The sequence below is a fragment of the Mesorhizobium sp. M1D.F.Ca.ET.231.01.1.1 genome, from assembly GCF_003999155.2.
GTDB lineage: Bacteria > Pseudomonadota > Alphaproteobacteria > Rhizobiales > Rhizobiaceae > Mesorhizobium.
Genome location: NZ_RZOZ02000013.1, coordinates 1 through 55001, shown reverse-complemented (window position 1 = coordinate 55001; position 55001 = coordinate 1). Strand labels below are relative to the sequence as shown.

Genomic DNA, 55001 nt, shown 5'->3' with positions numbered 1-55001 from the left:
CGTTCGACATAGGGGTCGGGGCAGGGGACGGTATCGAGGGAAAGATTGCGGGCGACCGCCGGATGCATGTCGGCGAATTCCGCGGCCAGCGCCCGGATATGGGTCAGTTCCTCTTCGTAATACTCCACGAAGACCCGATCCATCTCAGGTCTCCCGGAATTCGGTTCGCGCCAGGCCGTTGTCGAGATTGATCGTCGTGCGCAGCCGCATGCGTTCCGGCGTCGGCGTCATGATCAGCACGGCGTCGATCTCGATCTTCAGGCCGACGCTCTTGTCGCCCAGAGTGACATTGACCGTCGTGGCGCTCTCCTTGAGGCGCGGCTCGAACGTGGCGAGCACCGCGCGGATCTCGCGCGCCAGAGTATCGCGGTCGAAGTCCCGTGAGGAGCGGCCGGAGAAGGACGGCACGCCATAGTTGACGACGCTGCGCCGCACTTCCGGGAAATCGGCGAGCGACGGCAGTTCGTCCAATGGCTGCTCGTGCTCGGCATCGGAAAGCATCGGAACGGATTCAAAACGCTCGGTATTGAAGAGGGCTTCGATGTCGCGCCGGACGGCTTCCTTGAGCACCCGCGCCGACACCACCACGCCGCGGCTTTCGATCTCGGCGCGATGCTCGGTCTGCAAGATCAGCCGCTGCAGGCGCCGCTTCTGGTCGGGCGTGAGGTCCGCGTCGGCATCGATGGCGCGCGCGCTGCCGGCAAGAAGAGCCTCGACGCGCTCGGCGGCGAGTTCTTCTTCCAGCAGCCGGCGCAGTCCGTCGATCTCCGAGGTCAGGCCGGGCAAGTCGTTGATGAGGCGGTCCCACAGGGAGGGTTGGACCGCCTCGCGCTTTGCCCGGGAACTGCCGGCAAGCTGCGCCTTCGCGCCGGGCCGCTTGGCCTCACTTGCCGACATAGACATCCATTTCGATCTCGTCGTCCTTGTCATAGACGAACTTGATCTTCTTGTAGGCGAAGCTGACTTCTTCCTCGATCAGGTCGGCCTCGTCGGCGGCCTGTCGCATGTCGTACTCCATGATCGAGGCGTCGGTGAGCGTCACCACCAGATAGTCGCTGGTCTCGCCGTCGATGGTGCGGCGTGCCGAAAACACCACCTCGTCGAGCGCCTTGTTCTCGAAAAGCGCCTTCTTCAGGTAGGGAGACGACTTGTCGTAGTGCTTGATGAATTTGATCATTCCCATCGACACACGACCGCGGCGCGACAGCGAATTGGGGTCGTAGGGCGCGACCATCTTGTAGTCGACGCCATGAATCTCGATCTCGTCTTCATGGCCGTCGCGCTTGCTCGGGCCCTTGATGTCCGGGACTTTCAAAAAACCATCGATCTTCGTCGAAGGCCCATCGGTTCTCACTGTTGTCGGCATTGTCTTTCTCCACCGCTTTCAAACGAAACAAGATGACTCTGCTTGCGATTTCAGCCCTTCACTGACGGCAGTTCCGACACCAGCCGGAGGGAGGCGTTGATGCCTTCCAGCTGGTAGTGCGGACGCAGGTAGAAACGGGCATTGTAGTAACCGGGCCGGCCTTCGACGCTGTCGACCTGGACCTCGGCCGCGGCAAGCGGGCGCTTGGCGCGCGCCTTGTCGTCGGCAAAGGCTGGATTGGCCAGCACGTACCGGTTGATCCACTCGGTCAACCAGATCTCCATGTCGGTGCGTTCCTTGAACGAGCCGATCTTGTCGCGCGCGATCGCCTTCAGGTAGTGTGCGAAGCGCGAGACCGGGAAAAGATAGGGCAGGTTGGCGCTGAGCCGCTCGTTCGACTGCGCGTCGGGATCGACCAGGCGGCCGGCGCGGGTTTCGTCGTCCTGCAGCGAATGGGCGCCGATGAAGGCCGCGAGGTCGGTGTTCTTGCGATGCAGGATTGGCATCAGGCCGAGCTTGGCCAGTTCCGCCTCGCGCCGGTCGTCGATGGCGACCTCGGTCGGGCATTTCATCGCGATCGATCCGTCGTCGGTCGGGAAGGCGTGCACCGGCAGGTTGAGCACAGTGCCGCCGTTCTCGACGCCGCGGATCTGCGTGCCCCAGCCAAAGAGCTTGTGGCTGCGGTTGATGTTCACGCCCATCGGGAAGGCGGCGTTCATCCAGACATATTTGTTGTGGTCGCCGCCCACCTCCTCCTCGAAGGTGAAGCCTTTCACCGGAACGGTCTCCGAGCCGTACGGCAGCCGTGCCAGCACGCGCGGCATGGTGAGGCCGATATAGCGGGCGTCCTCGCTCTCGCGCAGCGACTGCCACGAGGCGTAGGCCGGGTTGTTGACGATCATCTGCAGGTCCTGCGGATTGGGCAGTTCCTGCCAGCTGTCCATGCGGAACAGGCGCGGCGAGGCGGCGGCGATGAAGGGCGTGTGCGCCGAGGCGCAGACGCCCGAAATGTTGCGCAGCAGGCCGACGTCGCGCGGATGGTTCGAGAATTCGTAGGCGCCGATGATGCAGCCGATCGGCTCGCCGCCCAGCATCGAATACTCGTCCGTGTAGACCTTCTTGAAGATCGGGCTCTGGTCCCACATCTGGCCTTCGTAGTCTTCGAGCGTGTCGGCCAGCTGCTCCTTGGAGATGTTCATCACCCGGATCTTGAGCTTGGTATCCGTCTCGGTGTTGTTGACGAGATACCAGAGGCCGCGCCAGGTGCCTTCCATCTCCCGCACTTCCGGCGCATGCAGGATCTCGTTGACCTGCGTCGTCAGCATCTTGTCGATGCCGGCGATCAGCGACTTGATCGACTTGATCGCGTTGGAAGAGATGGTGGTTGTCTCGGAGCGCGACTGTGCGGCCAAAGCCAGGTTGCGCACCAGCTGCTGCAGCTTCTCGCTGTCGTCCTTCTTGACCTTGAAATCCTTTTCCAGGAGTCCGCTGAATTCACCGAGGTCTATCGCTTCCGCCTCGGCGGTGGCGGCTGCGGTCTTTTGCTGTTCAGCCATGACTTACTCCTCGCCCTTGCCGTCAGACAGCGCCTGGCTGGCGATCTTGCTCAGCAGCGGCTCGTTGTTGAGAAGCTGCGCGATGCGCTTTTCGGCGTCGACGCGGCCGTCCATGAAGCCGAGCAGCTCTTCGAGCTGACGGCGCATCTTGAGGATCTCGGCCAGTTGCGGCACCTGCTCGGCGACTTTGTCCGGCGCGAAGTCGCCAATCTTCGAGAAGGTGAGATCGACCGCGAGCTCCTCGTCGCGTTCGGCGCCCTCGGCTTGCGGCAGCGTGTTCTTCACCCGCGCCTTTACCCTCGGCCCCATGGCCTCCATGAATTTCGGGAAGCGGTTGGCGTCGGTTTCGACGAAGTTGCGGTCGAGCACCGACTTCACCGCTTCCTTGGTCTGTGAAGCGCCGGAAAGATCGGCCATCACGGCCATGACGAACGGCAGTTCGATCGTCGTCGGGCTGCCGTAGGTTTCAACGTCGTAGGCGATCTGCACGCGCGGCGCGCGGTTTCTTTCGATGACCTTCGCTTTGCTCTCTGCTGGCATGCTTGTTACCTTTCATCCTTCTGGGCCGGCTTCTTGGGATCGGGGACACCGGCAAGCAGCCGGAATTCCTTCAGCCCCGACGGGGCGAGATCTTCCATCAGTTCCACGAAATCCATGTGCACCATGCGGCGCACGCGGCGGGCGAGATGCGGGATCGGGCTCGACGGCTCGGTGCGGTCATAGAAGGCGACGACCAGGTCGAGGCATTTGACGACGTCATCGCGCGAGGTGATCCGGTCGGGCAGCCCGACGCTCGGTTCCGCATAGCCGCTTGCCATCGTTTCGGCTCCCATCGCTTCGGTGCCCGTCCCTTCCGGTCGATGACCGTTTCGGACCGGCGTTGCCGTTTCCGCCTGCTGCTGGGCGGGCTTCGCGGCCCCGTTCCCAGCAGTGCCGGCAGCCGAATTCCGCTCCAGCGTCGTCAGCAAACGCTGCAGGAACCGTTTCAATTCCGGGATGGTCGGGCCGTTGCCATCGATGCGCTTGTTGAGAGCGGCGTCGACCTCGTCCAGGGCTGCGATCACCGCGCGGGCGTCGGCAAGCAGCGAGGTCATCGCGTCGCCGGCCTGGTCGATCTGTGCCGCGCAACCGCTGCGCACCCGGTTCAAGAGCTGGCTGTGAGCGGTCGCCAGCGCCGCTTTTTCGGAAGCGCCCAGCCCCGAAGCCGCTTCCTGCAGCATGACGCGCTCGTCGAGCGCGCCCTGTTCCAGGTCGCGTCCGCTGATCGGTCCGACCTGGCGCGGCGAAAGGAAGATCGTTTCGCGCAGGTTCGCCAGCAGGCCTTCCTGGCCGTTCTGGAGATCCAGCAGCGCGTTGATGCGGCGCAAGGCGGCGTCGCGCGGTGTCGCGTTCGGCCGCAATGCCGGATGCATCGTGTCCCAGTACTGGTCGAAGGTCCTCGCGATCAGCGCTAGGCCCTGGGCGAGGCCGGCCAGCCCATCCTCGTTGGCTAGAGCGCGCGCGACGATGACCAGAAGGCGCAGATCCCGGCCGCGGGAGCGAAGCTCCGCCGCCTTGTCGAGGACACCCGCCCAGTCGACCGGGCTGGATTGCGAGGTGGGCTTGTTGCTGCCGTCGTGGACGACCTTGACCTGAGGCTCGGTCAGACGCTCCAGCTCATGAAAGGCCGGGTCGTTGCGCAAGTCCTCTCCCGACGGATTCTCACCGTTCAGAGGATTCAGCCAGAGTGCGAGATCAATCACACTAACCCCCAGCCAGCGGCCCTGAGACCCCTATGTGACGCAACGTTATCACACGGTCTCACTCTACCACAATTGAGCAGCCGCTCAAAAACTAACGGAAGCTAAACGCGACCGTTCTCTTTCGGCGAAACCCATTGCGCGATTGTCGGGCCGGGTATGTGAAATGGCTCGCATAGCCCGGGCCGCGATCCGGTGTTTGTTGCACAAGATTGCAGAGCTTCTGTAACCGGGCGGTGCCGCCCGGACGGGTCCAAACGCCTTGTCCGTCACACGGCCGGTCACACGGCTTTGTCAAGCTGCCTCTTATATGGCAGGGTACGGTCGGCAGATTGCGGGAGCAGGTTCGATGGAACAGCGCCGGTCATCGCAGAGCTTCAAGCGTAAGGAACTGGTCGCCAAGCTCAATGCCACGGGGGTGCGCGCCTTCAAGGCTGCGGCCGACACGGCCAAGCTGCGCGGCAATCCCTATGTCGAGCTCGTCCACTTCATAGAACAGCTGGTGCTCTCCGATCGCTCGGACGTCCTGCTGATCCTCGCCGACGCCGGAGTGGATTTAAGTCGACTCTCGGCAGACATGACCCGCGCCATCGACAAGCTGCCCTACGGCGCTACTTCGATCGAGGAGTTCTCTGATCACATCTTCCACGCCATCCAGGAAGGCTGGAATCTGGCGACGCTGGAATTCGGCGTGGAGGAGGTGCGCAGCGCCCATATCCTGCTTGCCTGCCTGAAGACGCCGGTGCTGGAAGGCCTGGTGTCGAAGATCAGCGCCGAGCTCGACAAGATCGACGCCGACGGCGTCATCTCCCGCTTCGCCGATGTTACCGAAGGCTCGCTCGAAGCCGGCTCACCACCTGCCGCTGCCGCCGCCGAGACGCCGATGAAGCGCGGACCCGGCGGGGATTCGGCGCTGGCGAAATACGCCACCGACCTCACCCAGCGCGCCCGCGACGGCAAGATCGATCCGGTGATCGGCCGCGATCCGGAGATCCGGCAGATCGTCGACATCCTGATGCGACGCCGGCAAAACAACCCCATCCTGACGGGCGAAGCCGGCGTCGGCAAGACGGCGGTGGTCGAGGGTTTTGCGCTGCGCATCGCCCAGGGCGACGTGCCGCCGACGCTTGAGAATGTCAGCCTGCGCATGCTCGATGTCGGGCTGATGCAGGCGGGCGCCAGCGTCAAGGGCGAGTTCGAGAAGCGGCTCAAGGCCGTCATCGACGAGGTCCAGGCCTCCGAAGTGCCGATCATCCTGTTCATCGACGAGGCGCACACGCTGATCGGCGCCGGTGGTGCGGCGGGCACAGGCGACGCCGCCAATCTCTTGAAACCGGCGCTGGCGCGCGGCGAGCTGCGCACCATCGCCGCCACGACCTGGGCCGAATACAAGCAGCACATCGAGAAGGACCCGGCGCTGACGCGCCGTTTCCAGGTGGTCAAGATCGACGAGCCGTCGGAAGCGGTGGCCGTGCTGATGCTGCGCGGTGTCGCCGGCGTTCTGGAGCAGCACCACAAGGTCCAGATCCTGGACGAGGCGATCGAGGCGGCGGTCGCGCTTTCGCACCGCTACATCCCGGCCAGGCAGCTGCCGGACAAGGCCGTCAGCCTGCTCGATACCGCCTGCGCACGCGTCGCTATCTCGCAGCACGCGACGCCGGCCGAGGTCGAGGACATTCTTCGCCGCCGCCAGGCGCTGGAGGTCGAGAGCGGCATCATCGGCCGCGAGGCGGCGATCGGCATCGACGTCGCCGGCCGGCAGGCCAGGGTCGATGCCGGGCTGGCGGAAACCGAGACGACCTTAGCCGCCGCCCAAGCGCGCTGGGATCGGGAAAAAGCGCTGGTGAGCGAGATCCTCGACCTGCGCGCCAAATTGCGCGGCGAGGGCGTGCCGCTCGATGCGGCGGCCGAGGAGGCCGGCGGGGAAAGCGCCGCGGCTGAGCCGGCTGCGTCCGAAGCGTCCGAGGCGAAGGCGCCTGAAAACAGGGCGGCTGAAGCCAACCCCGTCAAATCCAAGGGTTCGAAAGGCAAGGCAGCCAAGGGCAAAGCGGCCAAGGCCGAGGCGGCCGTTGCCGAGACAATTGCCGAGGAACCGGCGGCTCCGGCCCCCGACCTCGCGCGGCTGCGTGAATTGATGGCGGAACTTGCCGCGGCGCAAGGCGAGACGCCGCTGATCCTGCCCTCGGTCGACCGCAATGCGGTCGCCGCCGTGGTGCAGGACTGGACCGGCATCCCGACCGGACGGATGCTGTCCAGTCAGACCGAAAAGGCGCTGAGGCTTGCCGCGACCCTGTCCGAGCGCGTGGTCGGCCAGGACCACGCGATGGAGATGATCGCCAAACGCGTGCAGACCAGCCGCGCCGGCCTCGGCGCTCCGGAAAAGCCGGTCGGCGTGTTCCTGCTTTGCGGCCCGTCCGGGGTCGGCAAGACCGAAACCGCGCTGGCGCTCGCCGAGACGCTCTATGGCGGCGAGCAGAACCTGATTTCCATCAACATGTCCGAATTCCAGGAGGCGCACACCGTCTCGACGCTGAAGGGCGCGCCGCCCGGCTATGTCGGTTACGGCAAGGGCGGCATCCTGACGGAGGCGGTGCGCCGAAAGCCCTATTCGGTGATCCTGCTCGACGAGGTCGAGAAGGCGCATCCGGACGTGCACGAGATTTTCTTCCAGGTTTTCGACAAGGGCATGATGGATGACAGCGAAGGCCGGCGGATCGACTTCAAGAACACGCTGATCCTGCTCACCTCGAATGTCGGGTCGGACGTCATCATGGGCCGCACCAAGAACGGCACCGTGCGGACCGGCATCGACGATCTCGATGCGGCCCTGCGCGCGCCGCTGCTGAAAGTGTTCCCGGCGGCTTTCCTCGGCCGGGTCGTCACCATCCCCTATTATCCGCTGTCGGATTCGATGATCGAGGCGATCGCCCGGCACCAGTTCGGCAAGATCGCTAGGCGCCTCAAGGCAACCAACGATGCCGAACTGGTGATCGGCGACGGCGTCATGGACCTGGTCAAGGCGCGCTGCACCGAGATCGAATCCGGCGGCCGCATGATCGATGCCATCCTCACCAACACGCTGCTGCCGGAGCTCAGCCGCGGCGTGCTCAACCGCGCGCTGGAGGGCGCCAAGATGACGAAGGTCACCGTCGGCGCGTCCAAGGAGGGCTTCACCTACTTCTTCGAGTAGGGGCTTGGGGCGAGCAGGGGCTTGGGGCGAGCAGGGGCTTGGGCGAGTAGGGGCTCGGGCGAGTAGTGGGCTTGGGGCGCAAAAAGATCCGCGCCGTGTCACATTGAGCGGGTCCTCACTCGTCTTGAGGTCGGAACCAACGAAAGGAACCGACCATGACTGCCAGACTTGACCCTCTCGCCGCCGCTCCGTCGCTGATGAAGGAGTGGCATCGCGCCTCTTTGGCCATCGCTTCCAGCCTCGATCCGGCGCTCGCCGAGCTCATCGAGATACGCTCCTCCCAGATCAATGGCTGCGCCAACTGCATCAACATGCACACGACCTATGCCCGTGAACGCGGGGAGACCGAGCAGCGCGTCTATCTGCTGGCGGCCTGGCGCGAGGCGCCGTGCTATACCGACCGCGAGCGCGCCGCGCTTGGCTGGACCGAGGCGCTGACGCGGATCAGCGAAGGCCATACGCATGAGGCTGCGTATGGCGCGCTGAAGGACCATTTCACCGAGGAGGAGCGGGTGAAGATCACCTTGATGATCAACATCATCAACGGCTGGAACCGCATCGCGGTCGGCTTCGGCGGCTTCGTCGACCCGGCGGCCGTGAAGGCCGCCAATGCGAAGGCTGCCAGCAAGGCGGCCGCCGCTTGATGGCGGAACCGGCGTCATCCGCAGGCGCGGCGGCGGTGTTCGAACCGCTGCGCCCGAAGCTCATGCGGGTCGCCTACCGCATGCTGGGCTCCGTGGCCAACTCCGAGGACATGGTGCAGGAGGCCTTCATCCGCTGGATGAGGGCCGACCGCGCCGCCGTGCGCGAGCCCGAGGCCTTCCTGCGCCGCACCGTCACGCGCCTGTGCCTGGACCAGCTCAAATCGGCCCGCCACCAGCGCGAGACCTATGTCGGCTCCTGGCTTCCCGAGCCGGTCGTCGAGGACGACAAGGTCGATGACGTCAACCTGCCGCTGATGCTGGCGCTGGAGCGCCTGTCGCCGCTCGAGCGGGCGGCCTTCCTGCTGCACGACGTGTTCGGGCTGCAGTTCGAGGAGGTCGCCGAGGAGATCGAGCGCGACCCGGCCGCCTGCCGCCAACTCGCCGCCCGCGCCCGCAGCCATGTCCGCGAGGCGCGGCCGCGCTTCAAGATCGAGAAGGAGCGCGGCCTTGAGCTTGCGGAAGCCTTCTTCAACGCCTCGCGCAGCGGCGACATGAAGGCGCTCGGCACGATGCTGAGCGCCGATGTCAGCGCCCATGCCGATGGCGGCGGCAAGCGCCCGGCGGCTGTCGCGCCGGTCTTCGGCCATGCTGCCGTCATGAAGCAATACGAGACCGTCGTCGCCTGGCTTCAGGACAATCGCTCGCAGCTTGTCCGCTTTGGCTTCATCAACGGGTTGCCCGGCTTCGTCACGCTCGAGGCCGATGGCGAGCTGCAGACGACCGCGCTGGACATCGAGGACGGCAAGATCACGGCGATCTATGTGATGCGCAACCCCGACAAGCTGAAGCACCTGCAATAGCTCCGCCTGCAAGGCCGCTGACGGAACCTTTGTTGCGCTGGCGATTTTGGCTATATGTTTGGGTACGGACGGCCAGAAGGGTTGCTGACGATGACGACGAAAAGCCTTGCGATCTCCGCTCTCGTTCTGGCTGCGGCCATTGGCGTGTCCGGCCCGGCGTTCGCCGGCGACCGGCACCACAAGCGTCCTGTCGAGCAAGAACGCTATGTTCCGGCCGAAGGCGACCTCATCGACGTCCTGTTCGGCGGCCCACGCTATTATGACGCCATGCTGGTCACCACGGCGGCGGGTGCCTGCTCCTATCACCGGACGGGGCCGGACGCGAATGCGTTGAACAAGATCAACGACCATCACTGCGGAAAATAGCTGCCGCCCGCGACGCGCGTTCATCGCGCGCGCCAGTCGTCGACAAGCCTTTCTGTTCGCTCTTCCGCGAACGCTGATCGGGTTCACCGAGGATGGCTGCCGTTCGGCGGTCATCCCCTTGAGCACTGCCTCGCCGTGGGCAATCGCGCATCGCACACATTCCTTCCAACAATTGTATACAATAACCAAGAAAGATGTTGACAATCTTTCGCGGTGAGTTTCCCTTTAGGTATCCGCGCAGCCTACGAGCAAAAACACAAAGCGCGATAACCAAGGGGAACTGCAAAATGATCAACCGACGCTCGACTCTGAAATCGATGGTGCTTGGCGCCGTCTCGGCCCTGGCGATTGCCGCCGTTGGCATTCCTTCCGCGCAGGCCGAAAACAAGGAACTGAAAATCGGCTTCGTTGGCGTCACCAGCGGCCCAGCCGCCGCCTGGGGCACCTCCAATGTGCGCTCGATGCAGACGCGCGCCGCCTGGCTCAACGAAAAAGGCGGCGTCAAGATCGGCGAGGACACCTACAACATCAACATCGTCACCTTCGACGACCAGAAGGACCCCAAGCGCGCCATCGCCGGCATGGAAAAGATGGCGCAGGAGGGCATCCACTATGTGGTCGGACCGAATGTCGATGACGGCGCCGCCGCGGTGCGCCCCGTCGCCGAGGCAAACGGCATCATCTATTTCCCCTACGCCTTCCCCAAGGCGCTCTACCAGAAGCCGGCCTCGAACGCCGTGCTTGGCATGATCGCCAACTACCAGTCGGGTCCGGCGATCTACAAATATCTCAAGGAAAACAAGGGCGTGAAGACGATCGCCTTTGTCGCCGCGAACGAATCCGACCCGCTCAGCCAGCGTGACAGCGGTGTCGAGGCGGCCAAGGCGCTCGGGCTCGATGTCGTCGCCCAGAACGACACCTACCAGAACGACACTCGTGACTTCACGCCGGTGTTGACGCCGATCGTGGCGCTGAAGCCCGATCTGCTGGTGCTGTCGGGCGTGGCGCCGGCCAACGCGCCGCTCCTCATCCGCGCCGCCCGCGAGCTCGGCTATGAGGGCCTGATCTCGACCGAGACGGCGCAGGACGCCAAGGTTCTGGAGGAGGGCGCCGGCGAATATGCCAATGGCTTCATCTCCGTCGGCGGCGCCTCCACGCCGGAGATTGCTTCGGATGAGATGAAGGAGTTCGTCACCCGCTACACCAAGATGTTCGGCGAGTATAACGACGAGTCCAACACCAAGGTCTACGCGCTGGAGTATATCCTCGACACGCTCAAGGCCAATCCGGCAGCCATCAATGACGTCGCCGAATTCAAGAAGACCATGGACACTTTCTCGGCGCCCAACCCCTTCCTGAAGGGCGACGCCAAGCTGAGCTATGTCGGCGCAACCTCGTTCGGCCAGAAGCGCCAGCTCGCCGTGCCGATGGTGGTCAACGAATACAAGGACGGCGCATTCCAGACCCTGTTCGTCGGCTCCGTCGACTAGAGCATGATCCCGAAAGCGGGAACCGGTTTTCGGAGAAGATCATGCTCCAGCAAAGGGTTGGATCAGGATGGCGATTCAATGAAACGTCATCCTGATCTAGAGACGGGTTCCTAGGTTGCTTCCTCCCGTATCCGGGGGTCCGGACAATGATCCGGGCCCCGCGGAAGATCGAAGGTGTCCATGGAACAGGTCATCGCCAACGGATTATATCTCGGTGCCCAGTATGCGCTGATCGCGCTGGGTCTCACCCTGATCTTCGCCCTGATGAACGTGCTGAACTTTGCCCACGGGCAGATGTATGTTCTGGGCGGGTTCATCACCTATACCGTGTACGGCCAGCTCGGCCTGCCCTTCGTGGTGGCACTGCTGGCGTCCGGCATCACGCTCGCCGTCATCGGCGCGCTGATGGAGAAGTTCCTCTTCCGAACCGTCATCCGGCGCAGCCATCGCGAGGAGAGCACGATGCTGCTTGCCGCCGCGACGGCCTTCTTCTTCGACGCCATCATCCTGCTCATCTTCGGCGAAAAGCAGCGCGGCGTCCCCAAGATAGTCAAGGGCGTCTTCAACGAGGCCGGTATCATCCTGCCTTACGACCGGCTGGTCGTCGGCGCTCTGGCCATCGTCTTCATCGCTGCCTTCGTGCTTTACATGCAATACAGCCGCGTCGGCCGTGCCATGCGCGCGCTCGCCCAGGACCGCGTCGCCGCCCAGCTGATGGGGGTGCGGGTCGACCGCTATTCGATGATCGGCTTCGCCATGGGGGCGATGCTCGCCGGCGTGGTCGGCGGCCTGCTTGTCACCATCACCGGCGTCAATTCAGGTATCGGCGGACCGATTTCGATCAAGGCCTTCCTGATGGTGATGATCGGCGGAGCCGGCGTTGTCGGCGGGGCGATCGCCGGCGGCTTCATCCTCGGCATGATGGAGTCGGTCGGCCTGACCGCGTTGCGCGAATATGGCGACGTCACCTATCTCGTCATCTTCGCTGCCCTGATGGTGTTCCTGTCGATCCGCCCCAACGGGCTGATGGGCAAGCCGTGGGGTTGACCGCGCCATGACCCGCAATTCCAACATGAAGATCGCTTCGGTCGCAGCCTTCCTGGCGATTGTCTTCGTCGCCGTGCCGGCCGCGATCTCGGCAAGCGGCCGCATCGACCTCTATTACACCCTGACGTCCGTGGCATTGCTCAGCATCGCCAGCGCCGGCGTCTGGCTCACCTTCTACATCGGCCGCATCAACATCGGCCAGGGCGCCTATGCGCTGATGGGCGGCTATGTCTCGGCCATACTGGTGACGAACCACGGCTGGTCCTTCTGGCTGACGCTGCCCGTCGCCGGTCTCTTCTGCGCCGCCGCGAGCGTGCTGATCGGCCTGCCGATCCTGCGCCTGCGCGGCGTCTATTTCGCCATGGTGACGCTGACGCTGACCGAGGTCGCGCGCCTGCTCGCGCTGGCGCTGCCGATCACCAACGGCGCCAAGGGCATCGTCAGCATCCCGCTGCCCGGCGCGCTGTCGGTGTTCGGCCTGACGATCATCCCTGATTTCGCCACGCTGCAGAATTCGCGGCTCGCCTTCTATTTGCTGGCGGTCACGCTGATGGTGGTGTGCTTCGGCGTGATGTATCGGCTGGTCCATTCGCGCATCGGCAAGCTGTGCCAGTCGCTGCAGCAGAACGAGGAGCTTGCCTCCTCGATCGGCGTCAACATCGCCTATCTGCGCGTCATCGCCTATGCCGTCTCCTCCTTCTTCGGCGGTGTCGCCGGCGCTATCTTTGCCGCCATTTCGCAATCGATCTATCCGTCGAGCTTCACGGTCACCGATTCCGTCAACTTCATGCTGAACTGCTTCCTCGGCGGCCTTGGCTACGTGTTCGGGCCGATGCTGGGCACGCTGGTGCTCTATTTCGGCTGGGACCTGTTGTTCCAGACCGGCGAGTTCCAGCTCCTGATCTATTCCGGCCTGATGATCGTCCTGATGCTGGTGCTGCCCAACGGCCTGCTCAGCCTCACGACTTCAACCGGCAAGAAGGCTTGAGCCATGGCCGAAATGCTCGAAGTCTCCGGTCTCAGCAAACGCTTCGGCGGCCTGGTCGCGGTCAACAACGTCTCCTTCTCGGTGCGCGAGAAGGAGATCCTGTCGGTGATCGGCCCGAACGGCGCCGGCAAGTCGACGCTGTTCAAGCTGATCTCGTCGTTCCTCAGGCCGACATCGGGCGAGGTGCGCCTGAGAGGCGAGCGAATCTCCGGCATGGCGCCGCATATCGCCGCCCGCAAGGGCGTCGTCCGCACGTTCCAGGAGACAACGATCTTCAAGAACATGAGCGTGCGCGACAACGTCATCATCGCGCACCATCTGCGCTCGAAGGCGAACCTCTTCGGCTTCTTCCTCGGCACCGGCACCGCGCGCGCCGACGAGGCAGCTTTCGGCGCATCGGCCGACGAGATCCTGGCGCTGCTCGGCCTGGCTTCGCTTGCCGATGAGACCGCCCGCAACCTGCCGCATGGCCATCTGCGGGCGCTGGGCATCGCCGTCGGCCTTGCCACCAACCCTTCCATCCTGCTGCTCGACGAGCCCTTTGCCGGCATGAACCACGAAGAGACGATGCGCATGGTGGCGATGGTGCGGCGCTTGCGTGATTTCGGCCTCACCATCCTGCTCGTCGAGCACGACATGCCGGCCGTGATGAAGATCTCGGACCGCATCGTGGTCCTCAATTTCGGGCAGAAGATCGCCGAGGGAACGCCGTCCGAAATCCAGGCCGACGAGAAGGTGATAGAGGCCTATCTCGGCAGCGAAGACGAGGCGATCGGCCTATGAACCAGATCCTGAACTTCGCCGGCGTCAAGCTCTATTACGATCACGTCTACGCGCTGAAGGGCGTCTCGCTCGAGGTCAACGAGGGTGAGACCGTCGCGCTGATCGGCGCCAACGGCGCCGGCAAGTCGTCGATCCTTCGCGCCATCACCGGCCTCAACAGGATCCGGTCCGGCGAGATCCACTACAACGGCCGGCGCATCGACGGCGCCGCCCCCGACGAGATCGTCAAGATGGGCATCGCCATGGTGCCGGAGGGCAGGCGGGTCTTCCCCTATATGACGGTCAGGGACAACCTCCTGATGGGCGCCTTCACGCGCTCGAGCAAAGCCGAGATCGCCGCCTCGATGGAGATGGTGCTGGGCCGTTTTCCCCGGCTCAAGGAGCGCTTCTCGCAGGCCGCCGGCACGATGAGCGGCGGCGAGCAGCAGATGCTGGTCATCGGCCGCGCGCTGATGGCGAAACCGAAGCTTTTGCTGCTCGACGAGCCGTCGCTCGGCGTCGCGCCGAAGCTCGTCCAGGACATCGCCCGCTCGATCGTCGCCATCAACCGCGACGAGAAGGTCAGCGTTTTGCTGGTCGAACAGAATTCTCGCATGGCGCTTCGCATCTCGCAGCGCGCCTATGCGCTGACCACCGGAAGCGTCGCGCTGAGCGGCAACTCCGCCGAATTGCTGACCGACGACCGGGTCAAGCGTCTTTATCTCGGCGGCGAGATCTGAGGTTCGCATGCGCATACTCGTTATCAACCCCAACACGACCGCGTCGATGACCGCCAAGATCGGCAAGGCGGCGGCAAGCGTTGCCTCCACGGGAACCGAGATCGTCGCCGTCAATCCGGCCGACGGTCCGCCGAGCATCGAGGGCTATTTCGACGAGGTCTTCGCCGTGCCGGGCATCATCGCCGAGATGGGCAAGGCACCTGCGGCCGACGCCTATGTGATCGCCTGCTTCGACGACACCGGGCTCGATGCCGCGCGCTGCGCGACGCAAGCTCCGGTCATCGGCATCGGCGAGGCGGCCTTCCATCTCGCCAGCCTCGTCGCCGGCAAGTTCAGCGTCGTCACCACGCTTGCCCGCTCGGTCCCCGCCATCGAGCACAATCTGGCGAAATACGGGCTTGCCTCGCGCTGCGCCAAGGTGCGCTCCTCCGAAGTGGCAGTGCTCGACCTCGAACAGCCCGGCTCCAATGCCAGGCACAAGATATCGGACGAGATCGCGCGCGCCGTCCGCGAGGATCACGCCGAGGCGATCGTGCTTGGCTGCGCCGGCATGGCCGACCTCGCCCACGAGCTTTCGCAGCAGCATGGCGTTCCCGTCCTCGACGGCGTCGTCTGCGCGGTGACGCTGGCCGAGAGCTTGCTCAAGGTCGGTCTGAAGACATCGAAGGTCGGCGGCTATGCCGCGCCGCGCAGCAAGCGTTTCGCCGGTATCTTTGCCTCGGCGTCGCCGGCAGGCGCCGGTTCGCAAGGTTAGCACGACGAATTCGGCGGGATTGACCGGGGCGCGAGCGATATTAGATTGAATCGGCTGCTGGCGATTTGGGGGCAGATCAGGCCGGATCGGGTCTGCGCATTGAAAGCATGTTGACGGTACTTAAGGAAGACGATCGCGATGACAGGCCGGCAGCGCGCTGGTCGCCGATCTACTATGGGCTGAGGGACGCCATCGTCAGCCATCGTCTCGCACCGGGCACCAAGCTGCCGGAAGACGAGCTGGCATCGATCTATTCGGTGAGCCGCACCGTCGTCCGCGCCGCCCTGCAGGCCCTGGCGCATGATCGGCTGGCGCGGCTGGAGCCCAATCGCGGCGCCTTCGTCGCGCAGCCCTCGAAGATCGAGGCGCGCGAGGTGTTCGAGGCCCGCGCCCTGATCGAGCCCAAGGTGGCGGCACTTGCCGCCAAGGCGGCGGTGCCATCGGATATCGCGCAGCTGCGCGCGCATCTGGAGAAGGAGCATCACGCGCTGCATGACGGCCGTGACAGCGACGCCATCATGCTGTCGGCGCGCTTTCATGTCGGCATCGCCGAGATCGCCGCGCACTCGGTGTTCACCAACTTCGTGCGCGACCTCGTCTCGCATTCCTCGCTGATCATCGCGCTCTATTGGAAGCGCCGCGACGCGACCTGCGAGAAGCACGCCCATCACGCCCTGGTCGACGCGATCGAAGCCGGCGACAGCGCCAATGCCGCCGCCCTGATGAACAGCCACCTAGTCGATCTGCTGTCGGGGCTCGACCTCACCGACAAGGTGGAGAAGTCGGACAGCCTCTCGGATCTGCTGCGCTTCTGAAGCAGCAGACACCTGAAGCGGTTCGGCTTGAGCGCCGAACCGCCCGGCAAGCCGGCTAGGCCGCTGCCGCCTGCGAATAATCCACCCGCTCGAGGTCGGCGATAAGGCCGGGGCCGGTTGGCTGCCAGCCGAGATGCGCACGCGTCCATTCGCTCGAAGCCGGCATATCGAGACCCGCGAATATCGAAAGCCATCCGAAATGATTCGCCGCTTCTTCCTGTGAGAGCGAGACCACCGGCACGTTGAGGCCGGCGCCGATCACTTGCGCGATCTCGCGCACGGAAATGCCTTCCTCGGCGACGGCGTTGTAGCGCACGCCGACTTCCTGCTTGTCCAGCGCCAGACGGTAGAGCTTCGCGACATCGAGCACATGCCCCGCCGACCACCGGTTGCGGCCTTCGCCGACATAGGCCGAGACGCCCTTGGCGCGCGTCAGGTCGATGAGCGGCGTGATCAGGCCCTGCTTCACCGTGTCATGCACCTGCGGCAGGCGCACCACCGATACTTTGACACCCTTCTCAGCCATCGCCGCGCCGGTAAGCTCCGACAGGATGCGCGGATTGGGATGGTCGGTGTTGAACACGTCTTCCTTCGCCGGCTGCCCGTGTTCGGCAGAGCCCATGCCCACACCTGACGTGATGATGAGCAGCCGGTCCGAGCCGGCGAGCGCGCCGCCGAGCGCCTCGATCACGCGCTTGTCCTTCTCGCAATTCGCGACGAAATTCGAAAAATTGTGGTCGAAGGCGGTGTGGATCACCGCGTCCGATTTTGCGGCGCCATCGCGAAGGCTATCGAGGTCTTTGAGGTCGCCGCGATGCGCCTCGGCGCCGGCGGCCGCAAGCGACCGCGCACCGGCATCGGAGCGGGTCAGGCCAAGCACCTGATGCCCGGCGGCAAGAAGTTCGGGCACGATTCTGGAACCAATGAAGCCGGTCGCGCCGGTAAGGAATACACGCATGGGAGATCTCCTAGGTTGTTCGGAGGTCCTTTTCGCGCTATAAATCATCCTGTTAAAGTAGTGATTTTATCATGGTATAATCATCAACAGGATCGCCATGCCTGCGGAGACCGTCAACAAGCTCGGCAATTTCCTGCGGGATCGACGCATGCGCCTCGATCCGGTCGCCTTCGGCTTCGCCACCGGGCGCCGGCGCACGCAAGGATTACGCCGCGAAGAGGTGGCGCAGCGCGCCAACATCAGCCCGACCTGGTATACCTGGCTGGAGCAGGGCAGGGGCGGCGCGCCGTCGGCGGACGTGCTCAACCGCATCGCCACCGGCCTGATGCTGACCGAGCCCGAACGCGAGCACCTGTTCATGCTGGGCCTCGGGCGTCCGCCGGAGGTCCGCTACAGAAACGTGGACAGCGTGACGCCACGCCTGCAACGCGTGCTGGACGCCCTCGAGACCAGTCCGGCAATCATCAAGACTGCGACCTGGGACGTCGTTGCATGGAATCGCGCCGCCGCCGCGCTGCTGACCGACTATTCCAAGCTTCCCCGCGAGCAGCGCAACATCCTGCGCCTGATGTTCGGCAACCCGCGCGTGCGCGCCGCGCAGGATGATTGGCTAAGTGTCGCCCGCTTCGTGGTCGGGTCATTCCGGGCCGATGCCGCTCGCGCCGGCGCCGGCGCGGAAATCGCCGAACTGGTCGAGGAACTTTCGCGGACCAGTCCGGAATTCGAGGCGCTGTGGCGGGACAACGACCTCGTTGCCGCTCACGGCGAAGGGGTGAAGCGTCTCCGGCACCCCGAGATCGGCCTGATCGAGCTGGAATTCTCGGTTTTCGCGGTCGACGGCCGTCCTGAGCTCGGCATGGTGGTCTACAACCCCGTAAACGCCTCGGACGCCGAACGCATTCAAGCGCTGATCGGGAGGAGACAGTCGTGAACGTTAATGACATCGGGTGGACTGGGTCGGAAAAGAAGGTCGCGCGCCGGGCCTTCGATGCGGCGCTGGAGGTAGCGCTCGGCAAGGTGATGGCCGAACTCAAAAGCAAGGCCGGCGCCGTGACGACACCTGCTGACATGTGGGAGATAGAAGACTATCTGCGGCAGCAGCGGCGAAAAATCGATCGGATGTTCGACTATCGTTACTCACAGCTTACCGTCGTTTTCGCGGTTCTCATCCGGGAAGGATACCTGGACGAGAACCAGCTTTCGGGTTTGGCGGAAGACAAGCGGCAGGAGATCCGTAGGTTCCTTGCGTGGCACGCCAAGGAGTAGGGCGCTGACGGCTGGAGGTCCGACGATGATGCGTCAGGCCTGAGCCTGCCGTTCCTGCGACCGTTTTCGGGAAGTCTCACTGCCGCCTTGCGAGCGGATATGATCGATGAATGCGCGCAGCTTCGGCAGGACCTGATGCCTTTCGGGGTAGTAGAGAAAGACACCCGGCGAGCTGACGGCAAATGCCGTCAGCAGCGTCTTCAGGCGTCCGTCCGCGATTGGCGAACTGGCAATCGGGCCGGGCACCTGGGCAAGTCCGGCGCCCTGGATCGCGGCTCCGAGGAGCGTGGGGTAGTCGTGCGCGATGAGTGGTCCGCTGACGATTGCCTCGATCGCCTTGTTGCCTTGGGCAAAGCGCCACGGTGCGACGGTGCCGTTCGATCGACGCAGGCGCAGGCAGGCGTGGTGGCGCAGATCCTCGATGCGCTCCGGCACCGTTCGGGAACGTAGGTATTCGGGACTGCCGACCACCATCATCGGGAAGGACGGCGACAGTCGGACGGCAACCATATCGGGCGCGATCAAATCGCCCATGCGGATGCCGGCGTCGAACCCCTCGGCTGCAAGGTCGGTCAGTTCGCCGCTTGCCACGACCTCCAGTTCGATCTCGGGATAGGCCTGGCAGAAGGACGCTATCATCGGCTCCAGCAGTGTCGGCACCACCGCGGGCGGTACCGAGAGGCGCAAAAGGCCCGCCGGCCGCTGCCCTATCCCGCGCGCGATCTCGCTGGCGGCGATCAATTCCTCGAACGCGGGCCGGGCGCGCGCGAAGAAGCGCTCGCCCGCCTCGGTCAGTCCGACGCTGCGGGTCGTGCGGACGAAGAGCGCGGCGCCGATGCGCGCCTCGAGCGTCCGTATGGCCTGGCTGATCGCCGACGGGGTGACGCCAAGCTCCGCCGCCGCCTTGCGGAAATTGCGATACCTGGCGACGCTCAGGAACACCTCGACGCCGTCAAGCGCGCCATGCCTGACTGTGAAGTTCTGCTTCATGACCCATCGACATTATCGCGGATAGTTGCCGGCACAAAGCGGTCGTACCTCTGTTGTGGATTGGAAGCCTGAAGGAAGCGGCAAATGACAGACGATTTCGATCGCGTGCGCGATCACTACCGCGCGACCGGTCTGGCCGAGCGCCTGAAGATGGCGCTGGCTGTTTTGGGCCCGGACGGACAGCGGCTCAAGCCTGAGCAACTTGCCACCCTCGACCAGTTCCACACCCGCGGGCTCGCCGCGACGGCCGAGCTTGCCAAATTGGCCGGCATAACGGCCGGCATGTCGGTGCTCGACGTCGGATCGGGGGTGGGCGGGCCGGCCCGGTTTCTCGCCGCGACCTACGACTGCGAGGTGACAGGCATCGACCTCAGCGAGGCGTTCGTCGAAGCCGCGCAATATCTGACTGCGCGGACGGGGCAGGGTGGAACCGTTTCGTTCAAGGCCGGCAGCGCGCTGGCGCTTCCCTTCGACGACGGCGGCTTCGACGTCGTGTTGCTGCAGCATGTGGCGATGAACATCGCGGACCGCCCGCTGCTTTATGGCGAGATCCGGCGCATGCTGAAGCCGGGCGGAAAATTCGCCACCTTCGACGTCGTGCTGAACGGCGGCGACCCGCACTACCCGGTGCCCTGGGCGAAGACGCCGGCGGAAAGCTTCCTGCTCTCCGCCGCCGCGACCTGCGAGGCGATCGAGGTCGCGGGGTTCCGCATGCTTGTCCAGCAGGACGATACCGCGGAAGCCAAGACCTGGTTCGCGGCGCTGCGGGCGTCCGGGCCGCCGCCTTCGCTTAATCTCGGCGTCGTCATGGGGCCGGGTTTCGCGGATTTCGCAGCCAATCTCGGGCGCAATCTGATGGAAGGCCGGCTGGGTGTCATGAGTGCCGTGTTCGAAGCCGTTCCAATCAAGAGCTGAGAGGAGACGAAAAATGTCGCCAGCGACGATCTTCAACATCCATCTCGTCCTGGGCTATGTGCCCTGGCTGCTTTGCTTCGGCACTTACATATGGCCAAAGCTCAAGCTCATGGACCATGTCGAGGCGCAGCGCGCCATCGCCACGCTGCACAGCTTCCGCTTCTTCGGGCTGGTCTTCCTGCTTCCGGGCGTCGTCGGTCCGAACCTGCCCGCAGGCTTCGCCGTCTTTGCCGCCTATGGTGACTTCGCGACCGGACTTCTGGCCATGCTGGCGCTGCTGGCGGCGAGGAGGCCGTCGATCTTCTGGCCGCTCGTCGTCGCCTTCAATGTCGTCGGAATCGTCGACATTGTCGTCGACTACTATCACGGCACCGTGCTCGACCTTCCATCCCTGGCCGGGCAGTTGGGTGCGACCTACGCGATCCCGATCATCTATGTGCCCCTGCTGATGGTCACGCATGTCGCCGCCTTCTATCTGCTGGCTCGCCCACAGCCCAAGCCCGCGACGGCCACCGGCGATCAGGAAACAGGCGGCCTCAACTCCCTCCGCTCTCCTTCATCCGCTCGATGATCTCGGTCATCAGCGTTTCCTGCCTCGCGTTCCGTTCGCATCCTTCGGATCGTCCTTGCTGTGTCCGAAACAAAGGAGCACCGCAATGGCCCTTATGGTCGTTATTTACCCGACGCCGAAGGACGTTCAGGCGTTTGATCGACACTACTTCGATATCCACGTGCCTCTCGCCAAGAAGCTTCCGGGTCTCAGGAAATACGAGGTCAGCGACGGCCCCATCGTGACGCCCGTGGGAGCCTCCGGCATTCATCGGATCGGAGCGCTGTATTTCGACGACCTTGCGACGCTTGAAAAAGCGTTCGCAAGCCCGGAGGGACGAGCAGCCGGGGCGGATCGCCGAATTTACGCACCTGACGACTCGGGTGTTCAGATGTTCCTTTTCGACAATAGGGAGGTCTGAGCCCGCCCTGTTCGGCGGGCGAACGGATGAAATGACGGCCAATCGGCCTCGATGCAGCCTAGTACACCGGCGCAGCCATGTGCGTTGGCGTCGGCCATTCGGCCGTGATGTCCGGCTGCACCGGCCGTTCGAGATAGGTCGACAACACGACGTAGCTGCGCGTCGAGACCACGCCCGGCGTCTCATAGATCCGCGACAGCAGCCCTTCCAGCGCCCGCGTGTCCTCGGTGCGCACCTTGAGCAGCATGCAGGTGTCGCCGGCGACGGAATGGATCTCCTCCACTTCCGGACATTCCGAGATCGCCATCAGCTCCGGCGTCTTGCCCCAGCCTCTTGTGTCGATATGCACGAAGGCGAGCAGCGGCTTCTTCACCGCCTTCGGATCGATGATCGCCGAGGTGGCGCGGATGGCGCCGCTGCGCCTGAGCCGCTTCACCCGCTCATGCGCGGCCGGCGGCGAGAGGCCAACACGCTCGCCAAGCTCGGCATAGCTGATGGTCGCGTCCTCGACGAGCACGCCTAATATTTTTCGGTCGATCGGGTCGACCTCGCGGGTAGGTTGCCTGTTCCGCTGAACGTCATCTGTTTCTGCGTCCATATGGAAATTCTCCATTGATGCTGAATTTAATTCGGCCATTATGGAGATATGTCGAACAGTGATCAATCAGCAATTCTGACCGCCGCGCCCCGCATGCCGATTCCGGCGGCGGCCTACCTGCTCACCGGCTGCATCGCCGTCATCGGCTCCAACTCGCTGGTTCTCGGGCCGATCGCGCCCGCCGTCGCGGCATCGTTCGGGGCGAGCGTGCCGGCGGTGATGACGGCCGCTGCCGCTTTCGGCCTCGGCACCTCGGCCAGCGCGCTCTTCCTCGCCCGCTACATCGACAGGATCGGCGCGCGCCGCATGCTGCAGGGCGCTTTGCTGCTGCTCGCGCTGGCGCTGATCGCCAGCGCCCTGGCGCCGACGGTGGCGGCACTGGTCGCTGCCCAGTTCGTCGCCGGCATCGCCGCCGGCGTCGCCATGCCGGCGATCTATGCCAGCGCGGCGGCGATCGCGCCGCCCGGCCGCGAGAGCGGCACCATCGGCGTCGTGCTGACCGGCTGGACGCTGTCCATGGTCGCCGGCGTGTCGCTGTCGGCCGTGCTTGCCGATCTCATCCATTGGCGCGCCGTCTTCTTTGCCGTGGCGCTTCTGGTCGGCACCGCCGTCGCCGGCCTTACCGCGAGCTCGCTGCGCGACGCCCGGAAAAGCGGTCCCGCGCCTTCGCCGCTCGGCGCCCTGGCCGTGCCTGGGATCGTCCCGCTGCTGATCGCTTGCGGCGCCTTCATGACCGCCTTCTACGGCGTCTATGGCTATCTCGGCGATCATCTGCATAAGGATCTCGGCGAACCCGTCAGCGCCAACGGCCTTGCGGCGATCGCCTATGGCCTCGGCTTCGGTGCTGCCGCGCTTCTCGACGGCGTCATCGATCGCCTCGGCGCCCGCCGCGTCATGCCTTTCGCCTATCTCCTGGTCGCCGCGGTCTATGTCGCTATGGCCTTGGCTAGCGGCGTCTTCGGCCTGCTGATGGCAACGATAGCTGCCTGGGGCCTGGCCAATCATTTCGGGCTCAACGTGCTGGTGATGCGGCTGACCGCGCTCGATCCCGCGCGGCGCGGCACCATCATGGGCCTGAACAGCGCGGTCACCTATCTTGCGGTCACCATCGGCACCGCCGGCTTCGGCCCGCTCTACACAGGTCTCGGCTTCGCCAACTGCGCCTTGATCGCCGCCGGATTGATGCTGGTGGCGGCAGGTGCCGCGGCGTGGCGGTCGGCGGCCTGACTGTCCACGCAGTCAGTTCGGGCTCGCAACGACGACCGTGCGCGCCGCCCTTAGCAGCCATGGGCATGCATAATAGTCGCTGATCCGATTGATGATCCCGTTGGTGGCTTCGATCCGAACCGGATAGGCCGGTTTCCAGCCGGCTTCGTCCCGGTGGACCACGAGCAGCACGATCTCGTCATCGACCGTGCCAATCGTCATCTGCCAGTTCGCCTTGCCCTTTTCATATTCGACGAAGTAGATCGATTCCGACAAGTGTCCCCTGAAGCAGTCCGAGACCCGCAGTTGCGCGTCGGCGCTGGTCAATGCCCGCACACCGTCCCAGTCACGGCGGTTGAAGAGTTCGATATAGCGGTTGAGCAGTTTCGACAGCTCAGGGTCCGGCGAAGGCTCCTGGCGCACGGCCGGCTGCTCCGGCAGCGCGGCCAGCTTGGCGCGGCCACGGCTCAATGCGGCTTTGACGCCACCGACCGTCGATCCGACGAGATCGGCAATCTCTTCCAGCGAATGGTCGAAGACGTCTTTCAGCAGAATGCAGGCCCGTTCTTTCGGAGGCAGGTGGATCACCAGCCGTTCGATGGCACGATCGGCGCCCTGGCCGGCGGGTTCGACCGGCAGAACGATCTCGTCGACCGCGAAATTGGCTTCGGCGCGTCGGCGTGTTTGCTGGTTGCGCAGGAAATCGATGCAGCGGTTGTGCGCGGTGCGAAACAGCCATGAACGAAGAGCGCCCGGATCGTCGATCATCTCGATCTTGCGATAGATCTCGAACAGCGTTTCCTGCATCACGTCCTCGCCGTCGAGCGCCGAGCCGGTCATACGCGAGCAATAGCGGTGCAGCCGTTGCCGCAAATGCGCGACCGTTTCCAGGAATGCGGCGTAACGAATGTCGAAGAGCCCGGTGGGCTCAAATCTTGGCTGAATCGTCATGACAACACGAATACCGTTCTGCATGTCTTACCGGCGCAAGGTCCGCCCACCTTACATCGTCCTGATGTCATCGGGAGTCCGATCGAAGCGATCGTGCCTGCCATCGACATGCATTACCGGCGCGGTCGCCAGTTCATCCGGATCGATCCCGTCGAGAGCCGCAATCGGAATGGCGAAGACGATACCGCCAAGCATCGGGATGTCGCCGCGCGCCGGCATGCGCACGCCGCAGGTCGCGCAGAAGTGATACTGGATGCTGGGCGCTTCCCTGCCGGGCGGGATCCACTGATATTCGGCCTGCGCTTCGGCCCCAGACGTGAGGCGAAAGTGCTGAGGACCGACGAACCCCACCCAGGAGCGAGTCTTGGTGCATGTCGAGCAATTGCATTTGACGGTTCCCCGGCTGAGGTCGATCGGCCTCGAATCGAACTTTGCCGCAATGGCAGCTTCCTGCGTAGGTCTTCAGCATATCCCGATAATCTCAGCGCTCGCCGACCGGCGCGCGCCGGCCTGCCTCCAAGACGTATGCCGGCGATAAAAGGATACGTGGCGTGAGACGGGTTCTCGCGGCAGGCATCTGGCATGGTCGAGTTCATTGCGCGCCGCCGTCATTTCAGCACGCGATAGGTCAGCGTCACGACGCCGCTTTCGAACCGGCGGGTGTCCGTTAGCTCCAGCCTGACCAGCGAAGGATCGACATCCTGGAAAGCGCGCTTTCCGGAGCCGACCCGCGTCGGCAGGATCGACAACTGATATTCATCGACCAGCTTGCCGGCGAGCAGGGTCTGATCGAGCTGGGTGATGCCGTATTTCAATATGTCGCCGCCGCCCTCAGCCTTGATCGCGGCGAGGCCATCGACAACGTCGCCTTCGATCAGGGAAGCGTTCCAGCCGACATCTTTCAGGGTTCGTGACGCGACCAGCTTCTTCAGCCCGTTCATGCGGTCCATATACTTGCCCTGAATCTGCGGCCATCGGCTGGAAAACAGCTCGTAGGTCACACGCCCGAGCAGGAAATACTCCGCCTCGCCGGCCTTGGCATAGGAATGTTCCAGCGCATCTCCGACAAAGAAGGGCGATGCCCAGTTCATCGGCGCCTCGATCACGCCGTCGAGCGAGACGAAGCTGCCGATTATCAATTTCCTCATCACAAATTCTCCTGTTGAAGGGCCGGTGCTGCTAGGACGTTTGGGATGCGCTCCGGGATACGTGGCGCGGCAAATTTTTTTTGAGGACCGGGGTTGGCTTGCCGATGCCTCGGGTCCTTCGATATGCCCTGGAAGTGAAACGGCCGGATCGGAAGCGCGATGAAGACGACCCTTGAAGTCACGGCCGAGCCCTTGCCGCGGGACCTTGCCTTTGTTGGCGAGAGCCTTACCGCTTTCAATGACGGCGATGTCGGCGCGTCGGGCCGCAAGACGCTGGCCGTCTTCGTCCGGGACGATGCCGGCGCGATCGTCGCCGGCATCTCCGGCTACACCGCCTGGGGCTGGCTCTATGTGCAATGGCTCTGGGTCGACGAAAGGCTGCGCGGCCGGCGCATCGCCGCCGGCATGCTGGAGGCCGCCGAACGGGAAGCGCTGGCGCGCGGCTGCCAGGCCGCCTGGATCGACACCTTCAATCCAACCGCCGCCAAGGTCTATCAGCGCCAGGGCTACCAGCCGTTCGGCACGCTTGCCGACTTCCCCGTCGGCCGCAGCCGCATCTTCCTGCAGAAGAAGTTGTCTTAACCCGCCAGCTTTCCGCCGCGCATCGGCTGCGGCACCCCGGTGGTGCTCGGAAAGCTGATCGGCAGGCCGCGCAGCACGCGCACAGCGAGGAACGCAAAGCACTCCGCTTCCACCGCGTCGCCCTTCCAGCCAAGGGCCTCGGCTTGGACCACTTCGACGCGAGCGCGGCTCTCGAGCATTGCCATCATCGTCGGGTTGCGGCGACCGCCGCCGCTGACCGCCAATCGTTTCGGCCGGCGCGGCAACAGGTCGAGCGCCTTGCCGACGGCCGACACGGTGAAGGCCGTCAGCGTCGCAGCCCCATCCTCCACGCCGAGCCCGTCGGCCATCGCCGCGGTGAAGTCGAAGCGGTCGAGCGACTTCGGGTAGGGCTTTGTCAGATAAGGATGCTGGAGCAGCCGCTCGAGCCTTGCCTCGTCGACCGTGCCGGCGGCCGCCAGCCTGCCGTCGCGATCCATCTCGCCGAGACCCTTCGACTTGACGAAATCATTGACCGGCGCATTGGCCGGACCGGTGTCGAAGGCGACGATTGCGTCCTTGCCGTCCCACCAGGTGATGTTGCCGACGCCGCCGAGATTGAGCACGGCGGTGTCGCCGCTGGCGTCCGCCTCCTTGAGCAGCGCCGCATGGTAGGCGGCAGCCAGCGGCGCGCCTTGCCCGCCGGCCGCCACATCAGCCGAGCGGAAGTCATAGGCGACCTTGGTGCCGAGCAGGACGGCCATCAACTCGCCGTCACCAAGCTGACGCGTCCTCCCGATCTTGCCCGGCTGCGGCGCGCGATGCAGCACGGTCTGGCCATGGAAGCCGACGACGCCGATATCGGCCATGGTCATGCCGTGGCTCTCGACAAGATCCCTGACCGCGGCTGACTGCGCGCGCGTCAGCGCTTCCTCGGCTTCACGGAAGATCGCCGGCTCCGGCCCTTCGAAATTCCAGGCGCGCGCCTGGCACAGCGTCTCTTCGAGAAGCGAACGGATCGATTGCGGGTAGGGAGCCAGAGTATAGGTGCCGAAGTCGGCGATGCGCTCGCCGTCGGTCTTGATCAGCGCCACGTCGATGTTGCCGTCAAGCACCGTGCCGGTCATCAGGCCGACGGCCCAGATCGGTTCCATGGTCGCTCCTCGAATCGCCTTTGAACCACGTGTCGGACGGATCGGCCCGACAGGCAAGTCTCTAGCGGACTCCGGGACCCGTCACCCTATACCGCCAGCTTTTTGCGTCGCGCGCCGAAATTGGAGCAACGTCGTTCTTGCCTCTTGCCGTCGAAGGCGCGAGCCTATCGAGGGCCGCGCAAGGAACGATTAACTATCCGCTGCGATCCTAGGCAACCATGACGGGCCGCTGGCGCCGCTGCGGGCCGCGGTCTCGACACTCAACGCGCTCGGCGTCGCCTGCATCGCGATGCCGTGCAACACCGCCCATCATTGGTTCGACCAGCTGGCGGCGGGTTCGCGCGCCGAGATCATCCACATCGGCGACGCGGCGGTGGCGGAAATCAGCCGCAGCCTGGACAGGGGCCGCGTCGCGAACCTCGCAACCCGGGGCACGCTGGTCTCCGGCTTCTATCAGGAGCGGATTTCGGCGGCCGGATTCGAGCACTGCATTCCCGAAAGCACGGAGTTTCAGGAGCGGGTCGACAGCGCGATCGCCCTCGTCAAGGTCGGCTCCATCGCCGATGCGGCGACCGAGACCGAGCGCGCGCTTCATCTCGCGCAACTGGCCGGCGCCGATGCCGCCCTGCTCGGCTGCACCGAACTCTCGGTGGTGGCCGCCAGCCTCAACGACACGAACGGATTGAACGTCATCGACAGCAATGCGGCTTTGGCGCGGGCTTGTCTGACGCGATTGGGCTTTGCCACGCAGGAAGCCAGAGGACTGCCGACCATGTCGCGGCTGCGGGAACACGATCGATTGCCCTGGTCCGCGGCGCAACGGGCTTCATAGGCGCCGCTTCGACCTTTCGCCGCGCCGAATGTCTGCCCGACGGCGGCCAGCGTTCTCCAAGTCATAAAATCTTTGAGAGAATATTTTCCACCTTCCGTTCGATAGGAAAAGCGCTTCTTTGCCCCGGCGGGCAGCATTGGTGATGCTGACATCAAGGCTTCGCGCTCCGCCAGGCCGAAATGAATTCAGGATCGCAAGGAACGCATCATGTCCGACCTCGGCAACGCTTCAAAACCTCTCGTTACGTCAATCACCAGGCGCGCCGGACTTGCCGCGCTCTTTGCCGCGACATTCGCCGTCATCGGCCTCACGGCGCCCTCGCCGTCCTTCGCCGAGAACAAGAAGGCGATCAAGGTCGGCATCATCAGCGGCGAGGACGAGGATGTCTGGCGCGTCGTCGTCGCCGAGGCGGCCAAGAAAGGGCTGACGATCGAGACCGTCGTCTTCAACGACTATACCCAGCCCAACGAGGCGCTGGAGCGCGACGAGATCGACGCCAACGCCTTCCAGCACAAGCCCTATCTCGACAACCAGATCAAGACGCAAGGCTATCACATCGTGCCCGTGGGCTATACTGGCGTCTGGCCGATCGGCCTCTATTCGAAGAAGCACGCCAAGGTCGCCGACCTGCCGGAAGGCGCCGTCATCGGCCTGCCCAACGATCCCTCCAACGAAGGCCGCGCGCTGCATGTGCTGGAGCATGAAGGCCTGATCAAGCTGAAAGACGGCACCGGCATCCTGGCGACCACCGCCGACATTGCCGAGAACCCGAAGAAGCTCGAGATCAAGGAGCTCGATGCCGGCATTGTCGGCCGCTCGGTCGACGATCTCGACGCCGCCGTCGTCAACACCGACTGGGCGCTGAAGAGCGGCCTGACGCCGGAAAACCGCATCGCGCAGGAGCCGGTGGCCGACAATCCCTACCGCAACTTCATCGCCGTCAAGGCCGGAGCTGAGAACGAGCCCTGGGTGAAGACCCTGGTCGCCTCCTACCAGAACGAGACGGTGAAGGCCGAGTTCGACAAGGTCTACAAGGGCACCGGGATCAGCGCCTATTGATCGGCGCCTGGCTAGCAGCAACGGGCAGTCCGCTGTCGAGCGGACCGCCATCGCGTTTGCGCGGCGCAGAAACGGAAGGTGAGATGAACCAGCATGTCACGGCCGAGCCGGCCGATCCGGTCCACATCCAGCCCAACGGGTCGGAGGATGTTGTCCGCCTCGTCGATCTGAAGCGCCGCTTCGGCGCGACGGCGGCGCTCGACGGCGTTTCGCTCACGGTGCGCAAGGGCGAGATCCTCGGCATCATCGGCCGCAGCGGCGCCGGCAAGTCGACCCTGATCCGTTGCCTCAACGGCCTGGAGCGTCCGGATTTCGGAGATGTCTTCATCGAAGGCCGCGAGATCAGCCGCCTGGGCGAACGCGCCTTGCAGCCGCTGCGCCGTCGCATCGGCATGGTCTTCCAGCACTTCAACCTGTTGTCGGCGAAGACGGTCGAGGACAACGTCGCGCTGCCGCTCAAGATCGAAGGGCGGCCGCGTGCCGAGCGCCTGGCGCGCGCTGCCGAGCTGCTGCAGCTCGTCGGCCTGTCGGAGAAGGCCAAGGCCTATCCGGCGTCGCTGTCGGGCGGGCAGAAGCAGCGCGTCGGCATCGCCAGGGCGCTCGCGGCCCGACCGGCGCTGCTTCTATCCGATGAGGCGACCTCGGCGCTCGATCCGGAGACGACGCGCTCGATCCTGGCGCTGCTCAAGGACATCAATTCCAGGCTCGGCCTCACCATCCTGCTCATTACGCACGAAATGGAGGTGATCCGTTCGATCGCCGACCGCGTAGCGGTGATTGATGCCGGGCGGATCGTCGAGGAAGGCGCCGTCTGGCAGGTCTTCGCCGATCCAAAATCCGAGATCACCAGAAGCCTGCTCGGCGGCATACGGCCGCAACTGCCGCCCGAGATCGCCAGCCGGCTCGCGGCGGGCGAGGGGACGGAAACGATCCTCAGGATCGATGTGGCGGGCGAGGCCGCCCGCGGCGCATTGCTGTCGGATCTCGCCGCGATGGTGCCCGGCCCGTTCCGCCTCGTGCATGGCGGCGTCGACCATGTCCAGCGGCAGCCTGTCGGCACGCTGTTCCTGGCCGTTTCCGGAGCCGACAATGCGCATCTCGCGCGAACAACGACATTCCTGAAAGACCGCGGCGCGCGGGTGGAGGTGCTTGGCCATGTCGCCGGTCCTGTTTGAACTCCTGCTCCGCTCGATCTGGGAGACCGTGCTGATGACCGGCGCTTCCGGCCTCATCTCGCTGGTCTTCGGCCTGCCGCTTGGACTGGCGCTGGTCGCCACCGATCGCGGCGGCATTGGCGAAAGCCTCTGGGTGAATCGTATCCTCGGCGCTTTGATCAACGGCTTCCGCTCGGTGCCCTTCATCATCCTTTTGGTGGCGCTGATCCCGGTGACGCGGCTGATCGTCGGCACCTCGATCGGCACCTGGGCGGCGATCGTTCCGCTGTCGATCGCGGCCACGCCCTACTATGCCCGCATCGCCGAAGTCTCGCTGCGCGAGGTGGACCACGGCCTGATCGAGGCGGCGCGCGCCATGGGCGGCAACCGCTGGACGATCATCCGCGAGGTGCTGGTGCCGGAAGCGCTGCCGGGCATCGTCGCCGGCTTCACGGTGACGCTGGTGACGCTGGTCGGCGCCTCGGCCATGGCCGGCGCCATCGGCGCCGGCGGTCTCGGCGATCTTGCCATCCGCTATGGCTACCAGCGGTTCGAGACCAGCGTCATGATCGCCGTGGTCGTCGTCCTGATCGTGCTTGTCTGCGGCATCCAGTGGATCGGCGACCGGCTGGTCGCGCGGCTGGATCATCGCGCATGAACGACGCGCGGCAGGCGATGGTCGCAATGAACGCAATTTGCCGCAAAGCGTCGGAATTGAGCGGCGGCTTGCTCCGTTTGCGGTGAGATTGGTCGGCGCGTTTCTTCACCTGCAATGACGCGCATGTCATCGTTGCCGTGAGAGGAGCCTGTCCATGGCAAGAATAATTCCCGTGCTCGATCTCGACCGCCTTGAGCAGGGCGAATCGGAACTGCGGACTTTCCTGTTTGATCTGCGCACCGCCGCCCGCGATGTCGGCTTCTTCTATCTCAGCGGCCACGCCATAACACAGCCGGACATCGACGCCGTGCTCGATGCCGCGCGGCGGTTCTTCGCGTTGCCGGAAGCCGACAAGCTCGGCATCGAGATGGTGAAGTCGCCGCAGTTCCGCGGCTATACGCGTGCCGGTGGGGAGCTCACCAGGGGCAAGGCCGACTGGCGCGAGCAGCTCGACGTCGGCGTCGAGCGCGCGACCATTTCGCAAGGGCGGGGCGTGCCTGCCTGGACGCGGCTGCAGGGCCCGAACCAGTGGCCGGCCGCGCTGCCCGAGCTGAAGCCGGCGCTGCTTGCCTGGCAGGGCAAGGCTACCGAGGTTGCGATCCGCCTGCTCAAGGCTTTCGCGCTGTCGCTCGACCAGCCGGAAGACGCCTTCGATCCGATCTATCGCGGCGAGCCCAACCACCGCATGAAGATCGTGCGCTATCCCGGCCGCGATGCCACCGGCGATGACCAGGGCGTCGGCGCGCACAAGGATGGCGGCTTCCTCACCCTTTTGCTGCAGGACGAGAACAAGGGGCTGCAGGTCGAATATGACGGCAGCTGGGTGGATGTGGACCCGATTCCGCGAACGCTGGTCGTCAATATAGGCGAGCTGCTGGAACTGGCCTCGAACGGCTATCTGCGAGCAACTGTGCACCGCGTCGTCACGCCGCCGGCCGGCATCGAGCGGATTTCGGTTCCCTTCTTCTTCAGCGCCCGGCTCGACGCGACGATTCCGCTGCTCGACCTGCCGGAGGAACTGGCGGCCGAGGCACGGGGCCCGGCCAGCGATCCCGACAATCCGCTGTTCCGCAACGTCGGAACCAACGTGCTGAAGAGCCGGCTGAGGTCGCATCCCGACGTGGCGCGCCGGCATTACGCCGATCTCCTGGAAAAGGCAGCGGCCGCAGGCTGAAATTTTGTGCTGTCCGAGCGATATTTTTTCGCGTTTCGCTCAGTTTTTGGAAATCAGTTCGTCGCAAACCGGCCGGCCAAGGCCCAAATAACGGGTGTCGTCCGGTGTTTTCCTCCCATTGCGCCGGGCGATGTTCCCCTCTGAAGGTTATGACCTTCATTTTTTGGCCGGGCCGCTTTCGCGCCCGGCCTTTTTCTTTTGGGGCAAGGACATCGCACTGCGGCTACCATCCCGCAATTGTGCAAAGAAGAGAAGATTGGCGGGGCAAGCGAAGGCGATGCGGATCGCACCAAAAAGGTCCGAAATCCGAAGCGATCCGTCGTCCGTCGGCATTCGACCGGCCCGATGAAGGAGCCCGACATCGTTGATCTTATAATTAACATGTAAATTAGGTCTTGACGCGGAATGCCAAGCATCGTTTTTTAAGCCAATGCTGCTTCCGTGGACGAGATTGCCGCTCTCGGCAAGGCCGCGGATAGAGCTGCGATACGAGCCTTAAAATTTTGCCGCAAATTGTATTGTATTGGATTTCTCGGAGACCTGAATTTGCTGCCGTCCACCCCCCGCCGCTCTTTGCCGATGGCTCTTCTGCGCGCTCGCGAAGTGATCATGGCGCATTTTCGGCCGATGCTTGTCCGCCACGACATCACCGAGCAGCAATGGCGCGTGCTGCACGTGCTTGCCGAAGCCGGGCCGCTGGAAGCGACCGAACTCGCCAACCGCGCCTCGATCCTGCCGCCCAGCCTCACCCGCATCATCAGAGCGATAGAGGTGCGGGCATTCATTACCCGCAACAAGGTCAAGGAGGACGGCCGCCGCGCCCTGCTCGCCATCAGCCCGGCCGGCGTGGCGCTGGTCGAAGAACTGGCGCCCGAGCGCTTCGCTATCTACGAGGCGATCGAGAAGCGCTACGGCGCCGAAGAGCACGCGCGCCTGCTGGAGATGCTGGAAAACCTGATCCAGTCGGAGTCGACCGAGAACTGAGGGGCCGAACCTCGTCCGGCCGGGGTGCGACGCGCTCCAGCTTCTTCGGATGCTGTTCCCGCCGAAGGCTGGCGCGGCCGGTCCAATTGCAAAGCCTGAAATCGGCGTAAGAGCTAAGCCATGAATCGCGGCAGCCCTGCCGCCAGCGCATCGACGGCCAGCCGCACTTTCAGCGGCAGGTGCGGCGTCTGCAGCCAGAGCGCGTGGCAGTCGTAGAGATAGTCCGGCTGGTCGGGCAGCAGACGGAGGAGCGCCCCGGCTTCGACGCGCTCGCGCACCAGCCAGTAGGGCAGCCAGGCGAGACCCATGCCGTCGGTTGCGGCATCCGCGATGGCGTCGAGATCGTCGAGCCGCAGCCGGCCGGTCGGCGCGATCTCCGTGACCGAACCGTCGTCGCGCGGGAACAGCCACGGCTGCAGCGCCTGGCCGAGCCGCCGGTAGATGATCGCCTGATGGCCGGCGATGTCTTCGAGCCGACGCGGCCGGCCGAACCTTTCGACGTGGGTGGGCGAAGCGCAGACGATCATGCGCTGGCGCGCGACGCGGCGCCCGATGATGCCGGCCCTGTCATCCAGCGTTCCGGTGCGGATCGCGAGGTCAAAACCGTCCTCGACGAGATCGGCGAAGCGGTCGCTGAGCGACAGGTCGAGCTCCAGCGTCGGATAACGCCGGGCAAGCTCGAGCAGGACCGGCGTGACGCAGTGGCGGCCGAAATGCGCCGGCATCGTCACGCGCAATTTTCCGCGCGGCTCGGACAATTGGTCGGCAGCCAGCGCATCCGCGGCTTCCGCTTCCGCCAGCACGATCCGGCAGCGCTCGTAATAGGCGCGCCCGAAATCGGTCAGGCTCTGCCGGCGCGTCGTGCGGTTGATGAGGCGCACGCCCAGCCGCTCCTCGAGGAAGCGGACATGCTTGCCGACCATCGGGCCTGACAGGTCGAGTGCCGCCGCGGCGGCCGCGAACGAGCCGAGGTCGACGGCTTTGACGAACACTTCCATGCTTTCGAGGCGGTCCATATTGCAAACCACTGGTTTCGACTGTTCTGCGTGCGGTCGGATTTATCCCTCCGCTGCGCGCCTGCATAGTCCATTCCGTCAATTGGATTTGGAGTCGCATGATGGCAAGGGTTGTTCGCTTTCACGCTCGCGGCGGTCCGGAGGTGCTGCGCATCGAGGACGTCGAGGTCCCGCCGCCCGGTCCGGGCGAGGTGCGGATCCGCGTCAAGGCGCTGGGCTTGAACCGCGCCGAAGCCTCGCTGCGCAAGGGCAGCTATATCGAGACGCCGGCGCTGCCGTCAGGTCTTGGCCTCGAGGCGGCAGGCATCGTCGAGGCGGTCGGCGAGGGCGTCGATGATTTTGCGCCAGGCGATGCCGTCAGCATCATCCCGCCGCATTCGATGGGGCGCTGGCCGGCATATGGCGAGCTCGTCACCTTTCCGGCCAAGCTTGTCGTGAAGCATCCGCCGTCGCTCGGCTTCGAAGCCGCCGCCGCGACATGGATGCAATATCTCACCGCCTATGGCGCGCTGGTCGACATCGCCCGTCTCGGCCGCGGCGAGCCCGTCGTCATCACCGCCGCCTCGAGCAGCGTCGGTCTGGCCGCAATCCAGATCGCCGGGATGATCGGCGCCGTTCCGATCGCAGTGACGCGGACATCGGCCAAGAAGAGTGCTCTTCTCGATGCCGGCGCCGCTTATGTCGTGGCCTCGCAGGAAGAGAATCTCGAAGCGCGGCTGAAGGAGATCGCGCCGCAGGGCGTGCGCGTCGTCCTCGACGCGGTCGGCGGTCCGATCTTCGCGCCGCTGACATCGGCGATGTCGCGCGGCGGCATCCTCCTCGAATATGGCGGCCTGAGCCCCGAGCCGACGCCGTTCCCGCTGCTCGCGGTGCTGGCGAAGACGCTGACGCTGCGCGGCTACCTTGTCCACGAAATCACCGGCGATCCGGTGCGACTGGAAGCCGCCAAGGCCTTCATTCTCGACGGCCTCGCGTCGGGCGCGCTGAAGCCGGTGATCGCCAGGACCTTTCCGTTCGACAGGATCGTCGAGGCGCACCGCTTCCTCGAATCGGGCGAACAGTTCGGCAAGGTCGTCGTCACGGTTTGAGGCCCCAAAGAAAACGAGGCAGGTTGTCGGGGCCCGCGTCGGTCGTTCGTCCTCTGGCTGCAACGCGCAATCAGAGGAGCCTGCCAATGACCCCTACCATCACCGCCTTCGAACGGTCGCCCGATGGCGGCAGGGGGCAGGCACGCGACATGCGCGTTCGCTGGGCGCTTGAGGAAGTCGGCCAGCCTTACGACGTTCGCCTGCTCTCGTTCAGCGCGATGAAGCAATCCGCGCATCTTGCGGTCAATCCTTTCGGCCAGATTCCGACCTATGAGGAAGGCGATCTCTGCCTGTTCGAGTCCGGATCGATCGTGCTCCACATCGCGGAACGCCATGCAGGCCTGCTGCCGGACGACGTCAATGCCCGGGCGCGCGCCATCACCTGGATGTTCGCCGCCCTCAGCACGGTGGAGCCTCCGATCCTGGAATTCGTAACCGTCGTGATCCTAGAACGCGACGCGCCGTGGCGCGCTGAGCGCCTGCCCTTGGTGAACGACCGGATCCGCAAGCGGCTGACCGAGCTCTCCCGCTGCCTGGGTGATGCCGACTGGCTCGACGGCGCCTTCAGCGCCGGGGATCTTATGATGGTGACGGTGCTGCGCAGATTGAACCTGTCGGGACTGCTGGACGAATTCCCGAACCTCGCCGCCTACGTCGCCCGCGGCGAAGCGCGGCCTGCGTTCAAGCGCGCTTTCGATGCCCAGTTGGCGGTTGCCGCCGCCGCATCGACGCGCGGATGAGGGCTGTCGGGGGTGGGTCTTCCTGGTCTACCAAAGCATCATCCGATGGGGTCTGCTGTTGTTCACGGCCGAAGGCAAATCTGCCGCGCTGATCAGCCGCGCGCTTCCTGCCACCGTGCCTATGATGTTTTCTCCGAGATACTTCGCATGTGAACTATCTTGACAGCCGCCCGCCCAGCTTGCAGTGTATCCTTGACATGCAAACAGCGGTTCGGACCGACGCGCCGCCTCGGCGCGCGGCGCGCATATCCAGGACATCGACGGCCATGACTATGTCGACTTCGCGCTCGGCGACACCGGCGGCATGTGCGGCCACGCGCCCGAAGCGGTGACGCGCGCGGCGCTCCCCACCAGTTGCAGAACGGCAGCACCATGATGCTGCCCACCGAGGACAGCCTCCGGGTCGGCGAAGAACTCACGCGCCGCTTCGGCCTGCCTTACTGGACGCTGACCACCTCGGCCACCAACGCCAATCGCGGCGCCATCCGCATCGCGCGCATGATCACCGGACGCGACAAGGTGCTGGTCTTTTCCGGCTGCTATCACGGCGGCGTCGAGGAAGCGCATGTCGAGATCCGCGACGGCCGCGTCGGCATGCGCAACATGATCCATCCGAACGGCGTCGATCATTCCGCCGTCTCCAGGGTGGTCGAGTTCAACGACGTGGCGGCATTGGAGGACGCGCTGTCGCATGGCGACGTCGCCTGCGTGCTGACCGAGCCGCTGATAACCAATTTTGGCATGATCCCGGTCGCCGAAGGCTTTCACGCGGCACTGCGCGAAATCACACGCCGCACCGGCACGGTGCTGATCATCGACGAGACCCACACCATCTCCAGCGGTCCCGGCGGCTATACCGCGCTGCACGGGCTAGCCGGACATGCTGGTGGCCGGCAAAGCGATCGCCGGCGGCATTCCGGCCGGTGTCTTCGGCGTCTCGCAGGAAATCGCCGAACGGCTCTGGAAAATCGTGCCGATGGTCAATCCGCGCGTGCGCCAGTCCGCGCATCTCGGCATCGGCGGCACGCTCGCCGGCAACGCGCTTACCGTCGCCACCATGCGCGCGGTGCTGGAGGAGGTGCTGACGCCGGCCAATTTCGAACTCATGATCGCCAACGCCACGCGGCTGGCCGAGGCCGCGCGCGGCGTCATCGGCGGCAGCAAACTGCCCTGGCATGTGACGCAGGTCGGCGCCCGCGCCGAGATCATGTTCATGCCCAAGCCGCCGCGCAACGGCGCCGACGTCATTGCCGGCCGGCGCGGCGACCTCGAGACGCTGCTGCATGCCTTCTACATGAACGAAGGCATACTGGTGACGCCGTTCCACACCATGTTCCTGATGTGCCCGGCAACTTCGGCGGCCGATGTCGATCGCCACACCGAAGTCTTCGCTCGCTTCGTCGGTCTGGTTCGCGACGCGGGCATCGTCTGAAGCAATGGCGAACCCGTTCGCCCGCACGGGCAGGGTGGTGGCCCGCCGCGAGCGCGGCATCGGCATGGCATCCTCACGCGCTTCTCCCGGTCGGGCGCTTCCGTTCTCATGGCCAACCGCGCGCTGAATCCATCGGCGCCTGGTCTCCGGACCTTTCGGAAAAAGCAACCCGAAGCAGTCCTGTGCCATTTGACGTCTCATCTCCCACAAAATTTAAAACGTTTGCAATTCTGCGAAAGGCGATTACAAACGTTTCAACATCGAGTTCGGGAGGAACGATTGCCGGCCCGTGTCACCACGCTGAAAGAGCTTGCCGCCAGCCTCGGCCTGTCGATCACGACGGTGTCGCGGGCGCTTGCCGGCCATCAGCAGATCGCGCTGAAGACGCGCGAGCGTGTCACCCAGGCGGCGCGCCAGGCCGGCTATGTGCCCAACACCGCGGCGCGCACGCTGGTTTCCGGCCGCAGCGGCTTCGTCGGCCTGGTGCTGCCGATCCGCGGCCCTAATCTGGTCGATTCCTTCCTCGGCGAGTTCGTCACCGGGCTCGGCGAGGGGCTGGTGGCGCATGGCGCCGACCTCATCCTCGCCACGGCGGCGCAGGACCAGGCCGAACTGGCGGTATTGCGCCATGTCGTCGAATCCGGCCGGGCCGACGGCGTCGTCGTCACCCGTATCGCCGAAGTGGACGAACGCCTCGCCTATCTACGCAACCGCGGTTTTCCGTTCGTCGCGCATGGCCGGCTGCTCGACAGCGATTTTGCCTACAACTGGCTCGACACCGACGGCGCCCATGCCTTCGGCGAAGCCTTCGACATGCTCTACGATCTCGGCCACCGCCATTTCGGCCTGGTGACGATTTCCGAGCCGATGACGTTTCGACATCTCAGGCAGGACGGTCTCGCCGCGGCGATCGCCCGCCGCGGCGATCCTTCGGTGCGGCTCGACGTGGCGACCGCGCCCCGCTTCGATCGCGGCGCCCGTATCCAGGCCGTCAACCGCATGCTGCACGGTCCCGATCGGCCGACCGCGATCATCGCCCTGTTCGACGAACTGGCGCTGACGGTCATGGAGGAGGCGTCACGCGCCGGGCTCACGGTGCCGCGCGACCTCTCCGTCATTGGCTTCGACAACGTCGTCGCATCGGCCTATGCGCCGCCGGGCCTCACCACCTTCGACGCCTCGATCCGCCAATGCGCGCGCGAGATCGCCGACATGCTGCTCACCGTCATCGCCGACAAGCGGGCGGAGCCGCTGACCCGGCTGATCCGGCCGACGCTGGTGCCGAGGGCGAGCCATGGACCCGCGCCGCAGGCAAGAAACTGACGCCGGCGTGACGGCGCATATCCAGGGAGGAAAGAGCATGATCAACGCATTGAGGAAACTGGCGGGCGCGGCGCTGGCGCTGTCGCTGGCCACTGCGGGCGCCCACGCCCAGCAGGTGCTGTTCTGGTCGACGCAGGCGCGCCCGGTCGAGGAGACGCAGAAGATGCGCGACCAGGTCCTGAAGGGCTTCGACGGCCCGGTCGATTATCAGGTCGCCGAGGACGGCCCCTGGCTCACCCGCCTGCAGGCCGAATTGCAGGCCGGCTCCGGCGCCATCGGCCTGCTTGGCGGCCTGCATGGCGACTTCTCCACCGTCGGCGCCAGCCTTGTCGATCTCTCCGCCGTCGATGTCGGAGGGGTCAAGGTCAACGAGGCCTACAAGAAGCTCGGCATGCTCGGCACCGGCGAACAGAAATACATGCCATGGATGCAGGCCACCTATCTGATGGCCGCCAACAAGCAGGCGCTGCAATATCTGCCGCCGGGTGTCGATCTCAACACCATCACCTACGACCAGCTCATCGAATGGTCGAAAAACATCGCCGAAAAGACCGGCTCGCCGAAATTCGGCTTTCCGGCCGGCCCGAAGGGACTGAAGCACCGCTTCTTCGAAGGTTTTCTCTATCCGTCCTACACCGGCTCGATGGTGACCAAGTTCCGTTCACCGGAGGCCGAGACCGCCTGGAACAAGTTCAAGGAGCTGTGGCAGTACACCAATCCGAACTCGACCAATTACGCCTTCATGCAGGAGCCGCTGCTGTCGGGCGAGGTGTGGGTAGCGTTCGACCATGTCGCGCGCCTCGCCGACGCCTTCAACCAGAAGCCCGACGACTTTGTCGCCTTCCCGGCGCCGGCCGGTCCCGCCGGCCGCGGCTTCATGCCGGTGGTGGCCGGCGTCGCCATCCCCAAGACTTCGCCCGATGTCGACAAGGCCAAGGCGCTGGTCGCCTATATGCTGAAGCCGGAAACGCAGATCGCGACGCTGAAGGCGACCAATTTCTTCCCCGTCGTCGACGTCAAGCTGCCCGACGACATGCCGGCCTCGGTGAAGGCGTTTGGCCCGGCGATAGCCGCCATGACAAGCGCGCCCGATGCGCTGCCGGCGCTGCTGCCGATGGGGCTCGGCGATCTCGGCGGCAAGTTCAACCAGGTCTACACCGACAGCTTCGAGCGCATCGTGCTCGGCGGTGAGGACGTGCATGGCGTCCTCGAACAGCAGGCGGCGGCGCTCAAGGCGATCATCGACCAGGCCAAGGCGCCATGCTGGGCGCCCGACAAGCTGTCCGAAGGCGCTTGTCCGGTCGACTAGACCATGATCCCGAAAAGTGGAAGCCGGTTTTCGGAAAAGATCATGGTCAAACAATAAGATAATCCTCCCGAGGGGGCGCCCGGAGTTTGTTGCGCTCCGGGCGCCCAGACCGCAGCAAACAAGGACGCTAAGATGAACGGCAAGGCTCTGCCCTATCTGCTGCTGATGCCGGCGACGCTGTTCCTGTGCGTCTTCTTCCTCTATCCCTTTGTGCTTGTCGCTTTCGAAGCGGTGACCCGCGACGGCGCCTTCACCCTCGACAATTTCCGCGCCATGGCCGGCAACTGGAAGTTTCCGGCCACCGTCCGCAACACGCTGCTGCTTGCGGCAATCGTCGTGCCGATCCAGCTTGCCATGGCGCTGCTGATGGCAAGCATCGTCTCGCGGCTGGAAGCCGGGCGCAGTGCCGCGCTCTATATCTTCGCCATTCCGCTCGGCATTTCAGACCTTGCCGCCGGCCTTATCTGGCTCGCCATCTTCGACCAGTCCGGCTTCCTCAACACGCTGCTCTCCAGCCTTGGCATCGTCGACCGGCCGGTCATGTTCCTCGGCTACCAGAGCAAGCTCACCATCTTCATCGCCGTCGTTCTGGCCGAGATCTGGCGTGCCACGGCGATCATGATGGTCATTCTCGTCGCCGGCATGGGGCTGATCCCCAGGGAGTATCACGAGGCCGCTGAGGTCTTCGGCGCCGGCCCGTGGAAGCGCTTCGTGCGCATCACCCTGCCGCTGCTCCGCCCCTCGCTGCAGACGGCGATCATCCTGCGCGTCATTCTTGCCTTCGAGGTGTTCGCCGTCGTCGCGGCCCTTGGCGGAACCAATCTGCCGGTGCTGATGGGCGAAACCTACAACTGGCAATTCACGCTGCAGGATCGCAACGTCGCCGCCGCCTCGGCGCTGCTCATCCTCGCCATCTCGATCGGCTTCACGCTGTTCTTCCTGAGAGTGCTGCGCGTGCCCAAAGAGGCGCGGATATGAAGGAGGCACGGATATGAAGGAGGCGCGCATATGAGCGCCGTCGCCGAGGCGCCGGTCGCCGCGACCGCCGATGCCCGCAAGGCCGGAGGCTGGCTGTTCGTTGCCACCGCTATCCTGCTCTGCGCGTGGGTGCTGCTGCCGATCTATCTCCTGATCGTCAACGCGCTCTCGTCGCCGCAGGACGTGACCGGCTTTCCCAAGCGCTTCTTCCCGTCCTTCGATCTTGGCAGCCTGTCTTTCTTCATCAATTTCGCCGGCGTCGCCAGGGCGCTGTGGAACTCGGTGCTCGTCGCTACCCTGACGATGATCCTGTCCATTGGCTTTGGCGCGCCGGCTGGCTACGCGCTGTCGCGCTTCGATTTCGCCGGCAAGGGCACGTTCCGCTTCCTGGTGCTGATGACCCGCGCCTTCCCGTTGCCTCTCTTGGCGCTGCCGCTGGCGGTGATGTTCATCCGTACCGGCCTCGACGACACCGCGATTGGCCTGGCGCTGGTGCACACCACACTGGCGCTGCCCTTTGCCGTGCTGATCACCTTCTCGCTGTTCTCGGGCATTCCGGTCGAGCTGGAGGAGGCGGCCTGGACGCTTGGCTGCACACGCTGGCAGGCCTTTCGCAAGGTGATCCTCCCGCTGGCCCTGCCTGGCATCGCTGCCTCGGCGGTGTTCGCCTTCACCATTTCCTGGAACGAAGTGTTCGCGGCCGCCGTGCTTACCATAGAGAACCGCACGCTGACGGCCTTCCTGCTGCAGAGCCTCGGCGAGTCGCCGCTCTACCTCAAATTCGCCGGCGGCGCGGCGCTGGTCGTGCCGGCGCTGATCTTCATCTTCGCAGTCAGGAAATATCTGTTCGCCATGTGGGGGATCGCCAACCGATGACGTGCGCGACGGAGAATGCTCATGGCTGAAATCGCGATCAAGGGCGTGGCCAAGCGCTTCGGCGGCTTCACCGCGCTGCATCAGGTCGACCTCAGCATCGCCGACCAGGAATTCATGGTGCTGCTCGGCGCCTCCGGCTGCGGCAAGACCACGCTGCTCAGGATCGTCGCCGGGCTGGAGACGCCGAGCCAGGGCGAGGTCTGGATCGGCGGCCGCCGCGTCGACCATCTGCCGCCGCGCGACCGCGGCATCGCCATGGTGTTCCAGAACTACGCCGTCTTCCCGCATCTGACCGTGTTCGAGAACATCGCCTTCGGCCTGCGCATGAAGAAGCTGCCGCAGGCCGACGTCGAGCGGCGCGTCAACCGCACTGCCGAGCTGATGCATATCGAGCAGCTTTTGAAGCGCTATTCCGGCCAGCTATCCGGTGGCCAGCGCCAGCGCGTCGCCGTCGCCCGCGCGCTCGCCATGGAGCCGGACGTCATCCTGATGGACGAGCCGCTGTCCAACCTCGACGCGCTGCTCAGGCTGGAGATGCGGGCCGAGCTCAAAGGCGTGCTCGCGGCGTCGAAGACGACGACTATCTATGTCACCCATGACCAGGTCGAGGCGATGAGCCTCGCCGACCGCATCGCCGTCATGCATCAGGGCCGCATTGTCCAGGCGGCCTCGCCGGTCGAGGTCTACCGCAATCCGGCCGCGCGCTTCGTCGGCTCCTTCATCGGCAACCCGCCGATGAATTTCCTGCCGGCGTCCAAAGCCGCGAACGGCAGCTGGAGCGTGGCCGGCCTGACGCTGCCCGGCCCGAAATCGGACAGGCAAAAAATCGAATTCGCCATCCGCCCCGAGGACGTCGACGCCGGCGACAATGGATTGCGGGCCACAGTTCGCGTCATCGAGCCGCTCGGGCCGCACACGCTGGTCACCTGCGATGTCGAAGGCGGCTTGTTCCGCGCCGTGCTGGACTCCGCCGCCACTGTTGCCGTCGGCGACAGCCTGCGGCTAGCCCCCAAGCCTGACCGCATCCGCTGGTTCGATCCCGAAACCACCAATGCCCTCTGAAAGACCTCGATCCGCCATGACCGCCTCTGCCGCCCAAGACATCATCGCCCGCGCCGTCGAGGTGCTGAAGGAAAACGACCACGGCGACTACACCATCCCGACGAGGGGGCTCTACCCGTTCCAGTGGAATTGGGATTCGTGCCTGACGGCGCTCGGTCTCGCCCACTATGACGAGGCGCGCGCCTGGACCGAGATCGAAACGCTATTCGCGCACCAATGGCCCGACGGCATGGTGCCGCACATCGTCTTCCATGTCTGGAACGACGGCTATTTTCCTGGACCGGAAATCTGGCGCACCGGCCGCCCGACCGCGACCTCCGGCATCACCCAGCCGGCCGTCGCCGGCTTTGCCGTGCGCCGCCTGTTCGACCGCGCGAGCGACAGGAAGCTGGCGGCAGAGCGGGCTCGCGGCCTACTGCCCAAGATCGACGCCTGGCACCGCTGGTTCTACGAGAACCGTGACCCGAAAGGCGAGGGGCTGGTCGCGATCATCCACCCCTGGGAATCCGGCCGCGACAATTCCATCGATTGGGACGAAGCGTTCGAGCGCGTGCCGACCGAAGGCGTCGAACCCTACACCCGCCGCGACATCCTGCACGCCGACCCGGCGCATCGTCCGACCCAAGCGCAGTACGACCGCTATCTCTGGCTGGTGCAGCATTTTCGCGGGCTCGGCTGGGACAATGCCAGGCTGCACGACGCCTCGCCGTTCCAGGTCGTCGATCCGGGCTTCAATGCAATCCTGATTCGTGCCGCAGCCGATCTTGCCGATCTTGCCGAGGCGCTGGGCGAGACCGGGATCGCCGCCGCCAACCGCGCCCGCGCCGAAAAGGGCATCGCTGCGATGGAGCGCCTGTGGAGCGAGGCGCATGGCCAGTATCTCTGCCTCGACCGCGTCACCGGCAAGCTCCTCGACAGTGCCTCCGTTGGCGGCATCCTGCCGGCCTTCGCCGCCGTTCCTGAGGCGCGCGCCGCCGCGATCGCCGCAAGCATCGAGCGGCTCGCCGGCAAGGCGCGCCACATCGTGCCGTCGCACGATCCCGGCGATCCGCGCTTCGATGCCAAGCGCTACTGGCGCGGCCCGGTCTGGCTGGTGGTCAACTACATGATCGCCGACGGCCTTCTCGCCGCCGGCCACACCGAGGTCGCCGGGCGCATCACCCGCTCCAGCCTCGACCTGATCACCGAAAGCGGATTCGCCGAATATTACGACCCGCTCACCGGTGAACCGCTCGGCGGCGGCCGCTTCACCTGGACAGCGGCGATGGTCATCGAGTTTTTGCGCGGAATGTAAGAGTGCGTTCATCGAGCGCCTAAACTTTGCGGCGGCTGGAGCTACACCAGCGCGCCGCAAACGGCTATCAATCGTCGCGACATCGTGCTTCGGGTCATGAGGGGCGGGCGGCTTGCAGCTGGATTTGAAGACAATCGAGGCTTTAGCCCCCGACCAGGCCTCGCTTGGCGCCGCCGCCAAGCTGACCAAGCGCTCGAACTGGCCTCGCCTCGAGACGAATGATCAGCTAGGGCTCATTTGGGGCGAATGCCAGGGCTCCGGGTCGAATCCCTACCGGGTCATGTTCGACACCGGCGACCATGGCTACAAATGCACCTGCCCATCGCGCAAGTTTCCGTGCAAACACATCCTGGCATTGGCGTGGATCTGCGCCACGGCGCCGACCAGTTTCGCGCGCGTCGACCAGACGCCCGACTGGGTGAACGACTGGCTCGGCCGGCGCCGCAAGCCGGGTCAACCATCTGCGCCGACGGCAACCCGGTCGGAAGGCAAAAGCATCGACGAGGCAACGCGGCCGGAGCAGGTCGCCCCGGTCGAAGATGCGGTAACCGCCGAGCGCCGCGAGGCGGCGCAACGAAAGCGCGCCGAGGATACCCGAAGCGCCGTCTCGGCGGCGCTCGATGAACTCGATCAATGGATCGCGGACCAGCTTCGGCTCGGCCTTGCCGGCTTTGTCGATGCGTGCAGCGAGCGTTGCCGCCGCATCGCAGCCAGGCTTGTCGACCTCAAGGCCACCGCGCTTGCCGGCCGCATCGACGAGCTGCCGGCGCGGCTGATGGCGCTGCGCAGCGAAGAACGGCCGGACGCGGCGATCCGCGAGCTCGGCAAGCTGGTGCTTCTCGCCAAGGCCTGGCGCGCGGCGCCCGAGGATGCCGAGCTGAAGCGCCTGGTTTCGACGGCGGAAACACGCGACCAGATCCTCGCCAAGCCGGACGCCGTCCAGGTCGAGAGCGATTGGGAGGTGCTCGGAGAGAAGATCGAGACCCGCCGCGACGGCCTCGTCAGTCACGCCACGTGGCTGCTCGACCTGCGGAGCTCAATCCCGCGCTTTGCCCTCCTGCTCGATTTCTTCCCGGCCTCGGCCGGGCGGCGGTCCGGCGCCTTCGCGCCGGGAGACCGCTTCAAGGCGAGGCTGGTGTTCTATCCGTCGCGCAATCCGCTGCGGGCGCTGGTCGCGGAACGTCTGGGCGAGGCGGCGCCGGGCAGGTGGCCAGATTTCGCCCCGGATGCAGCCGATCCGCTGGCCGCTTACGCCACGTTCCAGGATGGCGCGCCATGGCTGGCCGATTGCCCGATCCTCCTGCCAGCCGGCGCGATCGCGCTGGACGACAGGGACGGCGCCTGGTGGCAGGCGGCGAATGATCCGCATGCCATCGCGCTGCCTGTCGCGGGCTCGGTCAGCCCGACTTTGCTCGGCCTCGACCTCGCGGCGACGGCGGCGCTCTGGAATGGCGCCAGGCTCGAGCTTCTGGCATCGCAGAGCAGCATCGGGAGGCTCGATCTCTCATGAACGAGCTCGAGCAGTCAGGGCTGGCGAGACTGCGCGACGGCTGGATTTCGGGCGGCGCCGTTTTCGATCTTGCCCCTATCGAATGGAAGGAAGTTGCGACCGCTTCAAGCCCGGATGAGCAGGAGCGGCGGCTGCTCGCGATCGCCGCGCAGGCGCTGGACGTCGCGCTGCGGCCGGCGGCGCCGAAAACCCTGAAGCGGTGCCCGCCGTTGCCAGTGCTTGCCTTGCCGATGCTTCCCGACCGGCTGCGGCCATTGCTGCGTGCTGCATTGAAATATGCAGCCGATGCGAGGCTCAAGACCCGCGTGGCCACGCTCGTCGCCAGCCGGGGCTTCGTGCTGCATCCGATGGATTGGATGCCCGCCGCGTCATATCAGGAAAGTCCAGACGTCTATGCTCCCTGGGTCGACTGGCAGGCAGGCGCGGAAAGCGAAAAACAATCCCGACGCGAGCATCTGACGGCGGAAAGCTGGGATGATTTCTATCCCGCCGCGCGCCGTACCGCGCTGGTCGATTTACGGCGCACCATGCCTGCCTTGGCGCGGACCCTTATCGAGACAAAAGGGGCAAGCGAGCCTGCGGAGGTCAGGCTGGCGCTCATCGAACTCTTGCGCTTCGGCCTAGGAGCCGATGACGTTCCGTTCCTGAAGAGCCTGTCCGCCGATCGCTCAGGCAAGGTGCGCGAAATGGCCGGCCGGCTGCTGGCGAGATTAGGGGAGCGTGCCGATTCGACGGATGGCGGGTCGGATGATCCGACGGCTGAGCTCGCCGCCTTCATCGAGGAAGGCAAATCCGGCTTCATCCGCCGCCGCGCTACCTACGCGCCGATAAAACTCAAATCGCCTGCGCAACAAGCACGTCGCGCCGACTTGTTTGCATCCTGTTACTTCGGCGATCTCGTCGCCCGCTTCGGCAAGACGGAGTCTGATTTCATCGGCGCATGGCAGTTCGGCATCGATGACGGTGCCGATCTCTTTCTCGTTCGAATGGTCTCGGTGTCCGGCGGCGATGCTGCGGTGGCCTGTTCGGCGGATTTGCTTGTCGCCGCTGGCGGCAAGCTGGCGCTTCTCGTCCTCCAGCTCATGTTGCGTTTGGACAGCGGCAGGAAGCGTGTCCTGATCAGGCAGATCCTGAATGACGCGCAAAATCTGGCCGCGCTCAACCTGGTCGAAGGCGCGGAAGCAGGCTGGCTGGAATGGGCCGACCTTGCAAACGGCAGAACGCTTTCGGCGCTGCGTTCCGCCGTCTCTGGTGACAACGACGTCATGAAACGAAACGCCGAGCAATATCTCGAAGCCATAGGCTTTCTGGCCAATCCTGTGACGGCGGAAAAATTGATCGGCGAGGTCGTCGCCGCCGGCCTGCCGCCCGCTTCCCCATCGCTCGGCCTGCTGCGCCTCAACGCGGCGCTGGCCGGAAATCCTTCCCAATCCGACAGATGATCAATCCGGAGAAGATCGCATGAACGCAGCCATCCGCCTTCCGGCCGAACAGGTCTATGCCGCCGAACTGCAGGCGCTGGCACGCGGCGACGACCGCCAGAAGCCGGCCGGCTGGAGCCTGTCGCCGAAGGCCGTGCTCACCTATCTGATGGGCGGCAAGGCGAGCGACGGCACGCTCATCACGCCGAAATATGTCGGCCGCCGGCAACTGATGGAAACCGCGGTGGCGACGCTTGCGACCGACCGGGCGCTGCTCCTGCTCGGCGTTCCAGGAACAGCGAAATCCTGGGTCTCGGAACACCTCGCCGGCGCCATCATGGGCAACTCGACGCTGATCGTGCAATGCACCGCCGGCACCGACGAGAACCAGATCCGCTATGGCTGGAACTATGCCCAGCTGCTGGCGAAAGGCCCGAGCCAGGAGGCGCTGGTGCCGACGCCGCTCTACCGCGCCATGCAGGAAGGCAAGCTCTGCCGCCTGGAAGAGCTGACACGCATGGGCTCGGACGTGCAGGACACGCTGATCACCGTGCTGTCGGAAAAGATGATGCCGGTGCCGGAGCTGAACACCTCGATCTACGCCCAGCGCGGCTTCAACATCATCGCCACCGCCAACAATCGCGACAAGGGCGTCAACGAGCTCTCCTCGGCATTGAAGCGGCGCTTCAACGTCGTAGTGCTGCCGCTGCCGGAAGATATGGCGGAAGAGGTCTCGATCGTCTCCCGGCGCGTCGGCGAGATGGCCGGCGGGCTGGACCTGCCGGTGCCGAAAAATGTCGGCGAGGAGATCGCCCGCGTGCTCACCATCTTCCGCGAGCTGCGCTCCGGCGCCACGGCCGACGGCAAGGTAACGCTGAAGACGCCGTCGGGCTCGCTGTCGACCGCCGAGGCGATCGCCACCATGGTCAGCGGCCTCAGCCAGGCGGCGTGGTTCGAAGACGGCCAGATGCATGCCGAAGGCCTGGCGCCCAGCCTGGTCGGGGCCATCGTCAAGGATCCGGTCCAGGACAAGGTCGTGCTGGAGGAATATCTGGAGACGGTGCTGAAGAAACGGCCGGACTATGCCGGCTATTACGCGGCGCTCAATGCGGCCATCTGAACCATGACGCAGCCCGGCATCAGCTATTTCGGCATTCGCCATCACGGGCCTGGTTCCGCCGAGAGCCTGGTCAAGGCGTTGCAGGAATTGCAGCCCGTCGCCGTGCTGATCGAGGGGCCGACGGATGCCTCGCCGCTGCTGCCGCTGCTCGCCAGCCCCGACATGAGGCCGCCGGTGGCGCTGCTTTGCTATCCGGAGGACGATCCGGCAGCGACGAGCTTCTGGCCCTTCGCCGAATTCTCTCCGGAATATCAGGCGGCGCTGTGGGCCGTCGCCAACAAGGCGGCGCTGCGCTTCATCGACCTGCCGTCCGCGGCGCGACTTGCCGGGACGGCGGCTGAAGGTTCGACCGACGCCGATGCCACCGAAGCAGGGGCCACCGAAGCGGAGACCTCCGAAGGTCAGGGCGAAGACGCCACCCGTATCCGCGATCCGATCGGCACCTTGGCGCGCGCCGCCGGTTACGAGGACGGCGAAAGCTGGTGGTCGGACATCATCGAGCAGAATCCCGAGCCCGGGCCAATCTTCGCGGCTATAGCCGACGCCATGACGACGCTGCGCGACGGCGAGGGCGCGATCGTCAAGTTCGAGGCCATGCGCGAGGCGCATATGCGCCTCGAGATCGCCGCCGCGCGGAAAGAATTCGATGGGCCGCTGGCCGTCGTCTGCGGCGCCTGGCATGTTCCGGCATTGCAGGCAGCGCATACGCAAAAGAGCGACCAGGCGCTGCTGAAGGGCATCGGCCGGCGCAAGACCACGATGACGTATGCGCCATGGACGGCGCCGCGCCTGGCGCTGGGCTATGGCTACGGCGCCGGCGTCGTCGCGCCAGGCTGGTGCAAGCATCTGTGGCAAACGCGCGGACAGCATGACGCCTCGGTCCTGTGGCTCGCCAGGATCGCCGCGGTGCTCCGGGCGAAGGGCCACATGATTTCCACCGCCTCGCTGATAGAGGCGGAACGCCTGGCGCGGGCGCTCGCCGCGATCCGCGAGCGGCCGAAGCCCGGCTTCGAGGAATTGCGCGATGCCTCGATCGCGGCGCTCTTCAATGGCGAGGCCCTGCTGTGGAAGATGGTCGAAGCCGAGCTGCTGCTCGGCGGCGATGTCGGCGAGATCCCGCCCGACACGCCGCTTGCGCCGCTGATCGACGACCTGCAGCGCAACCAGAAAGCCGCCCGCCTGAAGCCCGAAGCTCTGGAGCGGGAGCTTTCCATCGACCTGCGCAGCGAGAGCGGGCTCTTCCGGTCGACGCTGCTGCATCGGCTGAACGTGCTCGGTGTGAGCTGGGGCAGGCTGACGGATGTCGGCCGCAGCCGCGGCACGTTTCGCGAGCGCTGGTTGCTGGCCTGGCAGCCGGAATATGCCGTTCGCCTGGTCGAGAACTTGATCTACGGACCGACCATCGAGAAGGCCGCCAATGGCCGCCTCGTCCAGATGATCGGCGTCGCCGCGACGCTCGACGCTCTGGCCGCGCTGGTCCAGAGCGCCATCACGGCGGCACTGAACGAGGCATCAGCAGCCGGCCTGGCCGCACTCGAGGAGAAGGCGGCGCACAGCAGCGAGTGCCTGGAACTTCTCGCTTCGGTGCCGCCGCTTGCCGACATCATCCGCTACGGCGAAGCGCGCAAGACCGAGACGGAGCGCCTTGCCGGCCTTTTGGAACGGCTGACCATCGAAGGCGCGATCGCGCTGCCTTACGCCGCGCGCGACCTCGACGCCCAGGCTGCGGCCGCACTGATGGGCGCGCTGCGCAAGGCCGACGAGGCGATCAGGCTGGTGGAGCCGGACGAGCATGTCCTGGACGCCTGGCGGGGCGGCCTCGCGGCCGTGCTCGACTCGTCGCGCTCGACGGCGCTCGTCGCCGGCTGCGCCGCGCATCTGCTCTACGAGGCCGGGCGGCTCTCCGCCGAAGCCACCGCCGACTTGCTGGCAAGGCGCCTGTCGCCGGGAACGCCGGTCATCGACGCCGCCGCTTTCTTCGAAGGCTTCTTCAGCGGCGCCGGCCAGAGGCTGATCTACGACGGAGGCCTGCGCGTCGCCGTCGATGCATGGCTTGGGTCCCTCGACGAGGATGCCTTCGTCGCCTATCTGCCGCTGCTGCGCCGCGTCTTTTCCAATCTCGACAGCATGGAGCGCCGGCGCCTGATCGAGGCCGTGCTCGGCCGCCGGGCGAGCCTGCCCGCCGGACTGATGCCGGCGCCCGATGGCGGTGAAGCCTGGCGCCGGCATTTTGGAATTCTTCGGAATCTGATCGCGGGGGAGGCCAGCCATGGATGATGAAACGGTCGGCCTCGATCTGACAGAAGGGACGCGCGAGCGCCGCTGGCGCCTGGCGATCGGCGCCGACGACAAGGTCTCCCCGGCGCTCTCGGCGGAAGATCGCCGGCTTTCGGCGGCGCTCGACGCACTCTATGGCGACGGCAGCGGTGATCCCGGCACCGACCAGCGCAAGCGGCGCGGCGGGCTCGGTCGCTCGGCGCCGCGCGTCGCGCAATGGATGGGCGAGATCCGCTCGTTCTTCCCCGAACAGGTCGTCCAAATCGTGCAGAAGGACGCCTTCGAGCGGCTGAACCTGAAGCAGATGCTGATGGAGCCGGAATTCCTCAAGGCGATCGAGGCAGACGTCAATCTCGTCGCCGATCTGGTCTCGCTGCGCTCGGCGATGCCGGACAAGACCAAGGACATCGCGCGCTCCATCATTTCCGACATCGTCGCCAAGCTGATGCAGCGTCTCGAGCAGAAGACCGCCGAGGCGATCCGCGGCGCACTCGACAAGTCGCGGCGCACCAACCGGCCAAGGCAGCGCGATATCGACTGGCCGCGCACGATCGCGGCGAACCTTCGCCATTATCAGCCGGAACACAAGACCGTGGTGCCGGAAAAGCTGGTCGGTTTCATGCGCCGCCAGCGTCGCCTGGTCGACCTCGACGAGGTGACGCTCTGCGTCGACCAGTCGGGCTCGATGGCGAGCTCGGTGATCTATGCCTCGATCTTCGCGGCAGTGATGGCATCGCTGCCGGTCGTGCGCACCAAGCTCGTCTGCTTCGACACGGCGATCGTCGACCTGACGGAAGAGCTCAGCGATCCGGTCGAGGTGCTGTTCGGCGTCCAGCTTGGCGGCGGCACCGACATAAACCAGGCGGTCGCCTATTGCGCCGAGCGCATCGAGCGGCCGACCAAGGCGCATTTGGTCCTGATCACCGACCTTTACGAAGGTGGCAACGGCAAGGAGCTTCTACAAAGGCTGGCCGCACTTGTCCGATCAGGCGTCAATGTCGTTGTGCTCCTGGCGCTCACCGATCAGGGCCGCCCCGGCTACGATCCCTCCATGGCCGGTTCGGTGGCGGCGTTGGGCATCCCGGTCTTTGCCTGCACGCCGGATCACTTCCCCGACATGATGGCGGCGGCGCTTCGTCGGGAAGACATTGGCGCCTGGGCGGCGAGCGCCGACATCAAGCTCGTTCGCGCCGACGCCGAGACCCCAAAGGCGGCCGAGTAAGCTTGCCAGCCTTCTGGCATCGCATACTCAGGTCTCCTTCTCGCTGATCACCTCGAAGCGCTCGACCGCGCAGTGCTCGGCGACAACCGCCAGCACGTCCGTCGAAGGCTCGACCGCGTCGGGCTGCTTCCATTGGACATTGAAGGAAAACACGAAGCGGTCGCGCTCGGCATCGTGCTCCATACCGACGAAGCGTGCATCGTAGCCGAGCGGCCGTACCATGTCCCCGATGTCGGGCGGCGAGCCTTTCGGCCATGACACAGAGAGGAGCGCCTTGTGGGCGCGCGGGATCTTGAGGTCGACCCATTTCAGCGCCTGCAGTGTCACCAAGGTCAGCACCGTCGCGATCCCGCCGAGGCCGAACTGGCCGCCACCGAAGGCGAGGCCAATCATCGTCATGATCCACATGGTGGCTGCGGTGGTGACGCCGGTGACGAGATCGCCGCGCCTCAGGATGGTGCCGCCGCCGATGAAACCGACGCCGGTGAGCACGCCGAGCGCGAAACGCATCACATCCATGCGCACGAAGGAGTCGGGTCCCTTGCCGGACACGTCGAGCAGCATGTTGGCCTGAACCATGGCGACGCAGGCCGCCAGGCCGACCAGTATCGTCGTGCGCAGCCCGGCGGAGTGGCCGCGCGCCTCGCGATTCAAGCCGATGAGGAAGCCTGCGAGCAGCGTCAATAACAGCCGCAGGACGAGATCCGGCCAGGTCGGATGAAGCGGCATGTCGCAGCAAAGCGGCTCAAACATCCTCGATCAGGGCAGGATCGGTGCCTTGTCCTCGATTGCGTTGGACGTTCAACTAAACTCGGCCGCGGATGGTTCCTCGGAGCAATTCCAGGAAAAGTGTGAAACGGTCAGGCTCGGCGACTTCGCCGTAGCCTTCCGCTCGGAATTGCGTGAAACCAAAGAGACAGAGCGGTTCGGCATTTCCATGAAACGGTGAACCGCTCTAGCCGACGTCGCCGCTGCATCCGGTTCAGTGGATGGCGAGACTGAGCACCAGCGCCAGCACGACAGCGCCGGCCAGCCCGGCGATGAAGATAATGCGCTGGGCGCGCGTGTGCAGGATGATTTCGCCCTGCCTGGCGTCCCGGCCGGAAAAGACCGGTCGTTCCTTGTCTCGATCCTCGCTCATGATCTGCTCCTTCCCTGCACGGGAGGTGTCAGGACAGGAACCGATTTGCCGGCGTGAAGGTTCCGCCGATTTCGCGGACGGACAAGCAAGCTCCCGCGACCGGGTATTCAGCCGGTCGCGGGACAGGGCGGGTTGAGGCAATTCCGGGAAAACGCGAAACGGCTTTCCGTCCGGAATTGCGTCAAAACAACTAGCCGAACTTCGGGTCGAGGCTGCCCGACTTGTAGCGTTTGGCCATGTCCGACAAGGGGATCGGCTTGATCTTGGGCGCATTGCCGGCGGTGCCGAACTGCTCGAAGCGCTCTTTGCAGAGCTTCTTCATCGCTGCCATCGCCGGCGTCAGATATTTGCGCGGATCGAACTCGGATGGATTCTCAGTCAGCACCTTGCGGATCGCGCCGGTCAGCGCCATGCGGTTGTCGGTGTCGATGTTGATCTTGCGCACGCCGTGCTTGATGCCGCGCTGGATTTCTTCCACCGGCACGCCCCAGGTCGGTTTCATCTGGCCGCCATATTTGTTGATGATCTCCTGCAGCTCCTCCGGCACCGAAGACGACCCGTGCATGACCAGATGCATGTTGGGCAGGCGGCGGTGGATCTCCTCGATCACGTTCATCGCCAGCACCGCGCCGTCAGGCTTGCGCGAGAATTTGTAGGCGCCGTGGCTGGTGCCCATGGCGACAGCCAGCGCATCGACATGGGTGTCGCGCACGAACTGCTCGGCCTGCACCGGGTCGGTGAGCAACTGGTCGTGGCTGATCGCGCCTTCGACGCCGTGGCCGTCTTCCTGCTCGCCGCCGCCGCTTTCCAGCGAGCCGAGCACGCCGATCTCGCCCTCCACCGAGACGCCGCCCCAATGCGCCATGTCGACGACGCGCCTCGTGATGCCCGAATTATAGGCGTAGTCGGCCGGCGACTTGCCGTCCTCCTTCAGCGAGCCGTCCATCATCACCGAGGTGAAGCCATACTGGATCGCGGTGACGCAGGTCGCTTCGTTGTTGCCGTGGTCGAGATGCATGCAGACCGGGATGTCGGGGTGGATCTCGACCAGCGCGTCGATCAGCTTGGCCAGCACCACGTCATTGGCATAGGCGCGCGCGCCGCGGCTGGCCTGCAGGATGACCGGCGACTTGGTCTCCTCGGCCGCCTCCATGATGGCGAGCCCCTGTTCCATATTGTTCATGTTGAAGGCAGGCACGCCATAGCCGTGTTCGGCGGCATGGTCGAGCAATTGTCTCAGTGTGATGCGAGCCAACGAATAGTCTCCCGTATCTGGTTCGAGCCGTGTTTGAAAAGGCCGCCCAGGCGGGCGGCCAGTTGCTTCTGGCCGGATTTCCGATGGACCGCAACCACTCTCGTTGCGGTCCTGAAATCCAAATCGGTTTAGGTCTGGTGCACTGCTGCTCAGGCGGCGATGCGTGCGCGTGCGGCAAGGATCTCGACGCAGGCTTTTGCCGCTTCCTTGCCCTTCACCAGAAAATGCTCGTGGAAGAAGCGGTGGTGCCCAGCGCTCTCATGGTAGTTGTGCGGCGTGAGCACGGCCGAGAGCACCGGCACGCCGGTCGCGAGCTGCACGTTCATCATGCCGTCGATGACGGCGCCCGCCACGAAATCGTGCCGGTAGATGCCGCCGTTGACGACGAAGGCGGTGCCGAGGATGGCGGCATAGCGGCCGGTCTCGGCGAGTGTCTTGGCGTGCAGCGGGATCTCGTAAGCGCCAGGCACGTCGAAGATATCGACGGCGAAGCCGCCGAGCGCGGCAAGTTCCGCCTCGAAGGCGGTCACGCACTGGTCGACGATGTCGGCATGCCAGCGCGCCCGGATGACGGCGACGCGGCGGTTTTCTTTGTCTTTGGGGAAATGCTGATTCATGGGTCCTTCCTTCCGTTTCGAACCAGAATCAGGACGCACGACGCAAAAACCGGCCCGCGCGAGCGGACCGTCCTGCGTACGTTCTCTTCCATCCGGACTGTGACCGTCGGCTCCGGAATCGCACCGGATCTGCTGACCCTCCCGTTGCCGGGAGGCGCTCGCGGGCTTGAGGCACCAAAGTGCTCTTACCGCCGGTGGGGACTTTCACCCCGCCCTGAGAACATTAACGCGCAAGGTATGGAGGGGGAGGCAGGCGCTGTCAATTGGCGATTGGCCAATCTCCCCCTTGTGGGCATACGCGCTAAGATAGCGTTGGCATGGACTGAAACTTGCGCTTTCGAGGTGGCTCGCGCCAGCGATGCCGCAAGGCATGGAGATTTTGGCGCAGGGCTGCCAAGGGCGGTTGCGTAAAGATCGCTGCGAGCAGAGAGGCGACGATCTGGCG

At 65.0% G+C, this 55001-nt stretch carries 58 protein-coding genes, 1 pseudogene and 1 riboswitch (1 of these 60 running past the window's edge); of the genes and pseudogenes, 40 read left to right on the top strand and 19 right to left on the bottom strand.

The window, feature by feature from the left end; translation table 11 throughout:
• The 6 genes in view from tssF to tssA are tightly spaced (at most 50 nt apart) and all read right to left on the bottom strand, a layout consistent with a single transcriptional unit that may run on beyond the window.
• Positions 1-143, bottom strand: partial view of a type VI secretion system baseplate subunit TssF gene (gene tssF, locus EN874_RS27095; RefSeq protein ID WP_127425873.1) — the start only. Its footprint begins 1732 nt before the window's first position; the window shows 143 of its 1875 coding nt (coding positions 1-143); its start codon is at positions 141-143; the stop codon falls past the left edge of the window.
• A gap of 1 nt (position 144) precedes the next feature.
• A complete protein-coding gene (gene tssE, locus EN874_RS27090; protein ID WP_127426154.1) occupies positions 145-897 on the bottom strand; it encodes a type VI secretion system baseplate subunit TssE in 753 nt (250 codons plus the stop codon).
• Positions 884-1366 (bottom strand): Hcp family type VI secretion system effector, encoded by a 483-nt coding sequence (locus EN874_RS27085; protein ID WP_126101675.1) that lies wholly within the window; start codon positions 1364-1366, stop codon positions 884-886. Before EN874_RS27085 ends, tssE begins: the two co-directional genes overlap by 14 nt.
• A 50-nt stretch (positions 1367-1416) precedes the next feature.
• The gene (tssC, locus tag EN874_RS27080) at positions 1417-2922 is read right to left on the bottom strand and encodes a type VI secretion system contractile sheath large subunit (RefSeq protein WP_126085429.1); all 1506 of its coding nucleotides are present in this window, start codon (positions 2920-2922) and stop codon (positions 1417-1419) included.
• Positions 2923-2925: 3 nt separating this feature from the next.
• Positions 2926-3462 carry a type VI secretion system contractile sheath small subunit gene (tssB, locus tag EN874_RS27075; RefSeq protein ID WP_126085428.1) on the bottom strand — a complete coding sequence of 179 codons (537 nt, stop codon included), beginning with the start codon at positions 3460-3462 and terminating at the stop codon, positions 2926-2928.
• 5 nt (positions 3463-3467) lie between these two features.
• Positions 3468-4664 (bottom strand): type VI secretion system protein TssA, encoded by a 1197-nt coding sequence (gene tssA, locus EN874_RS27070; RefSeq protein WP_127425872.1) that lies wholly within the window; start codon positions 4662-4664, stop codon positions 3468-3470.
• A 346-nt stretch (positions 4665-5010) separates the two neighbouring features.
• Here tssA and tssH point away from each other — a divergent pair, with 346 nt between their 5' ends.
• From tssH to EN874_RS27015, 11 genes are all read left to right on the top strand, one after another.
• Positions 5011-7851, top strand: coding sequence for a type VI secretion system ATPase TssH (gene tssH / locus EN874_RS27065; protein ID WP_127425871.1), 2841 nt, complete (start codon positions 5011-5013; stop codon positions 7849-7851).
• Positions 7852-8006: 155 nt separating this feature from the next.
• Entirely contained in the window at positions 8007-8495 is a 489-nt protein-coding gene (locus EN874_RS27060) for a carboxymuconolactone decarboxylase family protein (protein WP_127425870.1), read from the top strand.
• Positions 8495-9355, top strand: coding sequence for a sigma-70 family RNA polymerase sigma factor (locus EN874_RS27055; protein WP_127425869.1), 861 nt, complete (start codon positions 8495-8497; stop codon positions 9353-9355). The genes EN874_RS27060 and EN874_RS27055 overlap by 1 nt, the downstream gene beginning before the upstream one ends.
• A 90-nt stretch (positions 9356-9445) precedes the next feature.
• Complete coding sequence (locus EN874_RS27050; protein WP_127426153.1) at positions 9446-9721, top strand: hypothetical protein; 276 nt, start codon at positions 9446-9448, stop codon at positions 9719-9721.
• A gap of 287 nt (positions 9722-10008) precedes the next feature.
• Positions 10009-11211 (top strand): ABC transporter substrate-binding protein, encoded by a 1203-nt coding sequence (locus tag EN874_RS27045; RefSeq protein ID WP_127425868.1) that lies wholly within the window; start codon positions 10009-10011, stop codon positions 11209-11211.
• A gap of 180 nt (positions 11212-11391) precedes the next feature.
• Positions 11392-12258: a branched-chain amino acid ABC transporter permease gene (locus EN874_RS27040; RefSeq protein WP_126085422.1), complete on the top strand. Its 867-nt coding sequence runs from the start codon at positions 11392-11394 to the stop codon at positions 12256-12258.
• A 7-nt stretch (positions 12259-12265) separates the two neighbouring features.
• Entirely contained in the window at positions 12266-13246 is a 981-nt protein-coding gene (locus tag EN874_RS27035) for a branched-chain amino acid ABC transporter permease (protein ID WP_127425867.1), read from the top strand.
• Between the two features lie 3 nt (positions 13247-13249).
• On the top strand, positions 13250-14029 hold the full coding sequence (locus EN874_RS27030; protein WP_127425866.1) for an ABC transporter ATP-binding protein: 780 nt from the start codon (positions 13250-13252) through the stop codon (positions 14027-14029).
• The gene (locus EN874_RS27025; RefSeq protein ID WP_126085419.1) at positions 14026-14748 is read left to right on the top strand and encodes an ABC transporter ATP-binding protein; all 723 of its coding nucleotides are present in this window, start codon (positions 14026-14028) and stop codon (positions 14746-14748) included. The genes EN874_RS27030 and EN874_RS27025 overlap by 4 nt, the downstream gene beginning before the upstream one ends.
• A gap of 7 nt (positions 14749-14755) precedes the next feature.
• Positions 14756-15502 (top strand): aspartate/glutamate racemase family protein, encoded by a 747-nt coding sequence (locus EN874_RS27020; protein ID WP_127425865.1) that lies wholly within the window; start codon positions 14756-14758, stop codon positions 15500-15502.
• 107 nt (positions 15503-15609) lie between these two features.
• Positions 15610-16317 (top strand): GntR family transcriptional regulator, encoded by a 708-nt coding sequence (locus EN874_RS27015; protein ID WP_127425864.1) that lies wholly within the window; start codon positions 15610-15612, stop codon positions 16315-16317.
• Between the two features lie 55 nt (positions 16318-16372).
• Here the strand turns inward: EN874_RS27015 and EN874_RS27010 are convergent, their stop codons facing one another.
• Entirely contained in the window at positions 16373-17275 is a 903-nt protein-coding gene (locus EN874_RS27010; protein WP_127425863.1) for an SDR family oxidoreductase, read from the bottom strand.
• A 97-nt stretch (positions 17276-17372) separates the two neighbouring features.
• On the opposite strand from EN874_RS27010, the gene EN874_RS27005 reads away from it, so the two are divergent.
• A complete protein-coding gene (locus tag EN874_RS27005) occupies positions 17373-18206 on the top strand; it encodes a helix-turn-helix transcriptional regulator (protein WP_127425862.1) in 834 nt (277 codons plus the stop codon).
• Complete coding sequence (locus tag EN874_RS27000; protein WP_127425861.1) at positions 18203-18541, top strand: hypothetical protein; 339 nt, start codon at positions 18203-18205, stop codon at positions 18539-18541. Before EN874_RS27005 ends, EN874_RS27000 begins: the two co-directional genes overlap by 4 nt.
• A 33-nt stretch (positions 18542-18574) precedes the next feature.
• On the opposite strand, the gene EN874_RS26995 is transcribed toward EN874_RS27000, so the two are convergent.
• Positions 18575-19531, bottom strand: a complete 957-nt coding sequence (locus tag EN874_RS26995) for a LysR family transcriptional regulator (protein WP_127425860.1) — start codon at positions 19529-19531, stop codon at positions 18575-18577.
• Between the two features lie 84 nt (positions 19532-19615).
• On the opposite strand from EN874_RS26995, the gene EN874_RS26990 reads away from it, so the two are divergent.
• The 3 genes from EN874_RS26990 (at position 19616) to EN874_RS26980 (ending at position 21417) form a co-directional block, all read left to right on the top strand.
• A complete protein-coding gene (locus EN874_RS26990) occupies positions 19616-20446 on the top strand; it encodes a class I SAM-dependent methyltransferase (RefSeq protein WP_127425859.1) in 831 nt (276 codons plus the stop codon).
• 13 nt (positions 20447-20459) lie between these two features.
• A complete protein-coding gene (locus EN874_RS26985; protein WP_127425858.1) occupies positions 20460-21017 on the top strand; it encodes a hypothetical protein in 558 nt (185 codons plus the stop codon).
• 85 nt (positions 21018-21102) lie between these two features.
• Positions 21103-21417: an EthD family reductase gene (locus EN874_RS26980; RefSeq protein ID WP_127425857.1), complete on the top strand. Its 315-nt coding sequence runs from the start codon at positions 21103-21105 to the stop codon at positions 21415-21417.
• Positions 21418-21475: 58 nt separating this feature from the next.
• Here EN874_RS26980 and EN874_RS26975 read toward each other — a convergent pair whose 3' ends face one another.
• Complete coding sequence (locus EN874_RS26975; RefSeq protein ID WP_127425856.1) at positions 21476-22015, bottom strand: Lrp/AsnC family transcriptional regulator; 540 nt, start codon at positions 22013-22015, stop codon at positions 21476-21478.
• 48 nt (positions 22016-22063) lie between these two features.
• On the opposite strand from EN874_RS26975, the gene EN874_RS26970 reads away from it, so the two are divergent.
• On the top strand, positions 22064-23242 hold the full coding sequence (locus EN874_RS26970; protein WP_127425855.1) for an MFS transporter: 1179 nt from the start codon (positions 22064-22066) through the stop codon (positions 23240-23242).
• A 12-nt stretch (positions 23243-23254) separates the two neighbouring features.
• Here EN874_RS26970 and EN874_RS26965 read toward each other — a convergent pair whose 3' ends face one another.
• From EN874_RS26965 to EN874_RS26955, 3 genes are all read right to left on the bottom strand, one after another.
• On the bottom strand, positions 23255-24172 hold the full coding sequence (locus tag EN874_RS26965; protein WP_127425854.1) for a sigma-70 family RNA polymerase sigma factor: 918 nt from the start codon (positions 24170-24172) through the stop codon (positions 23255-23257).
• 51 nt (positions 24173-24223) lie between these two features.
• On the bottom strand, positions 24224-24523 hold the full coding sequence (locus tag EN874_RS26960) for a GFA family protein (protein ID WP_245513695.1): 300 nt from the start codon (positions 24521-24523) through the stop codon (positions 24224-24226).
• A 257-nt stretch (positions 24524-24780) separates the two neighbouring features.
• Positions 24781-25320, bottom strand: a complete 540-nt coding sequence (locus EN874_RS26955; RefSeq protein WP_127425853.1) for a dihydrofolate reductase family protein — start codon at positions 25318-25320, stop codon at positions 24781-24783.
• Positions 25321-25479: 159 nt separating this feature from the next.
• On the opposite strand from EN874_RS26955, the gene EN874_RS26950 reads away from it, so the two are divergent.
• Entirely contained in the window at positions 25480-25902 is a 423-nt protein-coding gene (locus EN874_RS26950; protein WP_127425852.1) for a GNAT family N-acetyltransferase, read from the top strand.
• Here EN874_RS26950 and EN874_RS26945 read toward each other — a convergent pair.
• Positions 25899-27014 carry an anhydro-N-acetylmuramic acid kinase gene (locus EN874_RS26945; RefSeq protein ID WP_127425851.1) on the bottom strand — a complete coding sequence of 372 codons (1116 nt, stop codon included), beginning with the start codon at positions 27012-27014 and terminating at the stop codon, positions 25899-25901. The genes EN874_RS26950 and EN874_RS26945 overlap by 4 nt on opposite strands.
• A gap of 205 nt (positions 27015-27219) precedes the next feature.
• Between EN874_RS26945 and EN874_RS26940 the strand changes: the two genes are divergently transcribed.
• From EN874_RS26940 to EN874_RS26920, 5 genes are all read left to right on the top strand, one after another.
• Positions 27220-27846, top strand: a complete 627-nt coding sequence (locus EN874_RS26940; RefSeq protein WP_168247632.1) for an amino acid racemase — start codon at positions 27220-27222, stop codon at positions 27844-27846.
• Positions 27847-28053: 207 nt separating this feature from the next.
• Positions 28054-28905 (top strand): MetQ/NlpA family lipoprotein, encoded by an 852-nt coding sequence (locus tag EN874_RS26935; protein WP_127425850.1) that lies wholly within the window; start codon positions 28054-28056, stop codon positions 28903-28905.
• A gap of 83 nt (positions 28906-28988) precedes the next feature.
• Positions 28989-30080 carry a methionine ABC transporter ATP-binding protein gene (locus EN874_RS26930; protein WP_127425849.1) on the top strand — a complete coding sequence of 364 codons (1092 nt, stop codon included), beginning with the start codon at positions 28989-28991 and terminating at the stop codon, positions 30078-30080.
• Positions 30061-30717, top strand: a complete 657-nt coding sequence (locus tag EN874_RS26925) for a methionine ABC transporter permease (RefSeq protein WP_127425848.1) — start codon at positions 30061-30063, stop codon at positions 30715-30717. Before EN874_RS26930 ends, EN874_RS26925 begins: the two co-directional genes overlap by 20 nt.
• A 154-nt stretch (positions 30718-30871) precedes the next feature.
• Positions 30872-31891 (top strand): isopenicillin N synthase family oxygenase, encoded by a 1020-nt coding sequence (locus EN874_RS26920; RefSeq protein ID WP_127425847.1) that lies wholly within the window; start codon positions 30872-30874, stop codon positions 31889-31891.
• A gap of 156 nt (positions 31892-32047) precedes the next feature.
• Here EN874_RS26920 and EN874_RS33850 read toward each other — a convergent pair whose 3' ends face one another.
• A complete protein-coding gene (locus tag EN874_RS33850) occupies positions 32048-32224 on the bottom strand; it encodes a hypothetical protein (protein ID WP_168247626.1) in 177 nt (58 codons plus the stop codon).
• A 246-nt stretch (positions 32225-32470) separates the two neighbouring features.
• Here EN874_RS33850 and hpaR point away from each other — a divergent pair, with 246 nt between their 5' ends.
• On the top strand, positions 32471-32875 hold the full coding sequence (hpaR, locus tag EN874_RS26915) for a homoprotocatechuate degradation operon regulator HpaR (protein WP_127425846.1): 405 nt from the start codon (positions 32471-32473) through the stop codon (positions 32873-32875).
• Positions 32876-32988: 113 nt separating this feature from the next.
• Here hpaR and EN874_RS26910 read toward each other — a convergent pair whose 3' ends face one another.
• Entirely contained in the window at positions 32989-33891 is a 903-nt protein-coding gene (locus EN874_RS26910; protein WP_127425845.1) for a LysR family transcriptional regulator, read from the bottom strand.
• A gap of 101 nt (positions 33892-33992) precedes the next feature.
• Here EN874_RS26910 and EN874_RS26905 point away from each other — a divergent pair, with 101 nt between their 5' ends.
• The 15 genes and pseudogenes from EN874_RS26905 to EN874_RS26840 all read left to right on the top strand — a co-directional run bounded on the left by EN874_RS26905 (position 33993) and on the right by EN874_RS26840 (position 51543).
• A complete protein-coding gene (locus EN874_RS26905) occupies positions 33993-34979 on the top strand; it encodes a zinc-dependent alcohol dehydrogenase family protein (RefSeq protein ID WP_127425844.1) in 987 nt (328 codons plus the stop codon).
• 86 nt (positions 34980-35065) lie between these two features.
• A complete protein-coding gene (locus EN874_RS26900) occupies positions 35066-35719 on the top strand; it encodes a glutathione S-transferase family protein (RefSeq protein ID WP_127425843.1) in 654 nt (217 codons plus the stop codon).
• A gap of 372 nt (positions 35720-36091) precedes the next feature.
• Positions 36092-36490, top strand: a pseudogene (locus tag EN874_RS34545) (aminotransferase class III-fold pyridoxal phosphate-dependent enzyme); the annotation flags it as partial.
• A 115-nt stretch (positions 36491-36605) separates the two neighbouring features.
• Complete coding sequence (locus EN874_RS34540; protein WP_245513693.1) at positions 36606-37151, top strand: hypothetical protein; 546 nt, start codon at positions 36606-36608, stop codon at positions 37149-37151.
• A 279-nt stretch (positions 37152-37430) separates the two neighbouring features.
• Positions 37431-38474 (top strand): substrate-binding domain-containing protein, encoded by a 1044-nt coding sequence (locus EN874_RS26890; RefSeq protein ID WP_127425842.1) that lies wholly within the window; start codon positions 37431-37433, stop codon positions 38472-38474.
• Between the two features lie 37 nt (positions 38475-38511).
• A complete protein-coding gene (locus tag EN874_RS26885; RefSeq protein ID WP_127425841.1) occupies positions 38512-39783 on the top strand; it encodes an ABC transporter substrate-binding protein in 1272 nt (423 codons plus the stop codon).
• A gap of 132 nt (positions 39784-39915) precedes the next feature.
• Positions 39916-40761, top strand: a complete 846-nt coding sequence (locus EN874_RS26880) for a sugar ABC transporter permease (protein ID WP_127425840.1) — start codon at positions 39916-39918, stop codon at positions 40759-40761.
• Positions 40762-40791: 30 nt separating this feature from the next.
• Entirely contained in the window at positions 40792-41637 is an 846-nt protein-coding gene (locus EN874_RS26875; RefSeq protein WP_127425839.1) for a carbohydrate ABC transporter permease, read from the top strand.
• A gap of 21 nt (positions 41638-41658) precedes the next feature.
• Positions 41659-42699: an ABC transporter ATP-binding protein gene (locus tag EN874_RS26870; RefSeq protein ID WP_127425838.1), complete on the top strand. Its 1041-nt coding sequence runs from the start codon at positions 41659-41661 to the stop codon at positions 42697-42699.
• Between the two features lie 16 nt (positions 42700-42715).
• A complete protein-coding gene (locus EN874_RS26865) occupies positions 42716-43993 on the top strand; it encodes a trehalase family glycosidase (RefSeq protein WP_127425837.1) in 1278 nt (425 codons plus the stop codon).
• 112 nt (positions 43994-44105) lie between these two features.
• Positions 44106-45503: an SWIM zinc finger family protein gene (locus EN874_RS26860; protein WP_127425836.1), complete on the top strand. Its 1398-nt coding sequence runs from the start codon at positions 44106-44108 to the stop codon at positions 45501-45503.
• Positions 45500-46945 (top strand): DUF5691 domain-containing protein, encoded by a 1446-nt coding sequence (locus EN874_RS26855; protein ID WP_127425835.1) that lies wholly within the window; start codon positions 45500-45502, stop codon positions 46943-46945. The genes EN874_RS26860 and EN874_RS26855 overlap by 4 nt, the downstream gene beginning before the upstream one ends.
• Positions 46946-46964: 19 nt before the next feature.
• On the top strand, positions 46965-48044 hold the full coding sequence (locus tag EN874_RS26850) for an AAA family ATPase (RefSeq protein ID WP_127425834.1): 1080 nt from the start codon (positions 46965-46967) through the stop codon (positions 48042-48044).
• Between the two features lie 3 nt (positions 48045-48047).
• Positions 48048-50321: a DUF5682 family protein gene (locus EN874_RS26845; protein WP_127425833.1), complete on the top strand. Its 2274-nt coding sequence runs from the start codon at positions 48048-48050 to the stop codon at positions 50319-50321.
• Positions 50314-51543 carry a VWA domain-containing protein gene (locus EN874_RS26840; RefSeq protein WP_127425832.1) on the top strand — a complete coding sequence of 410 codons (1230 nt, stop codon included), beginning with the start codon at positions 50314-50316 and terminating at the stop codon, positions 51541-51543. The genes EN874_RS26845 and EN874_RS26840 overlap by 8 nt, the downstream gene beginning before the upstream one ends.
• 27 nt (positions 51544-51570) lie before the next feature.
• Here the strand turns inward: EN874_RS26840 and EN874_RS26835 are convergent, their stop codons facing one another.
• On the bottom strand, positions 51571-52272 hold the full coding sequence (locus EN874_RS26835; RefSeq protein WP_245513692.1) for an MgtC/SapB family protein: 702 nt from the start codon (positions 52270-52272) through the stop codon (positions 51571-51573).
• On the opposite strand from EN874_RS26835, the gene EN874_RS26830 reads away from it, so the two are divergent.
• Entirely contained in the window at positions 52271-52492 is a 222-nt protein-coding gene (locus EN874_RS26830) for a hypothetical protein (protein ID WP_127425830.1), read from the top strand. The genes EN874_RS26835 and EN874_RS26830 overlap by 2 nt on opposite strands.
• Before the next feature lie 33 nt (positions 52493-52525).
• On the opposite strand, the gene EN874_RS26825 is transcribed toward EN874_RS26830, so the two are convergent.
• The 3 genes from EN874_RS26825 to EN874_RS26815 form a co-directional block, all read right to left on the bottom strand.
• Positions 52526-52684, bottom strand: a complete 159-nt coding sequence (locus EN874_RS26825; protein WP_126085369.1) for a peptide ABC transporter permease — start codon at positions 52682-52684, stop codon at positions 52526-52528.
• A gap of 190 nt (positions 52685-52874) precedes the next feature.
• Entirely contained in the window at positions 52875-53939 is a 1065-nt protein-coding gene (gene fba, locus EN874_RS26820; protein WP_059185845.1) for a class II fructose-bisphosphate aldolase, read from the bottom strand.
• Positions 53940-54088: 149 nt separating this feature from the next.
• Positions 54089-54556 carry a 6,7-dimethyl-8-ribityllumazine synthase gene (locus tag EN874_RS26815; RefSeq protein WP_127425829.1) on the bottom strand — a complete coding sequence of 156 codons (468 nt, stop codon included), beginning with the start codon at positions 54554-54556 and terminating at the stop codon, positions 54089-54091.
• A gap of 76 nt (positions 54557-54632) precedes the next feature.
• Positions 54633-54782: riboswitch (FMN riboswitch) on the bottom strand.
• Positions 54783-55001 lie beyond the last annotated feature (219 nt).

What these genes read in the sequence shown, in the direction of transcription:
- tssE (WP_127426154.1), bottom strand. Translation starts at nt 897, where the DNA reads ATGTCGGCAAGTGAGGCCAAGCGGCCCGGCGCGAAGGCGCAGCTTGCC.
- EN874_RS27085 (WP_126101675.1), bottom strand. Translation starts at nt 1,366, where the DNA reads ATGCCGACAACAGTGAGAACCGATGGGCCTTCGACGAAGATCGATGGT.
- tssC (WP_126085429.1), bottom strand. Translation starts at nt 2,922, where the DNA reads ATGGCTGAACAGCAAAAGACCGCAGCCGCCACCGCCGAGGCGGAAGCG.
- tssB (WP_126085428.1), bottom strand. Translation starts at nt 3,462, where the DNA reads ATGCCAGCAGAGAGCAAAGCGAAGGTCATCGAAAGAAACCGCGCGCCG.
- tssH (WP_127425871.1), top strand. Translation starts at nt 5,011, where the DNA reads ATGGAACAGCGCCGGTCATCGCAGAGCTTCAAGCGTAAGGAACTGGTC.
- EN874_RS27060 (WP_127425870.1), top strand. Translation starts at nt 8,007, where the DNA reads ATGACTGCCAGACTTGACCCTCTCGCCGCCGCTCCGTCGCTGATGAAG.
- EN874_RS27055 (WP_127425869.1), top strand. Translation starts at nt 8,495, where the DNA reads ATGGCGGAACCGGCGTCATCCGCAGGCGCGGCGGCGGTGTTCGAACCG.
- EN874_RS27050 (WP_127426153.1), top strand. Translation starts at nt 9,446, where the DNA reads ATGACGACGAAAAGCCTTGCGATCTCCGCTCTCGTTCTGGCTGCGGCC.
- EN874_RS27045 (WP_127425868.1), top strand. Translation starts at nt 10,009, where the DNA reads ATGATCAACCGACGCTCGACTCTGAAATCGATGGTGCTTGGCGCCGTC.
- EN874_RS27040 (WP_126085422.1), top strand. Translation starts at nt 11,392, where the DNA reads ATGGAACAGGTCATCGCCAACGGATTATATCTCGGTGCCCAGTATGCG.
- EN874_RS27035 (WP_127425867.1), top strand. Translation starts at nt 12,266, where the DNA reads ATGACCCGCAATTCCAACATGAAGATCGCTTCGGTCGCAGCCTTCCTG.
- EN874_RS27030 (WP_127425866.1), top strand. Translation starts at nt 13,250, where the DNA reads ATGGCCGAAATGCTCGAAGTCTCCGGTCTCAGCAAACGCTTCGGCGGC.
- EN874_RS27025 (WP_126085419.1), top strand. Translation starts at nt 14,026, where the DNA reads ATGAACCAGATCCTGAACTTCGCCGGCGTCAAGCTCTATTACGATCAC.
- EN874_RS27020 (WP_127425865.1), top strand. Translation starts at nt 14,756, where the DNA reads ATGCGCATACTCGTTATCAACCCCAACACGACCGCGTCGATGACCGCC.
- EN874_RS27015 (WP_127425864.1), top strand. Translation starts at nt 15,610, where the DNA reads ATGTTGACGGTACTTAAGGAAGACGATCGCGATGACAGGCCGGCAGCG.
- EN874_RS27010 (WP_127425863.1), bottom strand. Translation starts at nt 17,275, where the DNA reads ATGCGTGTATTCCTTACCGGCGCGACCGGCTTCATTGGTTCCAGAATC.
- EN874_RS27005 (WP_127425862.1), top strand. Translation starts at nt 17,373, where the DNA reads ATGCCTGCGGAGACCGTCAACAAGCTCGGCAATTTCCTGCGGGATCGA.
- EN874_RS26995 (WP_127425860.1), bottom strand. Translation starts at nt 19,531, where the DNA reads ATGAAGCAGAACTTCACAGTCAGGCATGGCGCGCTTGACGGCGTCGAG.
- EN874_RS26990 (WP_127425859.1), top strand. Translation starts at nt 19,616, where the DNA reads ATGACAGACGATTTCGATCGCGTGCGCGATCACTACCGCGCGACCGGT.
- EN874_RS26985 (WP_127425858.1), top strand. Translation starts at nt 20,460, where the DNA reads ATGTCGCCAGCGACGATCTTCAACATCCATCTCGTCCTGGGCTATGTG.
- EN874_RS26980 (WP_127425857.1), top strand. Translation starts at nt 21,103, where the DNA reads ATGGCCCTTATGGTCGTTATTTACCCGACGCCGAAGGACGTTCAGGCG.
- EN874_RS26975 (WP_127425856.1), bottom strand. Translation starts at nt 22,015, where the DNA reads ATGGACGCAGAAACAGATGACGTTCAGCGGAACAGGCAACCTACCCGC.
- EN874_RS26970 (WP_127425855.1), top strand. Translation starts at nt 22,064, where the DNA reads ATGTCGAACAGTGATCAATCAGCAATTCTGACCGCCGCGCCCCGCATG.
- EN874_RS26965 (WP_127425854.1), bottom strand. Translation starts at nt 24,172, where the DNA reads ATGACGATTCAGCCAAGATTTGAGCCCACCGGGCTCTTCGACATTCGT.
- EN874_RS26955 (WP_127425853.1), bottom strand. Translation starts at nt 25,320, where the DNA reads ATGAGGAAATTGATAATCGGCAGCTTCGTCTCGCTCGACGGCGTGATC.
- EN874_RS26950 (WP_127425852.1), top strand. Translation starts at nt 25,480, where the DNA reads ATGAAGACGACCCTTGAAGTCACGGCCGAGCCCTTGCCGCGGGACCTT.
- EN874_RS26945 (WP_127425851.1), bottom strand. Translation starts at nt 27,014, where the DNA reads ATGGAACCGATCTGGGCCGTCGGCCTGATGACCGGCACGGTGCTTGAC.
- EN874_RS26935 (WP_127425850.1), top strand. Translation starts at nt 28,054, where the DNA reads ATGTCCGACCTCGGCAACGCTTCAAAACCTCTCGTTACGTCAATCACC.
- EN874_RS26930 (WP_127425849.1), top strand. Translation starts at nt 28,989, where the DNA reads ATGAACCAGCATGTCACGGCCGAGCCGGCCGATCCGGTCCACATCCAG.
- EN874_RS26925 (WP_127425848.1), top strand. Translation starts at nt 30,061, where the DNA reads ATGTCGCCGGTCCTGTTTGAACTCCTGCTCCGCTCGATCTGGGAGACC.
- EN874_RS26920 (WP_127425847.1), top strand. Translation starts at nt 30,872, where the DNA reads ATGGCAAGAATAATTCCCGTGCTCGATCTCGACCGCCTTGAGCAGGGC.
- EN874_RS33850 (WP_168247626.1), bottom strand. Translation starts at nt 32,224, where the DNA reads ATGCCGACGGACGACGGATCGCTTCGGATTTCGGACCTTTTTGGTGCG.
- hpaR (WP_127425846.1), top strand. Translation starts at nt 32,471, where the DNA reads ATGGCTCTTCTGCGCGCTCGCGAAGTGATCATGGCGCATTTTCGGCCG.
- EN874_RS26910 (WP_127425845.1), bottom strand. Translation starts at nt 33,891, where the DNA reads ATGGACCGCCTCGAAAGCATGGAAGTGTTCGTCAAAGCCGTCGACCTC.
- EN874_RS26905 (WP_127425844.1), top strand. Translation starts at nt 33,993, where the DNA reads ATGGCAAGGGTTGTTCGCTTTCACGCTCGCGGCGGTCCGGAGGTGCTG.
- EN874_RS26900 (WP_127425843.1), top strand. Translation starts at nt 35,066, where the DNA reads ATGACCCCTACCATCACCGCCTTCGAACGGTCGCCCGATGGCGGCAGG.
- EN874_RS26885 (WP_127425841.1), top strand. Translation starts at nt 38,512, where the DNA reads ATGATCAACGCATTGAGGAAACTGGCGGGCGCGGCGCTGGCGCTGTCG.
- EN874_RS26880 (WP_127425840.1), top strand. Translation starts at nt 39,916, where the DNA reads ATGAACGGCAAGGCTCTGCCCTATCTGCTGCTGATGCCGGCGACGCTG.
- EN874_RS26875 (WP_127425839.1), top strand. Translation starts at nt 40,792, where the DNA reads ATGAGCGCCGTCGCCGAGGCGCCGGTCGCCGCGACCGCCGATGCCCGC.
- EN874_RS26870 (WP_127425838.1), top strand. Translation starts at nt 41,659, where the DNA reads ATGGCTGAAATCGCGATCAAGGGCGTGGCCAAGCGCTTCGGCGGCTTC.
- EN874_RS26865 (WP_127425837.1), top strand. Translation starts at nt 42,716, where the DNA reads ATGACCGCCTCTGCCGCCCAAGACATCATCGCCCGCGCCGTCGAGGTG.
- EN874_RS26855 (WP_127425835.1), top strand. Translation starts at nt 45,500, where the DNA reads ATGAACGAGCTCGAGCAGTCAGGGCTGGCGAGACTGCGCGACGGCTGG.
- EN874_RS26850 (WP_127425834.1), top strand. Translation starts at nt 46,965, where the DNA reads ATGAACGCAGCCATCCGCCTTCCGGCCGAACAGGTCTATGCCGCCGAA.
- EN874_RS26845 (WP_127425833.1), top strand. Translation starts at nt 48,048, where the DNA reads ATGACGCAGCCCGGCATCAGCTATTTCGGCATTCGCCATCACGGGCCT.
- EN874_RS26840 (WP_127425832.1), top strand. Translation starts at nt 50,314, where the DNA reads ATGGATGATGAAACGGTCGGCCTCGATCTGACAGAAGGGACGCGCGAG.
- EN874_RS26830 (WP_127425830.1), top strand. Translation starts at nt 52,271, where the DNA reads ATGTCGCAGCAAAGCGGCTCAAACATCCTCGATCAGGGCAGGATCGGT.
- EN874_RS26835 (WP_245513692.1), bottom strand. Translation starts at nt 52,272, where the DNA reads ATGCCGCTTCATCCGACCTGGCCGGATCTCGTCCTGCGGCTGTTATTG.
- EN874_RS26825 (WP_126085369.1), bottom strand. Translation starts at nt 52,684, where the DNA reads ATGAGCGAGGATCGAGACAAGGAACGACCGGTCTTTTCCGGCCGGGAC.
- EN874_RS26815 (WP_127425829.1), bottom strand. Translation starts at nt 54,556, where the DNA reads ATGAATCAGCATTTCCCCAAAGACAAAGAAAACCGCCGCGTCGCCGTC.